The organism is Pseudomonas sp. SORGH_AS_0199 (assembly GCF_031453735.1).
Taxonomy (GTDB): domain Bacteria; phylum Pseudomonadota; class Gammaproteobacteria; order Pseudomonadales; family Pseudomonadaceae; genus Chryseomonas; species Chryseomonas aestiva.
In genome coordinates, this window is record NZ_JAVJAE010000001.1 from 2,038,810 (window position 1) to 2,093,622 (window position 54,813).

Genomic DNA, 54,813 nt, shown 5'->3' on the forward strand with positions numbered 1-54,813 from the left:
AGAGGGTGCCGAAGGCCAGCGACGACTTGCCCGAGCCCGACACCCCGGTAAAGACCACCAGGGCATCGCGGGGGATGTCCACATCGACGTTCTTCAGATTGTGCTCGCGGGCACCGCGGACGGAGACGAAACCGGGACGGGGGGAGGAGGGCATGACGGGCGGAAACCTTGTCTGAGAGCGTGCAGATTCGGACCGCGGCACGGCGCAAAGGATCGCCGGGCGATGGCGGACGACGGGACGGAGGTCTCAGCGGCCGCCTGCCCAGTCTCAGAAGTTGTAGCTGACCGACAGCGTCGCGTTGCGTGGCGCACCGTAGTTGCCACTGGTGGCGTTGTTGTACAGCGACAGCAGGTATTTGCGGTCGGTGAGGTTGTTGAGATTGAGCTGGGTGCTCCAGTGCTCGTCGAAATCGTAGCTGCCCAGCACATCCACCAGCGCATAGGCGTTCTGGCGGATGCGGCTGTTGTTGTCGTTCTCGATACCGCTTTGCCATCTCAGCCGCGCGCCGACCTTGGCCTGGGGCAGGCCTGGCAGGCGATAGGTCGCCAGGCCTCGCAGGCTGTGGCTGGGCACGAATTTGCGCGCCCGCTCGCCGTCCGCGTCGTCGATGCGGACATAGGTGTAACCGGCCAGCAGGTCCAGACCGGGCAGCGCCTCGCCGGAGACCTGCAGTTCCAGGCCATGGCTCTGGTAGTCGGTGGTGTCATAGAGATAGCGCGAACCGGCGAGCACCGAGGTGGCGGCCACGTTGCGCTGCGTGGTCTTGAACACCGCGGCAGTCAGGCTCAGGCGATCGTCGAACAGGCCGCCCTTGATGCCGGCTTCCAGGCTCTTGCCCTCCAGCGGATCGAGTAGCCGGCCATCCAGGCCGAAACTGTGTTGCGGGCTGAAGATCCTGGTCCAGCTGGCATAGAGACTCCACTGCGGATTCAGATCGTAGACCAGGCCGGTATAGGGGGTGACCTCGCCATGGGCACGGGTGTAGTAGTCGTCGCCATAGCTCAGGCCGCTGGCATCGGCGCTGAGCATCCGCGCACCGACGATCCAGTGCAGGTCGTCGATCAGATTGAAGCGGGCGCCGGCGAACAGGCTCTTCTGGCGATCGATGAAGTCCTGGGTATGGCCGCTGTCGTCGGTGTATTGCAGCGACGGCTCGGGGACGCCGGCCAGGGAGCCGGAGAGGGTGGTGGGGTAGTAGCCGTCCTCGGCGAGGATCTTTTCGCGCAACTTTTGGTGGGTCCGGCCGTAGCTGGCGCCCAGGGTGAGTTCGTGGTCGCGGCCGAACAATTCGAAGGGACCGGACAGCCTGGCCTCGCCGATCAGCTGGTGCGCCTTGCTGGCGGAGTGGTCGCCGAAGGCAGTGGCGTCGTCGCCGCTGACCCCGAAGATGTAGTACATGTCGGCGTTCTGCCGCTCGGTGACGCCGGTCGCCGTGAGGGTACCCTGCCAGCCGTTGCCGAAGTCGTGGGTGAATTCACCGAAGACACGCTGGGTATCCAGATTCCAGTAGGTCCAGTCCTGGCCGATGCTGGAACTGCGACGGCCGTAGTGCAGCGGAGCGCCGTTCGCGTCGGCCAGCGGCAGGTTGCCCCAGGAGCTGCCGTTGGCGTCGCTGTTGTGCTGGGAGAAACCCAGGGTCAGGGTGTCGGCGTCGCTGAGGTCGAAGGCCACCAGACCGGCCGCTATGTTCTTTTCATGGCCATAGCGATCCAGCCAGGAATTGCCCTTGTCGTGGGCGTAGATGAAGCGTCCGCGCACGTTGCCGGTCTCGGTCAGGGGGCCGGAGACATCGGCATCCACCCGACGGTTGTCCCAGGAACCGACGCTGGCGCCGAGCCTGGCCTGGAACTCGGCGGTGGGCCGCTTGCGGACGAAGTTGACCGCCGCGGAGGGATTGCCGGTGCCGCTCATCAGGCCATTGGCCCCGTGCAGGACGTCCACCTGCTCGTATTCCGCCAGATCCTGGTCGCCCACCAGGGTGGTGCTGACGAAGGGCATGCCCATGCCGTCGTACTGGAAGCTGTTGATGTCGAAGCCGCGCGAGGTGAACTGGGTGCGGTCGGTCTCGGTCTGCTCGACGGTCACCGACGGGGCGGCGCGCAGGGCTTCCTTGATGCTCTGCAGGCGGAAATCCTCGACCTGGTCGCGGGTCAGGGTGGTGATCGCCTGGGGCGTCTGGCGTTCGCTCAGTCCCAGGCGCGTGGTGCTGGTGCTGACCGGGCGCCGGTAGCCGACATCGGCGCCGCCGCCTGCGGCACTGGCCTGAATGACGGTCTCGGGCATCGCGAGGGCGGCCTCGGCGCTACCACCTTCCAGGGCGTAGATACCGGCACCGCGTTCGCTCCAGCGATAGCCGCTGCCACGCAGCAGGTGCTCGAAGCCCTGGTCGAGGGTATAGCGGCCCTGCAGCCCCGGACTGCTGCGACCGGCCAGCGGCGCCGGATCGAACACCAGCTGGACCCCGGCCGTGGCGGCGAAGCGGGCCAGTACCGCGTTCAGCGGACCCGCGGGAATCCGGTAGTCACGCCCCTCCGCGGCGGCCAGGGCCGGCAGGGGCAGCAGGGCCAGTCCGGCACCGGCCAGGGGCACGCCCTGCAGGGCGACGGCCAGGATCAACGGAGTGAAGCGTCGGGTGCCGGGTTGCTGCCGGTGGATCTTTGCCATGTCGTGTTGCCGTCCTCTAAAGCGCACCAGGCGCGGGCTGCCACCGCTCCCCATGAGGGTGTCTGCAGCTATCCCGGACGAGCGCGGAAAAGTGCTCAGGGGGCGCGGACTTTTTTCGGCGACGTCGTTGACGTTCAGGGGGCGCCCACCGCCACCCAGTAGCGGGTGCGACGGGTGATGCGGATCGGCAGGGTGCGTTGCAGCGCCAGTAGGGCCTGGTCGGTATCGTCCAGTGACAGGGCGCCGGACACCCGCAGCCCGGCGACGGCCGGGTCGCAGCGCAGCAGGCCTGGGCGATGGCGACCCAGTTCTGCCAGCACCTCGTCCAGCGGGCGGTCGTGGGCGACCAGCATGCCGCGCGTCCAGAGGCTGGCATCCTCGTCTACCGAGGCAAGGCGCCGCACGCCGTAGGCATTGAACCAGGCCTGTTGCCCGGCAGCCAGCCGTACGGCAGCGCCCCGTTGCGGACGCAGCTCCACGCCGTGGGCGAAGACCGCGACCCGGCACAGCGCCTCTTCCAACCGCACGCTGAAACGGGTGCCCAGGGCCTCGATCTCGCCTTGTGCCAGGTCGATCACGAAGGGTCGGCGCGGCACGACCGGATCGGCATGGGTGGTCACCAGCACCTCGCCCCGTCGCAGGTGCAGGCGGCGGGTGCCTTCGTCGAAGCGTACGTCCAGGGCGGAGTCGCTGTTCAGCACCAATTGGCTGCCATCGGCGAGTAGCAGGGAGCGCCGCTCGCCGATGGCGGTCGTCAGCTCGGCACCCAGCGTATCCAGTCGCAGGGTGCGCAGGGCCAGCCAGCCGCTGGGAGCCCCCACCAGCAGGGCGGTGAGCAGGCGCAGGGTGCGCCGCCGGCTGAGGGCCGGGTCACCTGCGCGGCATAGCGCCTGCTGACCGATATCCAGCGGAACGCTGGCGAAGGTACCCATGACCCGCTCGGCCCGTGCCCAGGCTGCGCGATGGGCCTCGCTTTGCGCTCGCCAGCACTCGAAGGCCTGGCGCTGCGCCTCGTCGGCGTCGTCGAAGTTCAGCGTGAGTAACCACTCGGCCGCTTCTTCGAGCAGCTGCGACGCGGGAGGACTCATGCTTCGCCGGCCACCAGGCAAGCCACCAGGGCGCGCTGGATGTAGCGACGTACGGTGATCACCGCCAGATCCAGCCGCACGGCGATTTCGGCCAGGGTCAACCGCTGGAATTGCGCCAGCAGGAAGGCTTCCCGTACCGGGCCGGGCAGGCCGTCGAGCATGGCATCGATGCGCAGCAGGGCGTCGACGATCAGCCAGTGCGTCTCTGGCGAAGGCACCTGGGCCTCAGGGAGATGGGCGATGGCTTCGCGATAGGCGCGCTCCACCTCCTGGTGTCGCCAGAGGTCGATCACCAGCCCCTTGGCCACCTGCACCAGATAGCGCCGCGAGTCCTCACGCAGCGGCAGCCGTCCGGAGCTGAGGATGCGCAGATAGGTGTCCTGGGCGATGTCCGCCGCATCCGGCGCGTTGCCCAGCCGCCCGCGCAGCCAGCCGCTGAGCCAGCCGTGATGATCGCGATAGAGCCGATCCAGGGCGACGGTGGGCGAGCCGGAAGACAGGGCAGGGCGCATGGAAGATCCTTGGCGCGAGCGCCGGTCTTAAATGATAAAGCGTCTCATTTTAGTTAAAGCCTGAAGGGCGCACAATGCGTGATCGAGCGGATCGACGAAGTGGGCAGGTGGTCGAGGATCAGGTGGGCTCCGCCTGCCGCTCCAGGGTTGGACCGGTCAGGCCGCTGGAGAAAGGGCGGGAGGGAGAAGCGCGGCCCGAGGCGGTTAGCCTTGGGCCGGTCTCACGGTGGCCTCAATCCTGCGCATGCTCCAGGGCATAGGCGCGGCAGTGGGCCAGGTAGCCCATCTCGTGGGCGCCCACCAGTTGCACCACGCTGCTCCACAGCCAGGAGGGCGCATCCAGGGTGCGGGTGCGATTGCGCTGCAGATCGCTCATCCACTCGACGCGGGTGGCCAAGTCCATCTGCCGGGCGTGGGCGCGGCCGACCACCCGGGCTAGGTAGGCCGCGGCGCTCATGGCTTCGCGGGCGCTGAGTTCGTCCAGTTCCAGCTTGAGATCCTGGGGCAGCAATTCGCGGATGAAGAAGGAGTGATCCAGCAGGCGCACCGCCAGCATGCGATTGCCCAGGGCCGGGGAGAGCTGGCGGGCACCTTCCACCACCCGCTTGCCGTTGTCGCGGGGCATGGTGGCATGGGCCACGCGCGGAGCGGCGGCGGCCACCGCCTGCTTGACGTCGATCAGGCAGTAGTCCTGGTCATCGCCATCGTCCACGCCCAGCAGCACGGCGTAGCGGCGCAGGCCCAGGGAGCTGCAGCCCTTGACCCAGTAGGCACTGTCGAGCAGTTCGACGCGGCTGTCGTGGCTGCGGCCCTTGAGCGAGGTCACCAGGGCATGGAGGCCCGGCGTCTCGCACAACTCGGCGATGGCCTGGCGCTCGGCCTTGCTCAGCTGCCAGAAGTGCTTGCCCAGCGGCAGCTTGGGTCGAGTGTTTTCCATGCGCTCCTTGGCCAGGTGCTTCCAGGTGCGCTGCACCGCACTGCGCATGCCGGCCTTGACCTGGGCCGGCCGCGGCACCTCGCGCTCGAGATCATCCTCGAAGGCTATCTCGTAGCCGCGCATCATCTCTTCGAGCATCCGCGCCGTGGTCACCCCCGGCAGGTCGGAACCGCGCGCCGCGGTGGCCAGCGACAGCGCCAGGCGCACCAGGTCATGGGCCGGATTGCCGACCACGGTCTGGTCCAGGTCGCGGATGTTGACGTCGGTGGAGCCGTGCAGGTCGCCGGTGGGGCCCAGGTTGCCGGCATGGCAGTCGCCGCAGATCCATACCGCCGGCCCATTGGGCAGGTTGCGGCCGGGCTGGCTGTGCAGCCACTCGTAGAACTGCACCGTGCTGCCGCGCACATAGGCGTGGGCGGAACGGGCCATTTTCAGATTGCGCAGTTGGTTGAGACGGGGGAGACGATCGACGGGACGCGGGGTTTTCATGCAGGGCGCAGGCCTTGAGGGAGACGCCTTTGTGACCGTTGCGCTGGATGAATGTTGCGAGGTGTTTCGGCAAGTCGATCCCGGCCAGGTGCCGGGATCGAGGGGGACGGGCTGCGGGGAGGCCTGGCGCTAGCAGCGGAACTGGCTGATCTGGCGATTCAGGTCGTTGGCCAGGGCGTCCAGGGACACCGCGGTCTGCACCGTCTCGTCGATGGCTTCGCTGTTCTGCTGGGCCATCTGCGCCAGACGCTCCACGGTACGGGCGACGTCGTGGCTTGCAGCGGTCTGCTCGCGCAGGGCCAGGGAGATCTGGTTGACCACCCGCACCACCTTGTCCGAGGCGGTGTTGATGCTGACCACCGCCTCACCCGCCTGGTTGGCCAGGTCGACCCCGCCATTGACCTGGCGGACGCCCACCTCCATGTCGCTCATGGCCGCCTGGGTCGCCGCCTGGATCTTCTCGATCATGGCGGCGATCTCCTGGGTGGAGTTGGTGGTGCGTTGCGCCAGCTGGCGCACCTCGTCGGCCACCACGGCGAAGCCGCGTCCCTGTTCGCCGGCCCGCGCCGCCTCGATGGCGGCATTCAGCGCCAGCAGGTTGGTCTGGTCGGCGATGCCCTTGATCACGCTGACGATGGAGGACACCCGCTCGGAATGCTCGCCCAGTTCGCCGATGCGGGTGGCCGAGGACTGCACGGTACCGGCGATGGATCTCATGCTGTCCACCGAGGCCTGGATGGTCTGGCCGCCGTCCTGGGCCAGCCGGCCCGACTGGCTGGAGAGGTCATGGGCCTCCCCGGCATTGTCCGAAACATGGTTGATGCTGACGGTCAGCTCTTCCACGGTAGCCGCCATGCTGGAGGCGGCGCTGGACTGTTCCTGGGCGGCGGCGGACAGCTGCTGGGAATTGGCCGAGATGCTGTGGGAGGCGGCGACCAGGTGATCGGTGCCCTGCTTGATCCCCTGGATCATGCCGCGCAGCTTGTCCTGCATCTGGGCGAAGGCGGTCAGCAACTGGCCCAGTTCGTCGCGCCCGCCAGCGGGAATCGGTGAATCCAGTTGGCCGGCGGCGATGGTACGGGCGACGGCGACGGTCTGGGCCAGCCGGCCCACGATGGTGCGGGTCAGCGACCAGGCGATGCCCAGCGCCAGCAGAGTAGCGAGCACGCCGCCACTGATCAGGATCGTCAGGGCCTGCTGCTTGGCGTCGTCCATCGACTGGGTGCGGCCGTCCAGCAGGCGATTCTCGCGGGTCTTGAGCTGTGCCAGCAATTCGCGCATGCCATCCATCCTGCCCTTGTCCTGGGCGGTGGCGATGCGCGCGGTCAGGGCGTCCAGCGGCTGGGTACCGGCATTGACCTGCCGGCGCAGGGCCAGGATCTGCTGCACGGACTCAGAGTTCCACTGCTGCTTGGCCTGGCCCAGCTGAGCCAGGCCGGCCTGCTGCTCAGGGTTGTCGCGGGTGAGTTGAGTGAGTTCCTGCAACTGCTCGGCGAACTGCTGCTCGCCCTTGTTCAGGGGATCGAGAAATTCTTCCTTGCCGGTCAGGGCGAAACCGCGCATCCCGGTTTCCATGTTGACCAGCGCCAGCAGGGCCGCATCCGAATCCTGCAGGACGTGGTAGGAATGGATGTTCTGCCGGACAGCCTGGTTGACCTGGTTGAAGCCCTGCCAGGCCGCCAGGATCAGCGCCAGGATGATGACCAGAATGGCACCGAAGCCGAGTCTGAGTTTGTTCGCGATGGTCAGCTGTTGCAGCATGGAAAGGCCTCACGCGCCAGGTTGTCGACTCACGCCCAGGGGGCAACGTTTGGGGTACGGCAAGCTAGCGGAGGGGAACGAGACTGATCCGTGTCTTGCGTCGACGGTGGGGACGCGTGGCTCCTGATAGTGCCGATACCGCGGATGACTCCAGTCGCGCCGCGCCTAGCCGAATGCAGGCCGAAAAAGGCCGATATCCGCGCAAGAGTGGTAGGCTAGAGCCTCCGAGCCTGGTCTTTGAGCGGTCACTCCTGAAAAAGTTTTGTGTGACGCAATAAACATTTTTGCGCTTCGCAGAGGCACTGGCGGACGGTCCGCCGCGAAGGACAGGCGCGAAGAAGGTGCCGTCAGCGTTCCAGGCGGGCCAGTCGGCGAGCCAGTTCGCCGGCTTCCGCCGCGCTGGCGACATTGGTGAACCCCAGCAGCAACCCCTGGGCCTGGGGCGTTTCCAGATACCAGCGCGACAGGGCCTGAACCCCCAGGCCGTCGGCCCGGGCTGCCTCCGCCCAGCGGCGATCACCGGCTTGCGGCAGGCGCGCCAGCAGGTGCAGCCCGCCGGCCTGCAGGTCGATCCGCACCGCGTCCCCCAGGCTGTTCGCCAGCGCCTCGGCCAGCCACTGGCGGCGCTGTCGGTAGAGACTGCGCATACGGTTGAGATGGCGGGCGAAATGCCCTTCTTCCAGAAAGCTCGCCACGGTGGCCTGCAGCAGCAGGGGCGCATGGTTGTGCAGCCGGTCGGCGCTGCGACCGAAGGCGGCGACCTGCGCGGGCGGTACCACCAGGTAGGCGAGGCGCAGACCGGGAAACAGCACCTTGCTGAAGGTCCCGGTGTAGATCACCCGACCGCCGTCATCCAGGCTCTTGAGCGCGGGCAGCGGCTTGCCCTGATAGCGGTATTCGCTGTCGTAGTCGTCCTCGATGATCCAGGCGTCCTGCCGCATCGCCCAGTTCAGCAGTGCCAGCCGCCGAGGCAGGGCGAGGGACACGCCCAGCGGACTCTGGTGACTGGGGGTGACCAGGGCGCTCCGGGCGGCCGGGGCCCGGGCGAGACCGGCGGCGACGTCCAGGCCCGCCGCGTCCACGGGCACCGGTACCAGATCCAGGCCGGCGTCCTGCAGCGCCTGGCGGGCGATGAAATAGCCGGGCTCCTCGAACCAGCAGGCGTCGCCAGGTGCCAGCAGCGTCTGGACGACCAGGTCCAGGCAGGCGCGATAGCCCGCGCAGACGAACACCTGCTCCGGACGACAGGCGATCCCGCGGGACAGGCCCAGGTAGGTGGCGATGGCGGCGCGCAGACCGGCGTGACCCCGGGCATCGGGATAGACCAGTCCTTCCAGGCCCTGGCTGCGCAACTGCCGCGTGGCGAGGCGCGTCCAGCCTTTGCGTGGAAAGGCGTCCAGCGCCGGCAGGCCCAGCTGCAGGGGCAGCGGCGCGCCACCGGCATGGATCGCCGCGGCGTCCGGTGAGGAGGGTACGGCCGGTGCTGGAGCGGCCGGGCAACGCCACTGGGGCGAGACGATGGTCCCGGCCGGACCGCGCGGCAGCAGAAAGCCTTCGGCGATCAGCTGCTGATAGGCCATCTCCACCGTCCCCCGGGCCACGTTCAGCTCTGCCGCCAGGGCGCGCACCGCAGGCACCCGGTCACCGGGTCGCAGGCGCCCTTCGTCCAGCGCCTGGCGAAAGCGCTGATAGAGCTGCCGGTAGAGCGGCAGGGCGAGGCGACTGTCGAGGGCAGCGGTGAGGGTCATGGCCTGGTCGTTTGTATCTTTCTTGGCTCTATAGCCTAGGCCATCGGCTGCCTAGAGTGGGTCATCTTTCCCGGAGACAGCCGTCATGCCCCTGACCTTCCAGCCTTTGTTGCCCGATCATCCGCTGTGCCTGGCCAGCCTGACGCTGATGCGGATATTGCGCCCGCATCTGGACGATGCCGAACGTTACCAGGCGCAACTCCAGCGCCAGGCGGCCCAGGGCTACCGGCTGCTGGCCGCCCTGGAGGAGGGCGAGGTGGTTGGTCTGGCCGGGTATCGCGAGCTGGAGAATCTGCTCTACGGCCGCTTCCTCTATGTCGATGATCTGGTCGTGCAGCCGGCTCGTCAGCGCGACGGCCTGGGTGGACGGCTGCTGGCGGCGGTCCGCAGCGAAGCCCTGGATCGCGGCTGCTCCCATCTGATCCTGGATACCGGTCTGCACATGCCGCTGGCCCAGCGCTTCTATTTCCGCCAGGGCCTGCTCGCCCGCGGCCTGCATTTCGCCGAGCGGCTGACGGGGGCGGTGACGCCATGAAGACCGCCCTCCATGTCAACGCCAGCCCACGTCCGGCCACCTCCCAGGGCTATCGGCTGGCCGGTGAACTCCGGGCCGCGCTGAGGCTGAGCTGGCCTCGCCTGGAAGTACTGGAGCGGGATCTGGCCGCCATGCCGCTGCCGCCGCTGAGCACCGACTATGCCGAGGCCCTGACCCGGCGCACGCCACCGCAGGCAGCGGTATTCGCCCTGTCCGAGGCCCTCATTGGCGAACTGGAGGCCAGCGACCTGCTGCTGATCAATACGCCGCTGCACAACTTCACCCTGCCTGCGGCGCTCAAGCTTTGGCTCGACTACGTGCTGCGCATCGGCCGCACCTTCGCGTCCACCACGGAGGGCAAGCGCGGTCTGCTGGCAGACCGGCCGGTCTACCTGCTGGTCGGCTCGGGTGGTCATCACCGTGGCCCCCAGGCGCGGCAGCCGGACTTCCTCACCTCCTACCTGCGCCATGCCCTGGGCACGCTCGGGCTGTTCGACCTGCACTTCATCTATCTGGAAGGCCTGGTCGGCGACCCGGCTGATGTGGCCGACACCCTGGCGTCTGTCCGTGAACAACTCTCCCGCGAGGTGCCCTTCCGCGCGCTCGCCAACCCTGTGACCGCTACCCGGAGTAAACCATGAGCCAACTGCGACTGCCGTTTTCCACCCTTTCACCCGCCGCCTATCAGGGCCTGATCGCCACGGGCCAGGCCCTGGCGCAGAGTTCGCTGGGCCTGGAGCTGGTGGAGCTGATCTATCTGCGCATCTCCCAGATCAATGGCTGCGCCTTCTGCCTGGGCAAGCACGCCGAAACCCTGCGCGAGCAGGGCGTCAGCCAGGCCAAGCTGGATCGTCTGGCCGGCTGGCGCATCAGCAACCTCTTTGATGCCCGCGAGCGCGCGGCCCTGGAGTGGGCTGAGACCCTGACCACCGTCGCCGACAAGGGCGCGCCCGATGCGGCCTACGAACCACTCAAGGCGCAGTTCAGCGACGCGGAAATCGCCGACCTGACCTTCGCGGTGGCGCTGATGAATGCTTTCAACCGGCTGGCAGTGGGGATGCGCCTCTAGGCGAAGGCAGGCTGCAGCGAAGGACGATTTCCGGACTTCGCTGCGCTCCCGGCAGGCAGGGCGCTCGGCAGTCGGAGTCAATGACGGGCGCTCACCGGCCAGGCCGGGCCCGGGCTATACTGGGCCTTTCTACCCGACTACCCAGGTGCAGCATGGCTACCGATACCTCGAAGCTGGATCGAATCCTCGCCGAGACCCAGCGCGAGCGCGAACGCGGCTATCGTGACAAGGCGCTGAAGATGTATCCCCACGTCTGCGGTCGCTGCGCCCGCGAGTTCGCCGGCAAGCGCCTGAGCGAACTGACCGTGCACCATCGTGACCACAACCACGACAACAATCCCCAGGACGGCTCCAACTGGGAGTTGCTCTGCCTGTACTGCCACGACAACGAGCACAGCCGCTACACCGATCAGCAGTACTTCAGCGACAGCTCGCTGAGCACGCCCAAGGTGGCCCAGGCCACCCACAACCCCTTCGCCGGGCTGGCCGGGCTGCTGAAAAAGGACTGAGTGCGCGGCGATCAAGGCAGGCCGCCCTGCCTTAAGCCGATCTTAAGTCTCACGCTCTAGCGTTTCAGGTCTTTGGCCGGTTGCCGACCTGGGAGCGAGCAGGGATGAGACGTTCGAACGTTGCGAAGCGATTGTCCGCCGGGGCCTTGGCCTTGCTGGCCGCAGGCTGCCTGACGGAGGCCTCCGCCGAGATGACCGTCATCCGCGGAGAAGGCTCTGCTGCCAGTGCCGACACCGCGTCGGTGTACTTCAACAGCGGTATCAACGACCGCTCGGTCAGCTCCCTGCTGGCTGCCCTGAGCGACATCGCCCTCAAGTATCCCGCGACCAAGAACGTCAATCTCTACCTCAACAGCCCTGGCGGCAGCATGGAGGCGGGCTATGTCGCCTACGAGTTCATCCGCCACTATCCGCTGCACATCAATACCATCGACGCCGCTGCGACGGATTCATCCGCCACCATGATCTATTGCGCGGCCGAAGATCGTTATGCCGCGCCACTCGCCAGCTTTCTCCTGCATCCGGCCGCGGCGGCCATCGCCGTCAACGGCTACATGAAGCCGGACCAGGCCAAGCAGGCGTTCGAGGACGTCGAGCGTGAGAACCTCAAGTTCCGCGAGATCTACAAGGGCTGTCTCAAGCTGACCCCGGAGGAGCTCACCACCCTGCTGTCCTCCGAAAGCAACAGACGACGATTGGGCTACGACGCAGCCAAGGACATCGGTTTGATCACCCGGACGCCGGACCGGTTGCCGCGTGGGATCAACCGGGCTACCTACCTTGTCAGCGATGGCGGAAGCCGGTGAGGGCAGGTTGACGCCCGGCCACACCGGCGGGCACGGTCTACAAGCGCTCGTTCTTTCGTGATACCCTCGGCGCATGCATTTCCCTTCCCGCGACTGGCAACCCAGTCCCCCATAGCTCGCGCCTCCCTCGTCCTTGCCTCGCTGCAAGGACCTCTGCCGTCTTGTCGCGCCCGCGACGTGGCGGCTGCCAACCCTGGAATTCACGCCTGATCCGGCGTCTGCCACTCGCTTGACGGGTCAGGCACAGGTGCGAGTTGTCTATGTTGAATACCCTCAGAACACATTGGTTTTCCAATGTGAAGAACGATGTATTGTCCGGATTGGTCGTCGCCCTGGCGCTGATCCCCGAAGCCATCGCCTTTTCCATCATCGCCGGACTCGATCCCAAGGTGGGGCTCTATGCCTCCTTCTGCATCGCCGTGGTGATCGCCTTCGTCGGCGGTCGCCCCGGAATGATCTCGGCGGCTACCGGCGCCATGGCGCTGCTGATGGTGACCCTGGTCAAGGAGCACGGCCTGCAGTATCTGCTCGCCGCGACCCTGTTGACCGGGGTGCTGCAGATCGCCGCCGGCTACCTGCGTCTGGGCGCGCTGATGCGCTTCGTGTCCCGCTCCGTGGTGACGGGCTTCGTCAACGCCCTGGCGATCCTGATCTTCCTGGCCCAGTTGCCCGAGCTGACCCATGTCGGCTGGGAGGTCTACGCCATGACCGCCGCCGGGTTGGGCATCATCTATCTGTTCCCGCTGCTGCCGATGGTGGGCCGGCTGCTGCCGTCGCCGCTGGTGTGCATCCTGGTGCTGACGGGCGTCTCCCTTGCCCTGGGGCTGGATATCCGCACGGTGGGTGACATGGGACAGCTGCCCGATACCCTTCCGGTGCTGCTCTGGCCCCAGGTGCCACTGACCCTCGACACCCTGCTGATCATCCTGCCCTATTCCCTGGCACTGGCCGTGGTGGGGCTGCTGGAGTCGCTGATGACGGCCACCATCGTCGACGACATCACCGACACGCCCAGCGACAAGAATCGCGAGTGCAAGGGGCAGGGGATCGCCAACATCGCCGCCGGCCTGCTGGGCGGCATGGCGGGCTGCGCCATGATCGGCCAGTCGGTGATCAACATGAAATCCGGCGGGCGAACCCGGCTGTCCACCCTCTGTGCGGGTGTCTTCCTGCTGCTGATGGTGGTGTTCCTTGGCGACTGGCTCGCGCGGATCCCCATGGCGGCGCTGGTCGCGGTGATGATCATGGTGTCCATCGGCACCTTCAGCTGGGATTCGATCCGCAATCTGCGGCGCCATCCGCTCTCCACCAACCTGGTGATGGTGGCCACCGTGGTGGTCGTGGTCGCTACCCACAACCTGGCGCTCGGCGTGCTGGTCGGGGTCTTGCTGGCCTCGCTGTTCTTCGCCAACAAGGTGGGGCACCAGCTGAGGCTGACGTCCCGTCTGGAAGCGCCCGGCATTCGTGTCTACGAGGTGCGTGGCCAGGTGTTCTTCTCGTCCACCGCGGCCTTCATCGACGCCTTCGACTTCAAGGAGGTGCTGGACGAGGTCCGCATCGATCTCAAGGCGGCCCAGTTCTGGGACATCACCGCCGTCGCCGCCCTGGACAAGGTCGTGCTCAGGTATCGCCGGGAAGGCGTGACCGTGCAGGTCCTCGACCTCGACCAGGCCAGCGCGACCCTGGTCGATCGCTTCGGCATCCACGACAAGCCGGGGGCCGGCAGTGAACTGCTGGGCCACTGAGGAGAGACACCTATGAGCAAGATCATCGCCTGTATCGACGGCTCGCCCCTGGCGGGCAGCGTCTGCGACCACAGCGCTTGGCTGGCCCACCGCCTAACGCTACCCATCACCCTGCTGCATGTCCTGGAACGCAGCCTCTATCCGAGCTCACCCGACACCAGCGGCGCCATCGGTCTCGGCTCGCGCGAGCACCTGCTCGAAGAGCTGGCCCGCCTGGACGAGCAGCGTGCCCGTCTGGCGCGGGCTGACGGCGCGGCGCTGCTGGATGGGGCTCTGCAGCGGTTGCGCGAGCGAGGCGTGGCGGCGGTCCCAACGACGCTCCAGCGCCATGACTATCTGGCGGATACCCTGCACGAGCTGGAGGCGGAGCTGGGTGTGCTGGTGATCGGCAAGCGCGGGCAGCATTCTGGCAGTCGTGGCATCGGCAGCCAGCTGGAAACGGTGGTGCGGACGCTGCACAAACCCATCCTGGTCTGCGCTACCGACTTCACCGAGCCCCGGCGCTTTCTGGTCGCCTACGATGGCAGCGAAGCCACCCATCAGGGCTTGTTGCGTGTCGCGAAGAGCCTGCTGTTGTCTGGGCTCGAAGGCGAGATCCTGCAGGTCGGCGACGCCACTCCGGCCCGGCTGGCTGGACTGGAAGCCGCCGCGGATCTCTTGAGGTCCTGTGGCAGTGTGGTGACGACGCAGCTCGTTCCCGGGCATCCGGAAGAGGTGATTCCCAATCGGGTCCAGGCTACCCGGGCCGATCTGCTGGTGATGGGCGCCTACAGCCATTCCGCCGCCAGGCGCTTCCTGTTGGGCAGTCAGACCTCTCACATGCTGCGGCACACCGACATCAACATCCTGGTACTGCGCGCCTGAGCGCGCGGCCCTGGTCAGGATCGCGACCAGGGCCCTGGCCGGATTTCGGCTGCAAGGCCTGTTCGAGAAAGTCGATGAAGGCGCGCACCTTGCCGGTCAGTGCCGAGCGTTCGGCGACGCAGGCATAGATATCCATGGCTTCCGACCGGGCCGACGTGACGCCCTGGCCCTCTGCGCCGAACAGCGGTACCAGCTGCCCGCCCTCGATCAGCGGCAGGGCGACGAAGTCCGCCAGGCGCGCGATGCCACCACCGTTCACCGCGATCTGCGCCAGCATGTCGATGTCGTCGCAGACGAAGCCGGGGCGCGTGGCCGCCTCGAAGACCTGGCCGTCGCGCTCGAACCGCCAGGGCAGATAGCGACCGTCGGTAGGGTAGCGAAACAGCAGGCAGGCGTGCTGCTGCAGGTCTTCCGGAGTGTGTGGCGTGCCCGCGTGCGCCAGATACGCGGGCGCCGCGCAGAACAGGAAGGCGCGGGACGCGATGCGCCGGGCGACCAGGCTGTCGCTGAGCTGCGCCTTGATCCTCAGGCTGACGTCTATCTGTTCCAGGCGATGATCCAGGCGCCGATCGGAGCCGATCAGTTCGATGTCGATGCCGGGATAGCGGCGCTTGAATGTCGGCAGCAGCGGCGCCAGCAGATGCCGGCCGAAGGCGGCGGTGGTCGCCACTCGCAGCGCGCCCTGGGGTTCGCTTTCCAGGGTCGCCGACTGGGCGGCGCTCTCGACCTCCTGCGGGATGTACCGGACCTTGTCGAAATAGCGGGCGCCGCTTTCCGTCATGGCCAGGCGGCGCGTGGTCCGCGACAGCAGGCGCACGCCCAGATGGGCCTCCAGCCGGGTCAGGCTCTGACTCACCGCGGCCGCACTCAGGCCCAGGCCGCGGGCAGCCCCGGCGATGCTGCCGGCTTCCACGACCTTGATGTAGGTACTGATCAAACCCAGGATGTCCACGAGATTCCTGTCGGTGTATTCGTTGATTTCTGTTGAAGGTGAACCAACGACGAGGCGGCTACCGGCCGGTTCCGGTGCTTGTTAGCTTGGCCTCGCTCATCCACCAGAGACTAGCCGATGAATTCCCAGACTCCAGCGCTTCCCGCCAGACGACGCCTGCCCAAGGGTGTGACGCCCTATGTGTTTGCGCTCTATATGTCGACCATCATGGCCTTGCTGATGTGCCTGGTGATCACCCTGGCTGAGTTCGGGTTCGATGCCCATTACTTGAGGAATGTGATGAATGCCTATCAGGTGGCGATGCCTTCGGCGTTCGTCTGCGTGTTGCTGGTGCGACCGCTGGTGGCGCGACTGGTCGCCCTGACCGTACAGGCCTGAGGCGTCCGCTGTGGCGCTCGCCGCTGTTCGTCGATTACCCGCGTTCGCGCCGGGCCAGCCAGACCAGGACCGCGAGCCAGCAGACGCCCGCGGCGTAATTGAGGCGCTGGTACAGGCCGAAGCCCTGGCCGTCGGTGACCGCTCCGGCCATCAGGGCCGCGGTGACCAGCGCCATGCCGGTACAGAGGATCGAGAAGCAGGCAAAGCCCGGCGAGGCCAGCAGGCGCCTGCCGAGCCAGCCCCAGAGTGCGCTGGCGAGGGTCAGCGACAGGAACATCATCAGGCCCGCCAGGTTGTGCAGCGCTTGCGAGCGCGACGGCTGCACCGGGGCGCAGCCCTGGTCGCACGGAAAAAACCCGGTGGCGAAGCTGGCCAGGCCATGCAGCAGGATCAGGGCTGCACTCAGGCAGGCCAGGCGCGATCTGCGAAAGCGACGGACCAGGCCCAGGCCGATCAGCACGAAGAGCACTCCGAGCGGCATGTTGTTGATCCAGGCGGAAAAGCCCTGCGTGGGGGCATCGACTGCACCCAGCCGACTCAAGGCATGGTCCATATGGCTATAGCCGGGATAGGCCAGGGCGGTCAGTCCTACACCGATCGCCAACCAGACAGGAATCACCAGACCCATGCCCAGCAGAACCCGGTCGGTCCTGTTCAAGGTGGACGTCCTCGTCATCATGGCGCGCGCTTCCTGGGTCTCGAGATCCGCTCATGCTAGGAGGCGCTGGCGGCGAGCGTTACCGATTTTTTTGCAAGGCAGCTTGCCCAGGCGTCATCCTGTGCCGTTCCGCTGCCAAGGATGACCGCTGATGACTAGACGCCTGCCCAGCACCACGGCGCTGGTGGCCCTGGAAGCGGCCGCCCGCCATCTCAGTTTCGCCAAGGCCGCGCAGGAGCTGGCACTGAGTGAGGGCGCCATCAGCCGGCAGATCGCCAAGCTGGAGGCTGCTCTGGGCGTCCGGTTGTTCAATCGGGTCGGCAATCGCGTCGAGCTTTCCGCCGCCGGTGCCGGCTATGCCGCTCATATGCGCACTGCGCTCGCCGACATCGAGCGCCATACCCAGCAACTGATCGCCCAGGCCCGCGGCGCCACGGCACTGGAAATCGGCGTTATCCCAACCCTGGCCGGTCGCTGGCTGATTCCCCTGCTGGCGCGCTTCCGCGAGCGCCATCCGGACATCGAGGTCAACCTCCGTGAGCGGACGCAGCCCTTTGCCCTGGAAGACAGCGGTCTGCATGCCGCGATCAACTACGAGCATCCGAGCTGGCAGAGCCTGAGGGTGCAACGGCTGTTCGAGGCGCAACTGGTGGCGGTCTGTCATCCCCGTCTGGCTGACCAGCCTCCCGTCAGTCTGCCGCTGTTGCACAAGCGGGAGAGCCCGCACAGCTGGACCCGCTATGCCGCACTTGCAGGGCTATCCCTGGGCGCCCCGACGGCTGGCCCCACCTATGATCGTTACTCGCTGCTGATCGAGGCCGCCAAGGCCGGCTTCGGCATGGCCCTGGTACCTGAGCACTACATCGAGGAAGAGCTGGTCGCCGGGCGGCTCCAGGCGCCGTGGCCGGTCCTGCCGGAACTGCGCGAACGCTATGTGCTGGTCACCCGTCCAGCGGAGGAGAGCGATCCGGCGCTGGCAAACTTCGAGCGGTGGTTGCTGGAAGAGGCGAGAGTGAGGTGAAAGAAATCCAGCCGTAGGTTGGGCCGAGACAGCTCCACCGTCGAAGCCCGACGATTCAGCGTTCATCCGACAGGTGTTGGGCTTCGCTGCGCTCGGCCCAACCTACCTTCTGTGCCGCGTTTTCCTTCCCGCTGCAAGTCCATCCCAGGCGCCCCTCTCCCTTGGGGAGAGGGGCGGGGTGAGGGGAAGGAGCGTCCGTCAGGATCACACCTTGAAGCGCGCCGTCATCTCCTGCAGGCGTACGCCGATGCGGGCCAGCTCCATGCTCGAGGAAGCCGTCTCTTCACTGGCGGCGGCGGTCTGATCGGAGATGTCGCGGACGTTGGTGACATTGCGGCTGATCTCTTCGCCAGCCGAACTCTGCTGCTCGGCGGCGCAGGCGATCTGTTCGTTCATCGACTCGATGTCCTTCACCGAGCGGGTGATGCGCTTGAGCATCTCGCCCGCCTCGCGCGACAGGCCGACGCTGCTTTCGGTCAGTTGCACATTGTGGTCGAGCACCGTGCCCATGCGGTCGGTGCTCTGATGCAGACCGGTGATGAGCTGAGCGATCTCGTCCGTCGAGGAGCGGGTGCGCTGGGCCAGACCGCGGACCTCGTCGGCGACCACGGCGAAGCCGCGTCCCGCCTCGCCGGCGCGGGCGGCTTCGATGGCGGCATTGAGCGCCAGCAGATTGGTCTGCTCGGAAACCGCCTTGATCACGTCGAGCACGCCGCCGATGCTGTCGGCATGGCCGCGCAGGGTGGCCATGGCCGTCTTGGTCGATTCCATTTCCCGGGCCAGCACCTCGATCTGGTCGACCGCCTTGCTCACCGACTGCTCGCCCTGCAGGGCCTGGCGGCTGGCTTCCAGCGCGGACTTGGCCGCGTTTCCGGCGTTGCGTGCCACCTCGTGGGTGGTGGCGGTCATCTCCTGCATGGCGGTGGCGATCTGGTCGGTCTCGACCTTTTGCGCTTGCACGCCAGCGCTGGTCTGTTCGGTGACCGCCGACAGCTGCTCGGCCGCACTGGCCACCTGGACCACACCGTCGCGTACCTCGCCGATCAGGCGTCGCAGGTTGCCGGTCATGCCTTGCATGCTGGTCTGCAGGGCGCCCAGTTCATCCTTGCGGGTGACCTGCTGCTGATGGGTGAAGTCACCGTTGGCGACCTGCTCGGCCAAGGCCACGGTGTCCTGCAAGGGCTTGACGATGGAACGGGTGATCAGCCAGGCACAGGCCAGGCCCAGGGCGATGGCGACGGCCAGCCAGATCAGCAGCAGCTGACGGGCACCGGCCACGTCGGCCGTGCGGAATTCCTGCTGGATGCCGGTGAGCTTGTCGGCGATGCCGAGCAGGGTGGTGATGGTCGTGGTGATACCGCCCTGCGCCTGATCCACCTGCGCCTGCGCGGCCACCAGCTGATCGAGACGCTGCCCGTAGCCGGAGATTTCACCGACGAGCTTTTGCACGGTCTCGGTCGACAACGCCGTGGCGCCGAGCGCCTTGGCCTGGGTGAGGGCGGTATTGACTGAGGTGCGCGCGGTCTGCTCGCTGTCCTTGCCGGGTGCGGTGGCGTAGCCACGGAAATCGACCCTCATCCGCTGCACACCGATGAAGAGCGTCGCCAGCTGCTGGCGATCGGCAGGACGACCGGTCTCGCCATTCGCCTCTTCGGCCAATGTCAGCAACTGGGCATTGGCTGCCTCTGCCGCGCTGCTGGCGATCTTGCGGATGGATTCCCGCTCGCGGGTGGCGGTGATCGTCTGGTTGTAGAACTCGCGATAGCGTTTGAGCGCGGCCCCGGCCTCGTCGAGCAAGGCCTTGTTCGCTGGCGAGTTGAAGTGTGGAAGGATGGCCTGCAGCTGGCCTTCGGTCTTGTCCAGGGCGGCAAGCCACTTGGCCGCCTGGGCGTCATCGGCCTTGGTGAAATACACCAGCCGTTCGATGCGCATGTCGCGGGCCAGGGTGCTGTAGCCGGCGATATCGTTCATGCGCTCGCTGCGATCGCGCAGGGTATCGGTGGCCGACCAGCCGGTGTAGGCCACCAGCAGGATCATGCCGATGAGCAGGGCGAAGCCAAGGCCCAGCTTGGCCCTGACGCTTATATTGCTTAATGGATTCCAGCCAACTTGCTGCATGTGGACTACCTGGATAGCGGAGCGTTGGAAGGTGCGGGCCTGGAGGCCTCGCGCCTCGTGCTTCGCGGTTACGGCAGCCTCTTTCGATTCGTCAACCGCCCGGCAGGACCGGTCGGTGCGAAGGGGCGCTTGGCCGCAGGTGCGGGTAACCACGGATTGGCCCCAAGGAATCGTCGGGTCTTTGGCGCTCGATCCGCCACCGCGCCGAGGGGATGGCAGGCGACAGCGAGGGCTCAAGGACGGGCATATCCATGGCTACGATTCTTAAGGCCTGCTTAATAGAACGCGAATCGCCGTAATATTCGAATCTGGACGATAGGCTGCGTGATTACCTGGATATTCGGCAGTATCCGGAGTGATCCCATGTCGTATCTGTTTGTTTTTACTGAGTTTTCCCGTCTATTAGTTTGACGATATGAGTGGTGGATTGAGGGTCCGGAGAGGACGGGGTATTTCCTTCGGCCGCAATGAAAAACGCCCCGGCCTGGAGGCCGGGGCGTCAATTGGATCGCCGGGCTGGCCGATCAGACCGCCGCGCTGCGTTCCTTGATGTCCTGGTGCAGGATGCGGTCGTTCTCGGAGTAGTCCACTGGGCAGTCGATGACGTGGACGCCAGGGGTGTCCAGGCAGTGCTGCACCAGCGGCGCGAAGGCGGCCGCGCTTTCCACGCGATGGCCATGGGCGCCGTAGCTTTCGGCGTAGCGGACGAAGTCCGGATTGCCGTAGTCCAGGCCGAAGTCCTCGAAGCCCATCTGCGCCTGCTTCCAGCGGATCATGCCGTAGCCGTCGTCGCGCAGGATGATGACCACCAGGTTCATCTTCAGGCGTACCGCGGTTTCCAGTTCCTGGCTGTTCATCATGAAGCCGCCGTCGCCGCACACCGCCACGATGGGGGTGCCGGGATGCACCAGGCGCGCGGCCATGGCCGACGGCAGGCCGGCGCCCATGGTGGCCAGGGCGTTGTCCAGCAGCACCGTGTTGGGCATGTAGGCCTTGTAGTTGCGGGCGAACCAGATCTTGTAGATGCCGTTGTCCAGGGCGACGATGCCGTCTGACGGCAGCACGTTACGCAGATCGGCCACCAGGCGCTGCGGATAGACCGGGAAGCGGTCATCGGTGGCGCCTTCGGCGACATGGGCCTCGTTGGCTTCGCGGATGTGCAGCAGGCGGTCGAAGTCCCAGGTGGGCTGGACCTCGATGCGCTCCTTGATCTCCCAGATGGCGTTGGCGATGTCGCCGACCACCTCGACCTGGGGGAAGTACACCGGATCGACTTCGGCGGAGCGGAAGTTGATGTGGATGACCTCGGTGCCGCCCCGGGTCATGAAGAACGGCGGCTTCTCGATCACATCGTGGCCGATGTTGACGATGAGGTCGGCGGACTCCAGGGCGCGGTGCACGAAGTCACCGGCGGAGAGGGCGGCGTTGCCCAGGAAGCGCGGGTGGCGCTCGTCGACGACGCCCTTGCCGAGCTGGGTGGTGACGAAGGGGATGCCGGTCTTCTCGATCAGCTGCCGGAGCACCCGCGCGGTCATCTTGCGGTTGGTGCCGGCGCCCAGCACCAGCACCGGGCTGCGGGCGTTTTCCAGCTTGGAGACGGCGGCGGCGATGGCCTTGGCCTCGGCGACCGGACGGCGGCTCAGGCTCGGCGGCACCGGCAGGCTCTCGGTGTGCTCGTCGGCGATGTCTTCCGGCAGTTCCAGGTGCACGGAGCCGGGCTTTTCTTCCTCGGCGAGGCGGAAGGCCTCGCGGATGCGCGACGGGATGTTGTCGGCGGAGGCGAACTGGTGGGTGTACTTGGTGAGCGGCGCCATCATGCGGCACACGTCGAGAATCTGGAAACGCCCCTGCTTGGATTTCTTGATCGGCTTCTGGCCGGTCAGCATCAGCATCGGCATGCCGCCCAGGTAGGCGTAGGCGCCGGCGGTGACCAGGTTGGTGGCGCCTGGGCCGAGGGTGGAAAGGCAGACACCGGTCTTGCCGGTGAAGCGGCCGTAGGTGGCGGCCATGAAGCCGGCGGACTGCTCGTGGCGAGTCAGGATCAGCTTGATCTGCGAGGAGCGCCGCAGGGATTCCAGCAGGTCCAGGTTCTCTTCGCCGGGAATGCCGAAGATGTATTCCACACCCTCGTTTTCCAGGCAGCGAACGACCAGATCGGAGGCCTTCATCATGAGTGTCGTGTTCCTTGTAGGGTGAGTGGCGAGCGCCTGAAGCGCCTCCTCTATGAGGCGCGGCGGTCACTGTACTCAGGAACGGCGAAACATTTCAAAACAAGGAGCCACCCAGTTTTACTTCTGTGACGAAAGGCCGCAGCGGAAACGATTCAGGCGACGCAGCGCTGCAGCGAGGCCCGGGCGTGGCGCAGGTGCAGACCGGCGAACAGCAGGCCCAGCGCGGCGATCACCAGGGCCGGTTGCAGGTTGCCGGCAAAATGACTGCTGGCTGCGCCGAACAGCGGACCGACGAGTTGGCCGCTGGCGAAGCTGGCGGTCAGCATCCCGGCATTGCGCTGCGGCGTGGCCGGTGCCAACTCGCGGCCGTACTGCATCACCAACTGCATGCAGGCGAGGAAAGGGCCACCGCAGAGCAGCACACCGAGGAACAGCGCCAGGCTGCCCGGCAGGAGGCAGAGCAGCACACCCGCGGCCTGCAGCCAGAGGGTGGCGATCAGCCAGCGGCGGGTATCGGTGCCCGGGCGTCTCAGGCTGACCAGTACCACGCCCAGCGCCGCCGCCAGGCCATAGCCGGGCCAGAAGAGGTCGGCCTGCCACTGGCCGTGGAAGCGGCTGGCGGCCATCTGCGAGAGGAAGGTCGCCGGCAGGATGTAGCCGACGCCCACCAGGCCATAGGCCAGGATCAAACGGTTGAAGGCGGGCGAGCGCTTGGCCGGCGCCGCGGCGGTGGTAGGCAGCGGGGTGGCGGGACCACGCCGCGGCAGCAGGGGCAGCAGGGCCAGGGTGGCCACGCTGGCGAGCAGGCCGTAGCTCAGCCACAGCTGTTTGGAATCGCCACCCAGGCGATTGCTGACCAGGGCCATCAGGCCACTGATGAGAATGCCTACTCCGGGCCCGGTAAAGACTAGGGCGCCCAAGCGTGGCCGGCCGGCTTCGGCGGCCAGGGGCTGGCTCAGACCGGTCACCATCACCAGTACCCAGGCGCTGGCCAGGCCGGTGCCGAAGCGCAGTAGCGCCTGGGCGGCCAGGCCATCGGCCAGCAGGGAGGTCAGGGTCAGGCCGGCGCAGAGCCAGAGTCCCCCGACCAGACGCGCATGGGTCCGACGGGCGAAGAGCGCGTCCAGGGCGCCGAGCAGATAGCCCAGGTAGTTGGCCGCGGCCAGCAGACTGGCGCCGGTGAGGTCGATCTGACCCTCGGCGATCAGGTGGGGCAGGGCGGGGGTAAGGGCGAAGCGGCCGATGCCCATGGCGGTGGCCAGGGCCAGCAGGCAGGCCAGCAGGCGGGTTGTGGCGGTCATCGCAGGACTCCAGTAGCGAGCGGATGAGTACAGCCTAGGCCTTGAAGTTGATCAATAAAAACGAATAATAGAGAAATAGATGTTCAGCTAAAGAGAAAGGCGGTGATCGATGGAGTTCGCAGAGCTACGCATCTTCCAGGCGGTGGCCGAGGAAGGTTCCCTGGTGAAGGCCGCCGAGCGACTTAATCGGGTGCCGTCCAATCTCTCCACGCGCCTGCGCCAGCTGGAAGACAAGCTGGGGGTGGAGCTGTTCCTGCGCGAACGCCAGCGGCTGCACCTGACCGCCGCCGGCCACCGAATGCTGGACTACGCCCATCGCCTGTTCGCCCTGGCCGACGAGGCGCGCAGCGCGGTGCAGGGCGGCGAGCCGGCCGGTACCTTCGTCCTGGGGTCCATGTTCAGCACCGCGGCCATCCATCTGCCAGGGCTACTGGCGCGCTATCACCAGCGCTATCCCAAGGTGAATCTGCAGGTGCACAGTGGCCCCAGCGGCGAACTGGTGGAAGGCTTGCTGGCCGGTCGCCTGGACGCCGCCCTGGTGGACGGCCCGGCGCCCGACGCGGCGCTGGAAGGCCAGCCCTGGTTCGAGGAGCGGCTGGTGCTGATCACCGGGCTGGAACTCGGTCCGGTGCGTTCACCTGCCGACGTGGCGGGACGCCCGGTGTTCGGCTTTCGCGCCGGCTGCTCCTATCGACGCTACCTGGACACCTGGTACGCCGCGGCGGGGGTGCCTAGCGGACCGGTGATGGAGATCGAGTCCTACCACAGCATGCTGGCCTGCGTGATCACCGGCGGGGTGGCGCTGATGCCGGAATCCATGCTCGACAGCCTGCCCGGCCGCGAGCGGGTGCAGCGTCATCCGATCCAGGCGCGCTTCGCCCAGGCCACCACCTGGCTGATGTGGCGCAAGGGCCGTGAGGGGGCCAATCTGCGCAGCTGGCTGGAGTTGCGCGAGAGCCTGCAGACCGACCGCGAAGCTGTTGCTTTGGTGTGATGATTGCCCGATCCTAGGCGGCGGACTCCTACCGTCTACCGAGGACGATCATGATAAGAATAGCCATCGTCGGTTTGGGCAAGATCGCCCGTGACCAGCACCTGCCGGCGCTCGCCGCCAATTCCGACTACGAGCTGGTCGCCGTGGCCAGCCGCAACGCCCAGCTCGACGGCGTCGCCCACTATCCCAGCCTGAGCGCCCTGCTCGAAGACGGCCCGGCGATCGACGCCGTGTCGCTCTGCGCGCCAGCGGCGGTGCGTTACGAACAGGCCCGCGAGGCCCTGGCGGCGGGCAAGCACGTGATGCTGGAAAAACCGCCGGGGGCGACCCTGAGTGAAGTGGAAGCCCTGACCCGCCAGGCCGAGGCGGCGGGTCTGTCGCTGTTCGCCACCTGGCATTCCCGCCATGCCCAGGGCGTCCAGCCAGCCCGCGAATGGCTGGAAGGCAAGCGCATCCAGGCGGTGCGGATCGAGTGGAAGGAAGACGTGCGCGTCTGGCATCCGGGTCAGGCCTGGATCTGGGAGCCGGGCGGCATGGGCGTCTTCGATCCGGGCATCAATGCCCTGTCCATCGTCACCGCCATCCTGCCACGGCCGTTCTTTCTCAAGGAGGCGACGCTGCAGGTGCCCGGCAACTGCCAGACCCCGGTGGCCGCGCAACTGGCCTTCGTCGACAGCGCCGGCGTGCCCATCGCCGCCGACTTCGACTTCCTGCAGACCGGTCCCCAGACCTGGGACATCCATGTCGACACCGATGGCGGTCGCCTGACCCTGAGCAAGGGTGGCAGCGAGCTGTACCTGGACGGGCAACTGAGCCACCAGGGCCCGGACCGGGAGTACGCCGGCCTCTATGCCCGCTTCGCCGAGCTGGTGGCCCAGAACCGCTCCGATGTGGACGTGGCCCCGCTGCGCCATGTGGCGGATGCCTTCCTCTATGGCCGTCGCGAGACGGTGGCGGAGTTTCATGAGTAGGGCGACCCTCACCCCGGCCCTCTTCCCGAGGGAGAGGGGGCGTCATGATGGGCTCTTGTAGGTTGGGCTGAGCGCAGCGAAGCCCAACCTACCCGGGCCTGTTGGGCTTCGACGATAGAGCCGTTTCAGCCCAACCTACGAATTAGCGGTCCCCTCACCCCAACTCTTTCCCGGAGGGAGAGGGGACGTTCGGACCAGGCGTAGGGTGGAAAACGGCGCAGCCTTTTCCGCGTGCGGTATCTCGTAGGTTGGGCTGAGCGCAGCGAAGCCCAACGGGGCGGGCCTGTTGGGCTTCGACGATAGAGCCGTTTCAGCCCAACCTACGGGTTAGCGGTCCTCTCACCCCAACCCTCTCCCCGAGGGAGGGGGCGTTCGAACCAGGCGTAGGGTGGAAAACGGCACAGCCTTTTCCGCGTGCGGTATCTCGTAGGTTGGGCTGAGCGCAGCGAAGCCCAACGGGGCGGACCTGTTGGGCTTCGACGATAGAGCCGTTTCAGCCCAACCTACGAATTAGCGGTCCCCTCACCCCAACCCTTTCCCGGAGGGAGAGGGGACGTTCGGACCAGGCGTAGGTTGGAAAATGGCGCAGCCTTTTTCATGCGGGCGCCTCAACGCCGTTCCAGCAACACCCCACTCTCCATGTGGTGCGTCCAGGGGAACTGGTCGAACAGGGCGCAGCGGGTGATGCGGTGGGTGTCCTGCAACCGGGCGATGTTCTCGGCCAGGGTCTCCGGATTGCAAGAAATATAGAGGATGCGCTCGAAGCGACGGGTCAGTTCGCAGGTGTCGGGGTCCATGCCGGCGCGGGGCGGGTCGACGAAGACGGTGCCGAACTGGTAGCTCTTGAGATCCACGCCGGCCAGGCGGCGGAAGGGACGGACCTCGTTGAGCGCCTGGGTCAGTTCTTCGGCGGAGAGACGCACCAGGGTGACGTTGTCCACGCCATTGCTGGCCAGGTTGTGCAGGGCGGCGTTGACCGAGGTCTTGCTCACCTCGGTGGCCAGTACCTTACGGACCCGGCTGGCCAGCGGCAGGGTGAAGTTGCCGTTGCCGCAATAGAGCTCCAGCAGATCGTCGTCGCGCTCGCCCAGGGCGGTATGGGCCCAGCTCAGCATCTTCTGGTTGACGGTGCCATTGGGCTGGGTGAAGCCGCCCTCGGGTTGGAGATAGCGGTAGGTCGTCCCGGCCACCTCCAGTTCTTCGAGCACATGGTCGCGCCCGATCACCAGGCGCTGGCCGCGGGAGCGACCGATCAGGCTGACGCCCAGGTCGGCGGCCAGGCGCTCGGCGGCGGCTTGCCAGGCGGCGTCCAGGGGGCGGTGGTAGGCCAGGGTGATCAGGGCGTCGCCACTCAGGGTGGTGAGGAATTCCACCTGGAACAGCTTGAACGACAGTGCCACGTCCGCCTGCCAGCCGGCCTTGAGGCGCGGCATCAGATCGTTGATGCGCTGGCTGGCGATGGGGAAGGCCTCGATGAGGATCGGCGTGCGCTTGTCGCCCGGGGCGAACATGGCGTAGTGGCGTTCCTCGTTCTCCCGCCACAGGCGGAATTCGGCGCGCAGCCGGTAGTGCTGCAGCGGCGAGGCGAAGACCTCCGGCTCGGGGGCCTGGAAAGGCGCCAGCAGTTCGCGCAGGCGGTTGGCCTTGGCGTCGAGTTGAGCCTGGTAGTCGGCGGGAACGAAGGAGGGTTGGGACATGGTAGATCCGGAGCAGGGTGGGGCGGGGGAGACCTCGGGGCCGGAGCCCCGAGGGGAGGGGTCAGGCGTTGAACCAGCCCAGCTTGATGACGAACAGGATCGACAGCACGATCAGCGCCGAATTCAGCTCGCGGGTACGGCCGGAGAGCAGCTTGATGACCGTCCAGGTGATGAAGCCGAAGGCGATGCCGTTGGCGATGGAATAGGTCAGCGGCATGGCCAGGGCGGTGACCAGCACCGGGGCGGCGGTGGTCAGGTCGTCCCACTCGATCTCGGCCAGGCCCGAGGTCATCAGCACGGCGATGAAGAACAGCGCCGGGGCGGTGGCGAAGGCGGGCACGCTACCGGCCAGGGGGGCGAAGAACAGCGCCAGCAGGAACAGCACCGCGACCACCACGGCGGTGAGGCCGGTACGCCCCCCCGCGGAAACGCCCGCGGCGGATTCGATGTAGCTGGTGGTGGTGGAGGTGCCCAGCAGCGAGCCGAACATGGCGGCGGAGCTGTCGGCGATCAGGGCGCGGCCCATCTTCGGCAGATGGCCGTCCTTTCCCATCAGGCCGGCGCGCTTGGCCACGCCGATCAGGGTGCCGGAGTTGTCGAACAGGTCGACGAACAGGAAGGCGAAGATGACGCTGATCAGGCCGACGTCCAGGGCGCCCCGGATGTCCAGCTGCAGGAAGGTCGGTGCCAGCGACGGCGGCATGGAGACCAGGCCGCCGAAGGCGCTGACGCCCAGGGCGATGGCGATCACGGTGACCACCAGGATGCCGATCAGCACCGCGCCGGTGACCTTGCGCGCCTCGAGCACGACGATCAGGAAGAAGCCGAGGATGGCCAGCAGCGGACCCGGCTTGGACAGGTCGCCCAGGCCCACCAGGGTCGCCGGATTACCCACCACGATGCCGGCGGTCTGCAGGGCGATCAGCGCCAGGAACAGGCCGATGCCGGCGGCGATGCCCGAGCGCAGCGGGAGCGGGATGCTGTTGATGATCCATTCGCGGATGCGAAAGATCGACAGCAGGAAGAACATCAGCGCCGAGAGGAATACCGCGCCCAGGGCCACCTGCCAGGTATGGCCCAGGTGCAGGACCACGGTGTAGGTGAAGAAGGCGTTGAGGCCCATGCCCGGGGCGAGGGCGATGGGGTAGTTGGCGATGAGTCCCATGAGCGCCGAGCCGATGGCGGCGGCCAGGCAGGTGGCGACGAAGATCGCGCCCTTGTCCATGCCGGTGGCGCCGAGGATGCTCGGGTTGACGAACAGGATGTAGGCCATGGCCAGGAAGGTGGTGACCCCGGCCAGCAGTTCGGTGCGGACAGAGGTGTTGTGGGCCTTGAGTTGGAAGAGTCTTTCCAGCATGGGATGCCTCGTGCGCGCCGGTCTGATCGGAAAAAGGCGCGCATCATAACAGGTCGGTAAACACGGGTAAGACGCTAAGCCCTAACCCCCAATCGACATCGCCTGGAGCCCTGTCCGCCTGGTCAACTTTCAGAGGTATGGCCGCTGACCGAATCGCCTGCGTTGCGGGCCAGGCGGAAGGCATCCAGGGTGCTCAGGATGCCGAGCACGGCCACTATGCAAAAGGCTAGCCGAAAGTCCGCCAGTTGCGGGTCGAGGTGGCCGTGCCAGTCCATCGAGGCGCGTAGCAGCAGGGCGGCGATGGCCACGCCCAGGCCCATGGCCAGCTGGAAATTGGTGCTGAACAGGGTGGAGGCATGGCTCAGCCGCGACTTGGGGATGTCGGCGAAGGCCAGGGCATTGCTGGCGGTGAACTGCAGCGAGCGGAACACCCCGCTGAAGAACAGCAGGAGCAGGATCGCCGGCAAGGGCCAGTCCGGAGTGAGCAGGCCACAGGCCAGCAGGCTGAACGCGCTGAGCAGGCCGTTGACGGTCAGGATGGTGCGCAGGCCGAAGCGGCGCATGGTGGCGGTGGTGAAGGGCTTGGCCGCCAGGTTGCCAGCGAACAGCGCCAGGAGCAGCAGGCCGGCCTGGAAGGCGTCCAGGCCAAAGGCCAGCTGGAACAGCAGGGGCAGCAGGAAGGGCGCCGTGGCGATGGTGACGCGGAACAGACCGCCACCGAGGATGGCCGCGCGGTAGGTGGGGATGCGCAGTGTGCCAAAATCGATCAGCGGGCGTTCGATCCGGGTCATGTGGCGCACCGCCTTGGTGCCGAGGATCAGCCCTATGCCCATCCAGGCCAGGTTGGCGCCCAAGCTGCCATGGTTCTGGCCGAGGCGCTCCACGCCCCACATGAAGGCCACGCAGGCGCCGCCCAGCAGCAGGAAGCCGCGCCAGTCCAGCGGATGGCGCTGGGTCGGCAGGTCGGCGGGCACCAGGCGCCAGGCCAGCAGCAGGGCGATCAAGCCCAGCGGCAGGTTGAGGTAGAAGATCCAGCGCCAGTCGGCATAGGTGGTGATCAGGCCGCCCAGGGGCGGGCCGAGCACAGGGGCCACCAGGCCCGGCCAGGTGATGAGGGCGATGGCGCGCACCAACTCGTGCTTTTCGGTGACCTGCAGCACCACCAGGCGCCCCACGGGCACCATCAGGGCGCCGCCGAGCCCCTGGAGGATGCGCGCGGCGATGAAGTGTTCGAGGGACAGGGCCATGCCACAGAGCAGCGAGGCCAGGGTGAAGACGCCGATGGCCAGGGTGAAGACCGGGCGGGGACCGAAGCGCTCGGCGATCCAGCCACTCACCGGGATGCCCACGGCGATCGCCAGCAGATAGGCGCTGATGCCCAGGTTGAGGTCCACCGGATCGCGGCCGAAGGACAGGGCCATCTGCGGCAGCGCCGTGGCGATCACCGTGGCGTCCAGGTTTTCCATGAAAAAGGTGAAGCTCACCAGGCCGGCGAGAAGCTTCCAGCGTTCCAAGGGCTGCACCTCTGGGCAGGGGGGTGGGCTACTCTGCCTGAGGTGTCGCAAGGCGCGCCAGCCCTGGCTTGCCGATAAAAAGTCAAAGGATTCACCACCCTGTTCGGGCGGGCTGCTAAAGTCGAGAAGAAACAGGTTCGATAATTGTCATCGCCACGAGGAAACCGTTGCATGAAGGACGTGACCGACAGCCACATCGTGGCCATGGCGGAAGCCCGGCGCCTGCTTGAACGGGGTAGCCAGGCCAAGCGTCAGCACCAGCGCTATTTCCTCAACTTCCTCACCTTGCGCCAGGAAGCCTCGCGACTCAGTCAGCAGTCCTATCGGCTGAGCTGCGCGCTGGACGCCTTTTCCACCGAGCGCTCGCGCCAGTTGCCGCGGGTGCTGACCCTGGTAAAGGCCGACCGGGACGAACGGTTGTAAGGCCAGCAGCGCAACCGTAGGTATTCGTGGAGCTTTTTCTCCGGCCCCGGGGTCAAAACCTCGAACGCAGAGGAGAAACACCCCATGACCAAGCAATCACTGCTCTCCCTGGCGCTGGGCGCCGTCGTCCTGACCGGAGCCCTGCATGTCCAGGCCGCGCCCGAATCCATGACCCCGACCAAGCCGGCCGCCGACAAGGCCGCTTCGGAGCCCACCAGCTCGCAGTACCAGAACAAGGTCAACAAGAAGGACGCCAGTCAGAGCGATGAGGCGGTCACCCACGACCCTGATCATCCTACCTTTGAACTCGAAGAGGGTGGCCGGGCGCCGCGCAAGTACATCCGTGACGAGTACGTGATCAAGGATTTCAAGAAGCATGGTCTGGAGCAGCCGGGCGAAGACAGCCAATGGGTCAAGATCGGCTCCGACTATGTGCTGATCAAGCGCAGCAATGCGGTGATCGACAAGATCGTCAAAGCCAAACAGTGATCCACCATGACCGGGGCCGGCCCTCGGCCCCGGTGGCATTCAGGGTGTCCAGTCGCCAGGCTGAAGCACCCCTTCTGGAGTTTTTGCATGACCAGTGAAATCCGTGTCGTCGCCATTCTGCAGGCCAAACCCGGTCAGGCCGAGGCTGTCGAAAACGCCATGCGTGCCATCGTCGCGCCGTCCCGCGCCGAAGCCGCCTGTCACTTCTATACCCCGCACCGCGATCCGAGCCATGCAGGTCGCTATGTCTTCGTCGAACGCTGGGCCAGTCGCGAAGCCCTGGCCGAGCACGAGCAAACCCCTCACTTCAAGCAGTTGCTGAGCGATCTGGACGGTCTACTCGTCGACGCGCCGCAGGTCATGATCCTCGAGGAATTGCCGCTGGCCTGAGCCGCCGACATGCCGTTGTCACCTGCCTGAGCCACCCTGGCCTCTTTTCCTGGAGGCCTGGATGAGTACCTCTCGACGTCAAGCGCTGGGCCTGCTCGGCCTGGGTCTGAGCGCACCCTGGTTCGCCGGTTGCAGCGCTCGCACGCCACAGCCGGATCCCTTCACCCTGGGCGTCGCCAGTGGTGATCCTGCTACCGACGGCTTCGTCATCTGGACCCGCCTGGCGCCCGATCCGCTGGCCGAGGACGGCCTGGGCGGTCTGCATGGTCCGGTCAAGGCTGGGTGGGAAGTGGCCCTGGATCCGGGGCTGCGCCAGGTGGTGCAGCGCGGAGTGATCCAGGCACAGCCACAGTCTGCTTTCTGCCTGTCCATCCCCCTGACCGGTCTGCTGGCGGGACGGCCCTACTGGTACCGTTTCACCGCGCTGGGCCACCAGAGTCGTATCGGGCGCGCCACTACGCTACCGCCGTCAGCCAGCGCTCCGCAGCGGCTGAAGCTGGTGGCCGCTTCCTGCTCCCACTATGAGAAGGGCTTCTTCAGCGCCTATCGGCACATGGCGGACGAACAGGCGGATCTGGCGCTGTTCCTCGGGGACTATATCTACGAGGCCAACGTGCCCCTGCTGCTGCCGGCCGTGCGTCGGCATGGCCTGCCGGAAGCCCGGGACCTGGCCAGTTACCGCCGGCGCCATGCGCTGTACCGCACCGATCCCGATCTGCAGTACCTCCACGCCAATGTCACCAGTCTCATGACCTGGGACGACCACGAGGTGCAGAACGACTATTCCGGTCCCTGGGCGGCGGACCCCAGGGTCAGTCTGGCTGCCTTCGCCGCGCGGCGGCAGGCTGCCTACCAGGCTTTTCGCGAACATGCGCCGCTGCGCGGGTGGCGGACCCAGGGCAGCGCGCTGCGCCTCTATGACCGGTGGCGCTTCGGTGACCTGGCGGAGATCCATCTGCTCGATGGTCGGCAATACCGCAGCGAACCGGCCTGCACGACGCCCAGGACCCGCGGTGGCCAGCTGGTCGCCCCGGATTGCCCGGGTCTGCGCGACGCCGCGCGCAGCATGCTCGGGCAGGCGCAGGAGCGCTGGCTGCTGGATGGCTTTCGCCACAATGCCACCCGCTGGAATCTGATCGCCCAGGATCTCCTGCTGGCACCCCTGCGGCAGCGCCTGCCGGAGGGCGATCCGGCGCGCTGGACCGATGGCTGGGACGGCTATCCGGCGACTCGCGAGCGGCTGCTCGCGGCCATGGCTGACAGCCGCCTGGCTAATCCGGTAACCCTGGGCGGGGACATCCATTCCTTCTGGGTGACGGACCTGCACCGCGAGCCGGAAGACGAGCGGAGTCCTGTAGTGGCGAGCGAATTCGTCGGCACCTCCATCACCTCGGACGGACCGGACTACCGCCGTTTCCAGGCGCTGTTGCCGGAGAATCCCCAGGTGCGCTTCTTCGACAGCCGGGAGCGTGGCTATCTGGCCCTGGAGCTGACGCGGGAACGGTTGCAGGTGGACCTGCGCACCATCAGTGATCGAACGCGCCCGGATGCCGGACGCGGCACCCGGGCAAGCTTTGTGGTGGAGGCGGGGCGGCCAGGGGCCGTCCCTGCCTGAGAGCCTGCTCCAAAGCTGCTGCGCGTCGGCCAATCTGCGTTGAAAATGGCTTCGGAATGCTCATTTACCCTACGTAAACTCCGCTTCCTCAGCTATTTTCGCGGGGCCGCCTAGGCCTTGCTTGGCTCTAGCTCGCTAGCCTTGGAACAGGCTCTGCGGGGCTCAGACGAACAGCGACAGCAGCATGATGAAGGCCAGGGCCACCACCGAGAGGATGGTTTCCATCATCGACCAGGTCTTGAAGGTTTCGGCCACGGTCATGTTGAAGTACTGCTTCACCAGCCAGAAGCCGGCGTCGTTGACGTGGGAGAGGATCACCGAACCGGCACCGGCGGCCAGTACCAGCAATTCCTTGTTCACACCGGGGATCAGCGCCACCACGGGGGCGACGATGCCGGCGCCGGTGATGGTCGCCACGGTGGCGGAACCGGTGGCCACGCGGATCACCGCCGCCACCAGCCAGGTCAGCAGGATCGGCGAGATCTGCGTCTGCACCGCCAGGTTGCCGATCACCTCACCCACGCCGCTGGCCACCAGCATCTGCTTGAAACCACCGCCGGCGCCGACGATCAGCACGATGGCCGCCACTGGCGCCAGGCTCTGGTCGAGCAGCTTGACGATCTTCTCGCGAGAGAAGCCGCAGGCGGTGCCGAAGCTGTAGAAGCTCAGCAGCAGGGCGGCGAGCAGGGCGGTGATGGGGTGGCCGATGAAGTCCATCCAGATGCGGAAGTGGTTGTCGGCGGCGAAGAAGATGTCGGCGAAGGCCTTGAGCAGCATCAGGATCACCGGCAGCAGCACGGTGAAGACGGTGATGCCGAAGCCCGGCAGATTGCGGTTGTCGGTCTCCTGGGCGATCTGGGCGACCAGTTCGGGGTTGGCCGAACCGGGGATACGCTTGGAGATCCAGGCACCGAAGAGGGGACCGGCGATCATGGCGGTGGGCAGGCCGACCAGCAGGCCATAGAAGATGGTCTTGCCGATGTCGGCACCGAACACCCCGACCGCCAGCAGCGGACCCGGGTGCGGCGGCACCAGGCCATGCACGGCGGACAGGCCGGCCAGCAGCGGGATGCCCAGCTTGACCAGCGACAGCCCGGTACGGCGGGCTACGATGAACACCAGGGGGGCCAGCAGCACGAAGCCGATCTCGAAGAACAGCGGGATGCCCACCAGGAAGGCGGCGAACATCATCGCCCAGTGCACGCGCTTGATGCCGAAGGCGCGGATCAGCGTCTGGGCGATCTGGTCGGCGCCGCCGGAATCGGCCATCAGCTTGCCGAGCATGGTGCCCAGGCCGAGCAGGATGCCGACGAAGCCGAGTACGCCGCCGAAGCCGTCCTGGAAGGATTTCATGACCTTTTCCACCGGCATGCCGGAGGTCAGGCCGAGAAAGCCCGAGGCGATGGTCAGGGCGATGAAGGGATGGACCTTGAACTTGGTGATCAGCAGCACCAGGCCGATGATGGTGACCAGGGCGTCGAGCAGAAGGAAGCTGTTGTGGTCCATGCCGAACATGGCGCCTCTCCTATTGTTGTTGTGGGCGTTGCGGGTGATTGGATTGGAATGGGTAGCGCTGTCTCGTCAGGCCGGCTGGGCCAGGCGCGCCGAGGTGTTCCACCAGGCCGACACCTGGGTGCCGATGGCGGGCAGGCTGTCGCGTGCATCCACTACCAGCGTAGCCGGTTCACCGTGGGGTGCTTCGAGGGCGGCGAACTGGCTGTCGATCAGGCTGGCGGGCATGAAGTGCCCCGGACGATTGGCGACGCGCTGGGCGGCGGTCTCGCGGGTCAGTTCGAGAAAGACGAAGCCGAGACCGGGCACGGCCTGGCGCAGCTGGTCGCGATAGCGGCGCTTGAGCGCCGAGCAGGTGAGCACCGGGCGTTCGCCGGCGGCCACCGCAGCGGCCAGTTCTTCACCGAGGCGGGTCAGCCAGCCAGCGCGATCTTGGTCGTCGAGGGGGATGCCGGCGCTCATCTTGGTGATGTTGGCGGCGGGGTGGAAGGCGTCGCCTTCGATCAGGCGGCCACCGTCCTGCTCGGCAATGGTCGCGCCGACGCTGCTCTTGCCGCAGCCTGCGACGCCCATGACCACCAGCGCGGGAATGGGAGTGTTCATCGTCACCTCCGGTCTGGAGACAGCGCTACCCCGAAAAAGGAAAAAGGTAGCGGTTTCCAGTTCTTGTCGATCTTGTTAGGCCGAATGCCGACGTGTCCCGGAGGGGCACGCCAGGCTTGTAGTGTCTGGTGAGACAGCGCTACCTTAGGCGCGTTCTCCGTCTCTGACAAGCCTGAAACCATAACAATGAATCGAACGGGTTCTCGTAGTTCCGGTCGGCCCACCCTTACCGAGGTGGCGCTGCAGGCCGGTGTTTCCCCCATCACGGCCTCGCGTGCCCTGCGCGGTGTCGCCAGCGTGGCACCCGAGCTGGTCACCCGCGTGCAGGAAGCTGCCGCGCGCCTTGGCTATGTCACCAATCCGGCCGCCCGCGCCCTGGCCTCCGCCCAGGGGCATTCGGTGGTGGTGCTGGTCCCCTCGCTGTCCAATCATCTGTTCATCGAGCCGCTGGAGGCCATCCACGAGGTCCTGCGCCCCCGTGGCCTGGAAGTGCTGATCGGCAACTATCACTACGATCCCGTGGAAGAGGAAAAGCTGATCCGCAACTACCTGGCCTATCAGCCCCGGGGACTGCTGCTGACCGGCTTTGACCGTACCGATGCCGCACGCCAGCTGCTGGCTGCTAGCGGGGTGCCGCGGGTGCACATGATGGAGCTGGATCCGGCGGGGTCGGTGCCCAGCGTCGGCTTTTCCCAGCACGCCGCCGGCGCCGCCGCGGCGCGGCACCTGCTGGCGGCAGGGCGCAGATGCCTGGGCTATGTCGCGGCCCAGCTCGACCCGCGGGCGCTGGCCCGGGGCGAGGGCTTTCGCGAGGTGCTGCGCGCGGCGGGCTGCTATGACCCGAGTCTGGACGTGCTGGATCCGCAGCCGTCATCCGTGGGCCTGGGCGCCCGCCAGTTCCGCGAACTGCTGGCCCGCCGGCCGGAGGTCGATGGCCTGTTCTTCTGCAACGACGACCTGGCCCAGGGCGCGCTGTTCGAGGCCCAGCGGCTGGGCATTGCCATCCCCGCGCGGATCTCGGTGCTGGGCTTCAACGACCTGCCCGGCTCGGCGCATACCGTGCCCCGGCTCACCTCCATCCAGACCCCCCGCGCCGCGGTAGGGCGCCAGGCCGCGACCCTGTTGCTGGGGCTGCTCGACGGCCGCAGCCAACCGACCTGCGTGGATCTGGGATTCGAGCTGGTGAGTCGGGAGAGTGTGTAGGGCTGGTCGCTCGCGTCGGATCATCGCGGCCATGGGCCGCTCCTACAGGTACCGATCTCTCCTGTGGGAGCGGCCCATGGCCGCGATAGGACAGTTACTCGCAGTAGGTGTCGATGTCTCCATTGGGAGCAGCTTTCTTATCGCCTGAGCCATCGAAAACGAGCATCCGCTCCAAGCGCCTGCTCTCCCTCCTGGGAAGGGCGGGTGTGAGGCAAGTCCTCGCGGCTGGCCTCTCGTGAAAAAGGCTACGCCGTTTTCCACGCTACGGCGCTGCGTGGATCTGGGATTCGAGTTGGTGAGCCGCGAGAGCGTGTAGGGACCCTCGTCGAAGCTTCAGGTCGGCGATGGGGTCTGTTGGGCTTCGCTGTGCTCAGCCCAAGCTACAGGGGCCTGCGCGGTGGCCGCCGACCGCTCCGCTAACCCCCTCTCCCCCTGGGAGAGGGCTGGGGTGAGGGTGCTGGTCCATCGCACTCATGGCCGCGATCGCGCGGCAGCCAACCCTACCGCAACGCCTTGGCCAGAATCCGCGACTGCCCCTGGAAATCCTGGCGGGCATAGAAGGCCTGGGCGTCCTCGTTGAACTCCATCACCTCCAGGCGCAATTCGTCGACATCGTTGTTCCGAGCCCAGGCTTCCACGGCTTCCAGTAGCCGTGCACCCACGCCCTGCCGTCTGTGGCTGGCAGACACCACCAGGGTGCCGATCCGGCAGAGGATCAGCGGCTGCAGAAAGGAAATCGAGCGGGTATCGGACAGGCGTGCGGTGACGAAGCCGACCAGTTCGTCGCTGGCGTCAGCGACGAACAGCACCCCGTCTTCCGGCTCCAGCTGGGCGGCCCAGTAGTCCTGGTCGCGCCAGCCGCCGGAGGGCTTGGCAAAGGTCGCCGGGGCCTGCCGGTGATGCTGCTCGGCGAGTTGTTCGGCCAGCCGGCAGATGGCGGCGAGGTCGGTGACGAAGGCGGGGCGGATACGCAAGAGCGGTGCTCGCAAGAGGATTCAGCCGTTCACCTTACGCCGCACGGTGCGGCTCAGGAAGTCTCGACATCCAGCTGCCGGTACCAGTCGGCATAGGGGGTGTTCCGGGCCATCCGCCGGTTGTAGTCGGGGGCGCCATCGGTCCACCAGACCGGTCCGCGCTCGCCCAGGGCGTGCTTGGCGGCGTCCACCGCGGCGCGTGCGCTGCGCAGGGCGGCCTCGTCACCCTGGCGCTTGGCTGCGCCCACCTGGCGGCGCGCATCCATCAGCTCATGGGTCAGGGCGTCGCGGCGATCGGCGGGCAGGCTGGGATCAGTGCAGCGCCAGAGCCGGCCCCTGACCACGAAGTAGCGTCCGTCCGGGGTGGTGGGATAACGCATGGCAGGGGCCCCTTGGTCAGTCGTCGATGTCGAGCAGGGCGCGGCAATCCGGGTAGTTCGAGCAGGCCCAGAATTCCCGCCCCTGGTGGCGACCGCTGCGCGCGCGACGACGCACCATGGGCGCCTGGCACTCCGGGCATTCCGGCGCCAGCGCCTGGCTGGGGGGCGCTACCCGGGTGCGCGGACGGCGCCCGCCGAACACGGCGTCGCGCACGGCGGTGGCGGAATAGCGCGCCGCCGCGGGAATCTCCACCAGCCGCAACTGGGCGGCCTCGCACACCGACCTCACGAAGCGATCGCGCTGCTGGCGATGGCGCTGCAGGTGCGACCTGTCGTTGAGTTCGACCACGGCGTGCACGGCGAGGTCGTCACGCCGGCAGATGGCGAAGTCGAAGTGCTTGCAGTTGATACGGTTCTGCGCGATCAGATAGCGGCGGCGGTCGCGCAGCGGCAGGGTCTGGACCACATCGGCGATGCGCACCTTGCCGAATACCCGATAGTCGTCGCCCACGGCTTCGTCGAGCACGGCGAGAAAGGCTTGTTCGGCGGGAGTGAAGAGGGCTTCGACCTGGCGATAGGGAAAGGCGGCCTGGCGCCGGCGCTGCCACCACCACAGCGCCCCCAGAAGCAGCAGTCCGGCCGGGACCAGCAGGGGCAGGTAACGCTCGTACATCTCGAACTCCAACAGCGGGGCGCCATGATAGTGAGTTCCGGCGCCGGACAGCAGCAGTGGCGACGAAGCGTCAGTCGCGCCGCGGTAGTTGCCGTTGCAGATCGTCCAGCCGCAGCAGGGTCACCGACTTCAGACAACTCAGATACTGCAGCTGCTGCATGGCGCCCTGGAAACCCCGCGTCGCGGTGGCGCAGCGGGGGGCGCGATCGTCCTGCCAGAGGTGTTGCAGGCGTTCGAAGGCAGGTCGTTGTTCAGTGGAGAGGCCCGCCAGCCGGCGCCCGTAGACGTCGGCCAGCCGGGCTTCGGCCACGGCCAGGTCCTGGCTGGCGCAGGCCGCCAGCTGCGCCTCGCTGCCCTGGCGATCGCAGGTGCCCGGGGCCTGTTCGGCGGCCAGGGCAGCGGTCGAGAGCAGCAGGGCGAGCAGGGCGGACAGGCGACAGGTGATCATGCAGGCTGACTATTGCAAGGGCAGGCCGCCTAGACTGCCGTAAAAGCCCGGCGCTCACCAGGCGCCGCCGGTCTCCTGCGGTTCGCCCTGGGTCTCGCGGAATTGACGGATCTGCACCAGCAGCCAGTCGATCCAGCGCTGTACCGGCGCGTCCACCGCGCCCTTGGGCAACACCAGGAAGTAGGCCTGGGCCGACAGCTGGTCGAACCGATCCGGCAGCGGGCGGATCAGGGCTCCGCTGGCCAGCAGGCGCTGGGCCAGCACGCCGCCGCCGAGCGCCACGCCCTTGCCGGCGGCTGCCTGTTGCAGGGCCATGCCGCTCAGTGAATAGCGCGGACCGCGCAGACTGTCGCCCAGGGGCACCTGCTGGCTGGCGAACCAGTCCTGCCAGGCGTTGGACCGGCTGCTGGGGCGACCCGAACGCCAGCCGCCGGGCCATTCGGCATGCAGCAGCGGATAGTCCAGCAAGGCGGCGGGCCCTGCCAGCTGCGCCGGGATCAGCGCCGGGCTGCACACCGGAAAGATCCATTCGCGCAGCAGCAGGCGCGTCTCGCCGTCCTGCCAGTCGCCGCGGCCATAGCGGATCGCCGCCTGGGCACCGCCCTCGGTGCCAAGGGGCACGATGGCGGACGAGGCGTCGAGAAAGACCTCGATATCCGGATGCTGGCGCTGGAAGTCTTCCAGCCGCGGCAACAGCCATTCCTGGCCGAAGGTAGGGGGCGCGCTGACGGTCAGGACGCAGCTCTTGATCCGGGCCCGGGCGACCGCGCGGGTCAGGCCATCGAGGTGCGGCGCGATCTCCCCGGCCAGGGCGCGACCCTGGGCGGTGAGCCGTACGCCCTGGGGCAGGCGCTCGAACAACGGCTGTCCCAGTTCGGCTTCGAGCAGGCGGATCTGCCGGCTGATGGCGCCGGCCGTGACATGCAACTCGTCCGCGGCCTTGGCGAATTGCTGGTGTCGCGCAGCGGCGGCGAAGGCGCGCAGGGCGTTGAGGGGGAGGGCAGTGGTCACGCTGAGCCTTAGTTTTCCTGAGCCTGACGCCCATTAAACATCGTTTGTCCGACCTGTTCAGCCACGGTCATCCTGCAGGCTCACTTTTTTCCTGGAACGATGCCCATGCGCAAGGAGCTCGACCTCCCCGCCGTGCTGGTCATGCTGGTGCTCTGCCTGGTCTGGGGCCTGCAGCAGACGGCGATCAAGGCCATCGCCGAGCAGGTGGACCCCTTGCTGCAGATCGGCTGGCGTTCGCTGCTGGCGGCCGGGCTGCTCTATGGCCTGGCGCGCTGGCGCGGCATCCGCTGCCTGGGCCGTGACCGGACGCTGATTCCCGGGCTGCTCGCCGGTTCGCTGTTCGCCCTGGAATTCCTCTGCATGGCGGTGGGCCTGAAATACACCAGCGCCGCGCACATGGTCGTGTTCATCTACACGGCGCCGCTGTTCGCCGCCTGCGGCCTGCACTGGCTGGTGCCCGGCGAGCGGCTGTCGGGGCGCCAGTGGCTGGGCATACTGCTGGCGGCCAGTGGCGTGGTCTGTGCCTTCCTGATCGGCAAGCCGAGCGGCGGCACCAGCTGGCAGGGCGACCTGATCGGCCTGGTCGGCGGTGCCGCCTGGGGCGCCACCACGGTGCTGATCCGCCGCAGCGCCCTGGCCGAGGCGCCGCCGCTGCGCACCCTGTTCTATCAACTCGGGGTGACCGGGGTGGTGCTGCTGGCGCTGGCCCTGCCGCTCGGCAAGCGCCTGGATCTGGCCGGGCTGGATTTCCTGGCCTGGTCGAGTCTGGCCTTCCAGGTGTTCATCGTCGCCGGCATCAGTCTGCTGGGCTGGTTCGTGCTGCTCAGTCGCTATCGCGCGGCGCCCCTGGGCGTGCTGACCCTGCTGACGCCGCTGTTCGGTGTACTGATGGGCGTCTGGCTGCTGGGCGAGACCCCGGGACCGGGATTTCTCGCCGGCGCGGCCCTGGTGCTCAGCGGCCTGCTGATCGTCAGCTATCCTTCCCGCTCGCGAGTCGCGTCCCGCTGACTCGCCTGGCCCTGAGCGTCCGATGTCGTCCACTTCGCTGAATCCCTGGTTGCTGCGCCTCATCCCCCTGGTGTTCCTGGCCCTGTGGTCCGCCGGTTTCGCCGTGTCCAAGGTGGGCCTGGCCTATGCGCCCCCCTTCACCCTGTTGGCGATGCGCTATGCCCTGGCTTTCAGCGTGCTGCTGATCGCCTTCCTGGTCCTGCGTCCGCCGCTGCCGCGCACCCGGCGGGAATGGGCGAATCTGGCGGTGGTGGGCTTTCTCATCCAGGGCGTCTATTTCGGCATGAGCTATGGCGCCTTGGTGATGGGCGCCTCGGCCAACGTGGTGGCCATGGTCGCCTCGTTGCAACCCATCCTGGTGGCTCTGGGCGCGCCCCTGCTGGTGGGCGAGCGGGTGGCGCCGCTGCAGTGGCTGGGACTGGCCCTGGGACTGCTCGGCGCCATCGGGGTGATCGTGGCGCGCGCCAGCGTCGCCGTGGAATCCCTGTTCGGCATCTGCCTGGCGGTAGGCGCCTTGCTGGGCATGACCAGTGCCGTGCTCTACGAAAAGCGCCTGGGTGTGGCCCAGCATCCGGTCACCAACAACCTGGTGCAGTACAGCGTCGGCCTGGTGTGTTGCGCGCCCCTGGCGCTGCTGTTCGAGCACAGCCCGGTGCACTGGGCGCCGGCCTTCATCGGTGCCCTGGCCTATCTGGTGCTGGCCAACTCGCTCTTGGCCATCAGCCTGCTGGTGTGGATGATCCGCGCCGGCGAGGCGGCGCGGGTCAGTGCGCTGTTCTTCTGCGTGCCGCCGGGCGCCGCCCTGAGCGCCTGGCTGCTGCTGGGCGAAACCCTGCCGCCCCTGGCCTGGGTGGCCATGGTCATCGCCATCGGTGGGGTGCTGCTGGCAACGCGGGCGGGAAGCAAGGCGGCGCGCTGAACCGCGCCGCCCGCCGCTAGGCCGTCTTGAGTCCGGCCAGCACCTTGTCCACCGTCAGCGGATAGTCGCGGATGCGCACCCCGCAGGCGTTGTAGACGGCGTTGGTAAGGGCGGCCCCGGCGCCGCAGATGCCCAGTTCGCCGACACCCTTGATCTTCAGCGGATTGGCCTTGTCATCCACTTCCGGCAGGAAATGGGCTTCGATGGCCGGGATGTCCAGATGGCAGGGGTAGTGGTAGTCGGCCAGGTCATGATTGACGAAGTGGCCGTGGCGGGTATCGATCACCCCATCTTCGTGCAGGGCGCTGCCCACCCCCCAGATCATCCCGCCAAGCATCTGCGAATGGGCGGTCTTCTCGTTGAGGATGCGCCCCGCAGCGAACACCCCGAGCATGCGCCGCAGGCGGATTTCGCCGGTGAGGGCGTGCACCCCCACCTCGGCGAAGAAGGCCCCGTAGCCCTGCTGCGAATAGTCCTTGAGCGTCTGCCCCGGCTTGATCTCGCCGATGGCCTGGAGATCGTGCTCGCGCGCCAGTTCGGCGAGGTCGCGACTGCCATTGTCGGCGATCAGCCGGCCACCGACGAAGCGGGCGCTGGCCGGATCGAGGCCCGCCGCTTGCGCCGCCTTCAGGCGCAGGTTCTCGCAGGCGACATAGACCGAGGAGCCGGAACTGGCCGCGCCAAAGGAGCCGCCGGAGCCGGCCCCGGCCGGATCGTCGCTGTCGCCTAGCAGCACCTTGACCCGCTCCACCGGCAAGCCGAGCGACTCGCCGGCGATCTGCGCCAGGATGGTGTAGGTCCCGGTGCCGATATCGGTCATCGAGGTCTTCACTGTGGCCGTGCCATCGGCCTCCAGGCGGACCCCGGCCTGGGACGGCCTGAGCATGTTGGCGCGACTGGCCGCGGCCATGCCCATGCCGATCAGCCAGTCGCCGTCGCGCACCTGACCGGGCTTGGCATTGCGTTTGGTCCAGCCGAAGCGGCGGGCGCCGTCCTGCATGCATTCCACCAGCTTGCGGGAGGAGAAGGGGATGTGCTTTTCCGGGTCCTGGCTGGGTTCGTTGCGGATGCGCAGCTCGATGGGATCGAGCGCGAGCATGACCGCGAGCTCGTCCATGGCGCTTTCGCTGGCAAGCATCCCCACGGCTTCGCCGGGCGCCCGGCAGGAGCCGGACTCGGGTAGATCCAGCTCGACCATGCGGTGCGCTACCAGGCGGTCATCGCCGGCATAGAGGGTACGCGAGGACAGGCCGGTGGGTTCGTAGTAGGTCAGGCCGCGAGCGGAATGGGACCAGCCCTCGTGGGCCATCGCCTGGATACGGCCATCGCGGTCGGCACCCAGGCGGATGCGCTGCACGGTGGCCGAGCGGTGGTCGGTGATCTGGAACATCTGCTGGCGGGTGAGGGTGACCTTGACTGGCCGGCCGATGGCCCGGGCGGCCATGGCGCCGATCAGCGCATCGGCATAGATCGGCAACTTGCCGCCGAAGCCGCCACCGATATAGCGCGCCACGATGCGTACCTTGTCCTTGGGCAGCTGCAGCGTATTGGCCACGCAACTCTGCGCCTGCTCGACGAACTGGGTGGAGCAATAGATCGTCACCCGGTCGCCGTCCCACTGGGCGAGACTGGCGTGGGGCTCCATCTGCGCATGGATGTGGTAGGGCGTGGTGTAGCGCTCGTCGAGCTTGACGGGCGCCCGGGCGAAGGCGGCATCCACATCGCCGGAGGCGGTGTCGGTGGGCTGATCGGCATCCGGCGGCTTCACCGCCTGGCCGAGGCTGGCGGCCAGGTCGAAGACGCCTGGCTCGGCCGCGTAGTCGATCTCCACCAGGGCCGCCGCCAGGCGCGCCTCCTCGAAGGTCTCGGCCACCACGAAGGCCACGGGTTCGCCGAAATAGCGCACCTGGTCGCTGTCCAGGTAGGGCTTGGGCCGGGTGAAGCGGCCGCTGTTGTCCGGCTCGCGGGCGGCCTGGGGTGGCGCATTGCGATAGGTCAGCACGCTGAGCACACCGGACGCGCTCTCCGCAGCCGAGGTGTCCAGACGCCGGATGCGGCCCTTGGCGATGGTGGCGCCGACGATGAAGCCGTAGGCGACGCGATCGTTGCGGAATTCGAAGCTGTAGGGCGCCTGGCCGGTGACCTTGAGCAGGCCGTCGACGCGATCGATGGGCTTGCCGATCAGGCCGCCACGATTCTCGTCGATCAGGTTGCGGCCAGCGGGTTCATTCATTTCCATGCTGCTGTCCTCAGACCTGTTGGCGAGCGTCGGCCACCCCGGCGCGCAGGATGCGGCGGGTCAGCTCGAGTTTGAAATCGTTGTGGCCATAGCCACGGGCTCCGGCGAGCAGGGCATCGCCCACGGCCGCCAGATCGCTGTCCAGGGACTGGCCGGCAAAGGCCCGGTCGGCCGCCGCCACCCGCCAGGGCTTGTGCGCCAGGCCGCCGAACGCCGCGCGACCGCTGCGGATACGCGTGCCGTCCAGCTCGACGATGGCCGCCATGGACACCAGGGCAAAGGCATAGGAAGCGCGATCGCGCACCTTGCGATAGACCTGGATGCCGGGCGGTGGCGGCGGCAGGGTCACGGCGATGATGAGTTCGCCGGGTTGCAGCACCGTCTCGATCTGCGGGGTGTCACCAGGCAGGCGATGGAAGTCGGCGATAGGAATGCGCCGGGTGCGGCCAGTGGCTTCCCGGGTTTCCACCGTGGCGTCCAGCACCCGCATGGCCACCGCCATGTCGGAGGGATGCACGGCGATGCACTGGTCGCTGGCGCCGATCACCGCGTTCATCCGATTGAAGCCGCCCAGAGCCGCACAACCGCTGCCGGGTTGGCGTTTGTTGCAGGGCATGGCGGTGTTGTAGAAGTAGGAGCAACGGGTGCGCTGCAGGAGGTTGCCGCCGGTGGTGGCCTTGTTGCGCAATTGCGCCGAGGCGCCGGCCAGCAGCGCACGGGAGAGCACCGGATAGCGCTCCCGTACCCGGGGGTCGGCGGCCAGGGTGGAATTGCGCACCAGGGTACCGATGCGCAGGCCACCCTCCTGGGTGGCGCTGATCTGGTCCAGCTGCAGGCGATTGATGTCCAGCACCTGGCTGGGTGTTTCGATCTCCAGCTTCATCAGGTCCAGCAGATTGGTGCCCCCGGCGATGAAGCGGCTGCCGGCCTGGGCGCCCTGGCGGCTGGCATCGGCTTCGGTCTGCACGCGTTGATAGTCGAAGACCCTCATGCCTGGCCCCCCGCCATCTGGATGGCCGCGACGATGTTGGGATAGGCACTGCAGCGGCAGAGGTTGCCGCTCATGCGCTCGCGGATTTCTTCTTCGCTCAGCCGCATCGGCCCGTCGAGGCGCGTCGAGACGTGGCTGGGCATGCCGGCCTTGACCTCGTCCAGCAGGGCGACCGCCGAGCAGATCTGCCCCGGGGTGCAATAGCCGCACTGGAAGCCGTCCTTGGCCAGGAAGGCCGCCTGCATGGGATGCAGGCGCTCGGCGTTGCCCAGGCCTTCGATGGTGGTGATGGTGTCGCCTTCGTGCATGGCCGCCAGGCTCAGGCAGCTGTTGATGCGCTGGCCATTGACCAGCACCGTGCAGGCGCCGCACTGGCCATGGTCGCAGCCCTTCTTGGTGCCCGTGAGGTGCAGGTTCTCGCGCAGGGCATCGAGCAGGGTGGTACGGCTGTCGACCTTGAGCCTGCGCGCCTCGCCATTGATCTGCAGGGTCAGCGGCAGCAGTTGCGGCAGCCGCGCGGCGATGGCCTGGGGCGTCAGGGGCGCGCCACCACTGGCCTGGGCGAAGGTGTAGCCGGGAATGGCGCTGGTCGCCACCAGCACCGCGGAGGTGCCGAGAAACTGCCGCCGCGACAGGCGCCAGCGTGCATCGGAGTCGGAAGCCATGGTCGGATTCTCATCGTTAGGGCACATCACGGGAGTTCTGATGACTACCCCGGTGGCAGTGGGGTTCAGGCCACTGGGCTGCTGGCATGAACAGGCGCCATACCGAATATGTCCTGACGCCGAGGAAAGGCTCTGGATCGGGACTCTCACCGTATCGCTGAGCGGCTTTCAACGTTACGTTGAATACCGCTGGGCAGGGGTGCTGAACCGGTTCCGGTCGGGGACAGTCCCTTACCTGAGGTGGCCCTTCGCTGCCACCGCCTATTCCGACCACGGGGGCAATCTGCACCCCGCGGCTTTAACCGTGAGGTCCGCCATGAACGCCACCCCCGCGCGCCAGGTTCAGCCCCTGGCCGAACCCGAGTCCCATACCATCGCCCTGACCCTCAATGGCAAGCAGCTGCAATTGGCGGTCGAGCCCTGGACTACCTTGCTCGATCTGCTGCGCGACCACCTCGACCTGACCGGCACCAAGAAGGGTTGCGATCATGGTCAGTGCGGCGCCTGCACCGTGCTGGTCAATGGCACCCGCATCAACAGCTGTCTGGCCCTGGCGGTCATGCAGGACGGCGCCGAGGTCACCACCGTCGAGGGCTTGGCCCAGGGCGACCAGCTGCACCCCATGCAGGCCGCCTTCGTTGCCGAAGACGCCTTCCAGTGCGGCTATTGCACCCCCGGGCAGATCTGCTCGGCGATCGGCATGCTCAAGGAGGGCCACGCCCACAGCGAGGCCGAGGTGGCCGAGCAGATGAGCGGCAACCTCTGCCGCTGCGGAGCCTATCGGAACATCCGCGCCGCCATCGAGCGGGCGCGTCCGGATTGCCAGCAAGGGGAGGGCCGCGAATGAACCGCTTCGGTTATGCCAAGCCCAACGCCGTGCCCGATGCCATCCGCCAACATGGCCCCCAGACCCATTTCATCGCCGGCGGCACCAACCTGCTGGACCTGATGAAGGAAAACGTCGAGCGCCCCGAGCAACTGATCGACGTCAACGGCCTGCCCCTGCGCGAGGTCGAGACCACCACCGAGGGCGGTCTGCGCATCGGTGCCCTGGTCAAGAACGCCGAGGTGGCCTACCACCCCGAGGTGCAGCGTCGCTATCCGCTGCTGGCCAAGGCCATCCTCGCCGGCGCTTCCCCGCAATTGCGCAACATGGCCTCCACCGGCGGCAACCTGCTGCAGCGCACCCGCTGCTATTACTTCTATGACGTGGGCACCCCCTGCAACAAGCGCGAACCCGGCTCCGGCTGCGGCGCTCGTGAAGGGCAGAATCGCATCCACGCCATCCTCGGCCACAGCGAGCAGTGCATCGCCACCCATCCCTCGGACATGTGCGTGGCCCTGGCTGCCCTGGAAGCCCGGGTCGAGGTGAGCGGTCCGAACGGCGAGCGGGTCATCGACTTCGCCGATTTCCACCGCCTGCCCGGCGACACTCCCGAGCGCGACACCCACCTCGCCGCCGACGAACTCATCACCGCCGTGACTCTGCCCGCCGAGAGCCTGGCCGCCCACAGCGCCTACCTGAAGATCCGCGACCGCGCCTCCTATGCCTTCGCTCTGGTCTCGGTCGCGGCAGCCCTGGAACTGGATGGCGAGCGCATCAAGCAGGTCCGTGTCGCCTTGGGCGGCGTGGCCCACAAGCCCTGGCGGTTGCCCGAGGCCGAACAGGCCCTGGTCGGTCAGGTGGCGGACAAGGCGGCCTTCGGCCAATTGGCCGATCGCCTGCTGCAAGGCGCCCAGGGCTTCGCCCATAACAGCTTCAAGATCGAACTGGCACGGCGCGCCATCGTGCGTGCCCTTACCGAAGCCGCCGGAGGTACCCTGCAATGACCGTCGTCCATCTGCAAAAAGCCGTTCCCCGCGTCGATGGTCCGCTCAAGGTCACCGGCCAGGCACTGTATGCCGGCGAATTCAGCGTGCCGGATCTGGCCTTTGGTTTCGTGGTCAACGCCACCATCACCAAGGGTCGCCTGCTCGGCCTGGACGTCAGCGAAGCCCTGGCCCAGCCCGGTGTCATCGAGGTGCTCAGCCACCTCAATCGACCCAAGATGGCCAGCTACGATGAGAGCTATACCGACATGGATGCGGCTGACGGCAAGCCCTTTCGGCCGTTGTACAACGACCGCATCCTCTACAGTGGCCAGCCCATCGCCCTGGTAGTGGCCGAGACCTTCGAGGCCGCGCGCCACGCTGCCGCGCTGATCCGTGCCCAATACAGCGAAGAGGAGCACGCCACCGACCTGGCCCAGGCTCGCGACCAGGCCCACGAAGCACCCATGGAGTTGCCGGAGAATCGGGGTAACGCCCCGGCAGCCTGGGCCGCGGCGCCTACCCGCATCGAAGCCGAATACCACTCCGCGGCGGAATTCCATAACCCCATGGAGATGCATGCCTCCACCGTCATCTACCACAAGGACGGCAAGTTGACGGTGCACGACAAGACCCAGGGTGTGCAGAACAGCGCCCAGTTCGTCAGCAGCATCTTCGGCCTGGGCGAGGGCGACGTGAAGGTCATCTCGCCCTTCGTCGGTGGCGCCTTCGGTTCCGGTCTGCGTCCGCAATACCAGCTGGTCCTGGCGACCATGGCCGCGCTGCAGCTCAAGCGCTCGGTGCGGGTGACCCTGACCCGCCAGCAAATGTTTACCTTCGGCTATCGTCCCGAGACCTATCAGCAGATCAAGCTGGCCTGCGACAGCGACGGCAAGCTGCAGGCCATCGACCACAGCGCCCTCGGCATCACCTCGCGCTTCGAAGACTTCACCGAAATGGTGCTGGTCTGGTCGGCGTCGCTCTATGCCTGTCCCAACGTCAAGCTGGCCTATCAACTGGCCGCGCTGGACGTCTACACCCCGCTGGACATGCGCGCCCCCGGCGCGGTGCTGGGTGTCTATGCGCTGGAAAGCGCCATGGACGAACTGGCCTATGCCGCCGACATCGATCCGCTGGAATTGCGCATCCGCAACTTCACCGACACGGATCCGGCCAAGGGCAAGCCCTATTCCAGCAAGGAACTGCTGGAATGCTATCGCCAGGCGGCCGAGCGTTTCGGCTGGGAACAGCGCAGCATGGCGCCGCGTTCCATGCGCGACGGCAACCAGCTAGTGGGCTGGGGCATGGCCACCGGGGTCTGGGAAGCCATGCAACAACCTGCCACCGCCAAGGCGGTGATGAACATCGACGGCAGCCTGGTGGTGGCCAGTGCCACGGCCGACATTGGCACCGGCACCTATACGGTGATGACCCAGATCGCCGCCGAGAACCTCGGTCTGCCGCTGGACAAGGTGACCTTCAAGCTCGGTGATTCCACTCTGCCCAAGGCACCCCTCGAAGGCGGTTCCTTTACCGTGTCTTCGGTGGGCACCGCCGTGAAACTGGCCTGCGACCAGCTGCGTCAGCAACTGCTGGATACGGCAAAGGAGATGGACGACTCCCCGCTGGCCGAGGCCGAACTGGAGCAGGTGGTGTTCGCCGATGGCGGCATCAGTCTCAAGACCGATCCGGCCCAGCGCGTCGACTTCACCGCCATCCTCAAGGCTTCGGGTTCGCCGTCCATGGAAACCCTGGCCAGCGCCGAGCCGGCGGAAGAGCGCGACAACTACGCCACCGGTACCCACTCGGCGGTGTTCGTCGAGGTCAAGGTCGACGAAGACTTCGGCAGCGTCCAGGTAAGTCGCGTGGTCACCGCGGTGGCCGCCGGCCGCATCCTCAATCTCAAGACCGGCGAGAACCAGGTAGCCGGTGGGATCGTCTGGGGCATCGGCATGGGCCTGCAGGAAGAGGGGATGATGGACACCCACGAAGGTCGCTGGATGAACCACAGCCTCGCCGAATACCACTTCCCGGTGCAGGCCGATATCCAGCAGCTGGAGGTGATCTTCGTCGAGGAGCTCGACGAGATCGTCAATCCGCTGGGCGCCAAGGGCATTGGCGAGATCGGTATCGTCGGGGTGGCGGCAGCCATCGCCAACGCCATCTTCCACGCCACCGGCAAGCGGGTCCGGGATCTGCCCATCACCCTGGACAAGGTCTTCGCCGACGAGCTGCTGCACTAGGGGCGAGGTTGGGGTCATGTTGGGCTTCGACGATAAAGCCGTCTCAGCCCAACCTACGGGACACTGACCTATGCCAGTCCACCCCCTCTCCCCCTGGGAGAGGGCTGGGGTTAGGGATGCCGAGCACACCGTTGGGCCAGGTGATGTTGGGCTTGGCTATGTTCAATCCATCCTACCGCAGCCCCTCGCTCCGCCGTGAAACGAAAAAGGCCCGCCTCCAAGAGACGGGCCTTTTTCAGGCAGTCGGTAAAAAGGTCTTTCGACTCACTCGGCGTGCGACGCGCCTTCGTGTTCGATCTGCTCCTTGTACTCCAGGGCATCGGCTTCGCTCTGGTAGACGCCGACCAATTCCCCTTCCTGTTTCACGTCCCACAGATGCATGCCCAGGCCACGGGCTTCGCGGGACATATGGTCTTCGTCACGTTCGGTTACGGTAATGGTCATGCTGTATCTCCTTGGTCGAGCCCGCACTACGGCAGGGCTTGAAAACCCATACTAGAGCGTTTCGCTTCAGGACCAAGGCGTATCTCGGCAACAAGTCGTTACAACTTCTGCGACAATCTGTCGCGCCTGCGGTTGTCGTCCGGCGGCGGCATCATCGCCTTGGGCCGCTCCTGCAGGATCAACAAGGGTGTAGGAGCGGCCCATGGCCGCGATAGGCACCTCTGTAAAACGCCAGAAGAGGGCTGCTGGATACGCACCGCCTTCCTGCTGAGACAGCAACCACGCCTGCTTGGTGGATAAAGGAAAACGCCCTCCGAAGAGGGCGTTTTGCCTGCAGACCTGATCAGTTGGCGCCTTTCACCGTGCGCCCGTTGACCGAGCCTTCCTTGAGGCTGGTCTGGTATTCCTTGCCGTCGCTCTCCTGCTGGTAGAGACGCACCAGCAGATAGTCCCAGTCCTTGGCGAACCACAGTTCGGTCTTGCGGCTGCTCTTGGTGGGATCACGCACGCGCTCCACCTTGATGGCATCGAACAGGCCCAGCGGGGTGCGGATGCGCTCCGGACCGATGACCCGGAAGTCGTAGGTGTCGATGCTGTCGCCGTCGACGATCTGGTAGCTCATGCTCTTCTTGCCGTCGGCCACGTCCTGCTGCAGCTTGAGCTGATAGGTCGACTTGTCCAGCAGACCGCGATCCAGGGGCAGGCTGACCGGATCGTCCTTGTCCTTGCCGGTGACCTTCTTGGCGGCCCAGTCGAAGGTCAGCTCGCTCTCGCGGCTCTTGCCCAGCCCGCTGCGCTTGTACTGGTAGGTGTCCGGCAGGAAGGCTTCGCCTTCGTGGCGGAAGGTGCTGGACTCGTTGAGGCCGGCGACCAGCATGGAGGCTTCGAACTTCAGCTCCCAGCGACCATCGGCTTCTTTCTCCAGCGAGCGTTCGGCCGAGCCGCTGACCGGCATCTGCTTCCAGTCGGCGGTGTAGCTGGCCGTGAACGGCTGCAGGTCGAAGGCGAAGGCCGAGGCACTGCAGAGGGTGGCCAATAGGAACAACAGACGTCGCATCAGTTTCTCCTTGGATCAGGAAAGGGAGGCCGCGGCCGTCAGCGACGGCAATGTGGCCCCGGTAGGCGGCAGTGCCTCGCCATCGAGCTCGGCACCCAGGGTACCCAGCCGCAGACGACCTTCGGCGAACAACCGCACGGCCACAGGATAAAGGAGGTGCTCGGCGGCGTGTACCCGTGTCGCGAGGCTCTCCGCCGTATCTTCGGCCCGTACCGGCACCCGCGACTGCAGGACGACCGGACCGCCATCCAGTTCTTCGGTGACGAAGTGCACGCTGCAGCCGTGCCAGGCATCGCCGGCATCGAGGGCGCGCTGGTGGGTGTGCAGGCCCTTGTACAGGGGCAGCAGCGAGGGATGGATATTGAGCAGGCGACCCTGGTAGCGCCGCACGAAGGCGGGCGTGAGGATGCGCATGAAGCCGGCCAGGACCACCAGATCGGCGCCCTGGGCGTCGATGGCGGCCGCCAGGGCCGCATCGAAGCTGTCGCGATCGCCGTGTTCGCGGTGATCGATCACCCGGGTGGCGATCCCGGCCTGGCGGGCCCGCTCCAGGCCATAGGCCTCGGCGCGGTTGGCGATCACCGCCGCGATCCGCACGGGCGGCGTCGCGGCGTCGAGCAGGGCTTGCAGGTTGCTGCCGTGGCCGGAGATGAGCACCACCACGGCGCAGTCGGCAGGGCTCATCCGTGCTGTTTCAGATTGTTCAGCACGACCTGGTCGGCGCCCTCGGCGGCCTGTTCGATACGGCCGATGACCCAGGGCTGCTCGCCCTCGGTACGCAGCACCTGCAGGGCGCCTTCGACCTGATCCTGGGCCACGCAGATGACCATGCCCACGCCGCAGTTCAGCACGCGGTGCATCTCGGTCTCGTCGACGTTGCCCTGCTGCTGCAGCCAGTCGAATACCGCCGGACGCTGCCAGCTGGCCACGTCGAGCACCGCCTGGGCACCCTCGGGCAGCACGCGCGGGATGTTGTCGAGCAGACCGCCACCGGTGATGTGGGCCATGGCCTTGATCGCGCCGGTGTCCTTGATCAGCTTGAGCAGCGGCTTCACATAGATGCGGGTGGGCGCCATCAGCAGTTCGGTCAGCGGCTGGCCGTCGAGCTGGATGTTCTCGATGTCGGCGCCGGCCACCTCGATGATCTTGCGGATCAGCGAATAGCCGTTGGAGTGCGGGCCGGAGGAGGGCAGGGCGATCAGGGCGTCGCCGGTGGCCACCTTGGAACCGTCGATGATCTCGGACTTTTCCACCACGCCGACGCAGAAGCCGGCCAGGTCGTAGTCTTCGCCTTCGTACATGCCGGGCATCTCGGCGGTCTCGCCACCCACCAGGGAGCAGCCGGCCTGTTCGCAACCGGTACCGATGCCGGTCACCACCTGGGCAGCGACGTCGACATTGAGCTTGCCGGTGGCGTAGTAGTCGAGGAAGAACAGCGGCTCGGCACCGCAGACCACCAGGTCGTTGACGCACATGGCGACCAGGTCGATGCCGATGCTGTCGTGCTTGGCCAGGTTCATGGCCAGGCGCAGCTTGGTACCGACGCCGTCGGTGCCGGAGACCAGTACCGGCTGGCGATAGCCTGCCGGGATCTCGCACAGGGCACCGAAGCCCCCCAGGCCGCCCATGACTTCCGGGCGGGCGGTGCGCTTGGCGACGCCCTTGATGCGTTCTACCAGAGCCTCACCGGCGTCGATGTCTACACCGGCGTCCTTGTAGCTCAGCTGGGGTTGTTTGCTCATGAATCCTGGCCTTTGGCTAATGGCGAAACGAGCCGGCTGGCGCCAGCCGGCAATGAGGCGGGCGATTTTACCAGAAGCCGTGCCAAAGCACGCGGCCGGCCGCGGCCTCCGGTCCGGGCGGCGATGGCACCCGGCCAGCCTGCCGTGGTCTGAGCCTGGTCGCCCATCCGTTCGCCGGGCGGGCAGTCTCCGTCGCTACCTTCTGCGCAGCCCGCGACCCAGTGCCCTTGCTCGCGGATCGGGCGGCTTTTAAGGTATGCCCCTTGCCCTTTCTATGGAATCGCCATGCGCCGTCTCGTCCTTCCGTTGCTCGCTTCGCTGCTGGTCCTGAGTCCGCTCGCCCGCGCCGAGGTGGTGGACAACCTCTACCAGGTCCGCGAGCCGGTGACCTCGCAACAACCGGACGAGCGCAATGCCGCCCTCAAGCGCGCCCTGCAGGTGCTGGCCGGACGCCTGACCGGCAATCCCCAGGCCGGCCAGACCCCGGGTCTTGCCAGTGCCCTGGCGGCGCCCGAATCCCTGATCAGCCAGTACAGCTATGACGCCGGCCCGCCGGAGGTGCTGGTGGCCAACTTCGACCCGGCCGCTACCGAGCGTGCCCTGGGCCAGGCGGGGCTCTCGGTATGGGGCGCCAATCGTCCGGTGGTGATGATCTGGTGGCTCAACGACGCCGACAGCGGGGCGACCCTGGTGGGTGATGGCCAGCCCGCCAGCACCGGCGTCCAGCGTGGCGCCCAGCGCGCCGGCCTGCCGATCCGCCTGCCGCTGGCCGATCTCAACGAGCAACTGGCCGGCACCGCCGCCAACATCGACGCCAACGACCCGACCGCCCTGCGCCAGGCCTCCGAGCGCTATGGCGCCAATGCCCTGCTGGCGGTGCACGCCAAGCCCCAGGGCAATGGCTGGCAGGCCCAGTGGCGCCTGTGGAACAACGGCGCCGCGGAGCAGGGCAGCAGCCAGGCGGCCGATCAGGACGCCCTGGCGGCTGCGGTATTGCAGGACGTGGCCCGCGCGCCTGTCGAAGAAATTCGTCTCCCGCCCGGGCACCACCCAGCCGCTGACCCTGGTGGCCGACAATTCCAACTTCGAGCGTTATGCCCAGCTGCAGAAAGTCCTGGAGCCCCTGTCGAGCCGCCTGGTCAAGGTCGAGGGGACTCAGCTGACCTACGACCTCACTGCCAATCCGGACCAGTTGCAGGCGCAACTCGGTCTTGCCGGGCTGCAGCCCGCCTCGGCGCCGGCCGCCAATGCTGCGCCTGCCACTCCGCCAGCTGCGACCCCGGGCACGCCCGTCGACGCCACGGCCACGCCGAACGCGCCTGCGGCCCAGCCGGCCCCATCCGCTCAGCCGGCACGTACCACCCTGTATTTCCGCTGGCCATGAGGGCCGACACCCAAGACTGAAGCGGCTGCTGCGAGGGACCCGGGATTTGGTTAGACTTGGCGCCCTCGCGAAACTGCCAAGAGCCGTTCGAGCTGGCATGATGCCTTTACAGCTGCCCCTGGGCATTCGTCTGCGTGACGACGCCACCTTCGTCAATTACTACCCTGGCGCCAATGCCGCGGCGCTCGGCTATGTCGAGCGTCTCTGCGATGCGGATGCCGGCTGGACGGAAAGTCTGATCTATCTCTGGGGTGGCGCGGGCGCCGGTCGCAGCCATCTGATGCAGGCCGCCTGTCACCGCCTGGAGGAACTGGGCGAGCGCGCCATCTACCTGCCCATGGGCGAACTGGCCGACTACGGCGTCGAGCTGTTCGACAACCTCGAGCAGTGCGAACTGGTCTGCCTCGATGATCTCGACGCCCTGGCCGGCCAGCGGCGTTGGGAAGAGGCGCTCTTCCACCTGTTCAATCGTCTGCGTGATGCCGGCAAGCGGCTGCTGATCTCCAGCACCGCGGCGCCGCGGCAATTGCCGGTGCAGCTGGCCGATCTCAAGTCGCGGTTGACCCTGGCGCTGGTCTTCCAGCTGCGCCCGCTGTCCGACGAAGACAAGCTGCGCGCCCTGCAGCTGCGCGCTTCCCGCCGTGGCCTGCACCTGACCGACGAGGTCGGCCGCTTCATCCTCTCACGCAATACCCGCAGCATGGACGCCCTGTTCGACATGCTCGAACGTC

51 protein-coding genes and 2 pseudogenes (2 of these 53 cut by a window edge) are annotated in these 54,813 nt (G+C 67.0%); 23 read left to right on the top strand and 30 right to left on the bottom strand.

The window, feature by feature from the left end; all coding sequences use genetic code 11:
* The 8 genes and pseudogenes from QE444_RS09540 to QE444_RS09570 form a co-directional block, all read right to left on the bottom strand.
* On the bottom strand, positions 1-154 hold the start of the coding sequence (locus QE444_RS09540; protein ID WP_280311477.1) for an excinuclease ABC subunit UvrA. The gene continues 2,459 nt to the left of window position 1, outside the view; only the first 154 of its 2,613 coding nucleotides appear in the window; its start codon is at positions 152-154; its stop codon lies beyond the left edge, outside the window.
* Between the two features lie 114 nt (positions 155-268).
* Positions 269-2,665 (bottom strand): TonB-dependent receptor, encoded by a 2,397-nt coding sequence (locus QE444_RS09545; RefSeq protein ID WP_273862617.1) that lies wholly within the window; start codon positions 2,663-2,665, stop codon positions 269-271.
* 134 nt (positions 2,666-2,799) lie between these two features.
* Entirely contained in the window at positions 2,800-3,753 is a 954-nt protein-coding gene (locus tag QE444_RS09550; protein WP_309738115.1) for a FecR domain-containing protein, read from the bottom strand.
* The gene (locus QE444_RS09555) at positions 3,750-4,265 is read right to left on the bottom strand and encodes a sigma-70 family RNA polymerase sigma factor (RefSeq protein ID WP_187978734.1); all 516 of its coding nucleotides are present in this window, start codon (positions 4,263-4,265) and stop codon (positions 3,750-3,752) included. The genes QE444_RS09550 and QE444_RS09555 overlap by 4 nt, the downstream gene beginning before the upstream one ends.
* A 232-nt stretch (positions 4,266-4,497) precedes the next feature.
* A complete protein-coding gene (locus tag QE444_RS09560) occupies positions 4,498-5,691 on the bottom strand; it encodes a DUF2252 domain-containing protein (protein WP_208694483.1) in 1,194 nt (397 codons plus the stop codon).
* A 129-nt stretch (positions 5,692-5,820) separates the two neighbouring features.
* Positions 5,821-6,684: a methyl-accepting chemotaxis protein gene (locus QE444_RS23555; RefSeq protein WP_405046466.1), complete on the bottom strand. Its 864-nt coding sequence runs from the start codon at positions 6,682-6,684 to the stop codon at positions 5,821-5,823.
* Positions 6,679-7,452, bottom strand: a pseudogene (locus QE444_RS23560) (CHASE3 domain-containing protein); the annotation flags it as partial. The gene QE444_RS23555 and the pseudogene QE444_RS23560, both read right to left, overlap by 6 nt.
* A gap of 347 nt (positions 7,453-7,799) precedes the next feature.
* Positions 7,800-9,200 (bottom strand): PLP-dependent aminotransferase family protein, encoded by a 1,401-nt coding sequence (locus QE444_RS09570; protein WP_309738120.1) that lies wholly within the window; start codon positions 9,198-9,200, stop codon positions 7,800-7,802.
* An 85-nt stretch (positions 9,201-9,285) separates the two neighbouring features.
* Between QE444_RS09570 and QE444_RS09575 the strand changes: the two genes are divergently transcribed.
* From QE444_RS09575 to QE444_RS09605, 7 genes are all read left to right on the top strand, one after another.
* Positions 9,286-9,735: a GNAT family N-acetyltransferase gene (locus QE444_RS09575; protein ID WP_133859761.1), complete on the top strand. Its 450-nt coding sequence runs from the start codon at positions 9,286-9,288 to the stop codon at positions 9,733-9,735.
* The gene (locus QE444_RS09580; protein WP_133859760.1) at positions 9,732-10,376 is read left to right on the top strand and encodes an FMN-dependent NADH-azoreductase; all 645 of its coding nucleotides are present in this window, start codon (positions 9,732-9,734) and stop codon (positions 10,374-10,376) included. The genes QE444_RS09575 and QE444_RS09580 overlap by 4 nt, the downstream gene beginning before the upstream one ends.
* Positions 10,373-10,804, top strand: a complete 432-nt coding sequence (locus tag QE444_RS09585; RefSeq protein WP_280311481.1) for a carboxymuconolactone decarboxylase family protein — start codon at positions 10,373-10,375, stop codon at positions 10,802-10,804. Before QE444_RS09580 ends, QE444_RS09585 begins: the two co-directional genes overlap by 4 nt.
* Before the next feature lie 152 nt (positions 10,805-10,956).
* Complete coding sequence (locus QE444_RS09590; protein ID WP_133859758.1) at positions 10,957-11,313, top strand: YajD family HNH nuclease; 357 nt, start codon at positions 10,957-10,959, stop codon at positions 11,311-11,313.
* Between the two features lie 191 nt (positions 11,314-11,504).
* Positions 11,505-12,119 carry an ATP-dependent Clp protease proteolytic subunit gene (locus tag QE444_RS09595; protein ID WP_309738124.1) on the top strand — a complete coding sequence of 205 codons (615 nt, stop codon included), beginning with the start codon at positions 11,505-11,507 and terminating at the stop codon, positions 12,117-12,119.
* Between the two features lie 260 nt (positions 12,120-12,379).
* Positions 12,380-13,864, top strand: a complete 1,485-nt coding sequence (locus QE444_RS09600; protein ID WP_273862611.1) for a SulP family inorganic anion transporter — start codon at positions 12,380-12,382, stop codon at positions 13,862-13,864.
* A 12-nt stretch (positions 13,865-13,876) separates the two neighbouring features.
* Positions 13,877-14,728: a universal stress protein gene (locus QE444_RS09605; RefSeq protein ID WP_273862610.1), complete on the top strand. Its 852-nt coding sequence runs from the start codon at positions 13,877-13,879 to the stop codon at positions 14,726-14,728.
* On the opposite strand, the gene QE444_RS09610 is transcribed toward QE444_RS09605, so the two are convergent.
* Positions 14,703-15,680 carry a LysR family transcriptional regulator gene (locus QE444_RS09610; protein ID WP_133859754.1) on the bottom strand — a complete coding sequence of 326 codons (978 nt, stop codon included), beginning with the start codon at positions 15,678-15,680 and terminating at the stop codon, positions 14,703-14,705. The genes QE444_RS09605 and QE444_RS09610 overlap by 26 nt on opposite strands.
* A gap of 117 nt (positions 15,681-15,797) precedes the next feature.
* Here QE444_RS09610 and QE444_RS09615 point away from each other — a divergent pair, with 117 nt between their 5' ends.
* Positions 15,798-16,058: a DUF2798 domain-containing protein gene (locus tag QE444_RS09615; protein ID WP_187978741.1), complete on the top strand. Its 261-nt coding sequence runs from the start codon at positions 15,798-15,800 to the stop codon at positions 16,056-16,058.
* 34 nt (positions 16,059-16,092) lie between these two features.
* Here the strand turns inward: QE444_RS09615 and QE444_RS09620 are convergent, their stop codons facing one another.
* Positions 16,093-16,716, bottom strand: coding sequence for a DUF998 domain-containing protein (locus QE444_RS09620; RefSeq protein ID WP_309738130.1), 624 nt, complete (start codon positions 16,714-16,716; stop codon positions 16,093-16,095).
* 151 nt (positions 16,717-16,867) lie between these two features.
* Here QE444_RS09620 and QE444_RS09625 point away from each other — a divergent pair, with 151 nt between their 5' ends.
* Positions 16,868-17,737, top strand: a complete 870-nt coding sequence (locus QE444_RS09625) for a LysR substrate-binding domain-containing protein (RefSeq protein ID WP_309738132.1) — start codon at positions 16,868-16,870, stop codon at positions 17,735-17,737.
* Positions 17,738-17,941: 204 nt separating this feature from the next.
* Here the strand turns inward: QE444_RS09625 and QE444_RS09630 are convergent, their stop codons facing one another.
* The 3 genes from QE444_RS09630 to QE444_RS09640 form a co-directional block, all read right to left on the bottom strand.
* Positions 17,942-19,855 carry a methyl-accepting chemotaxis protein gene (locus tag QE444_RS09630; protein ID WP_273862607.1) on the bottom strand — a complete coding sequence of 638 codons (1,914 nt, stop codon included), beginning with the start codon at positions 19,853-19,855 and terminating at the stop codon, positions 17,942-17,944.
* A gap of 524 nt (positions 19,856-20,379) precedes the next feature.
* Complete coding sequence (locus QE444_RS09635) at positions 20,380-22,026, bottom strand: acetolactate synthase large subunit (protein WP_187978744.1); 1,647 nt, start codon at positions 22,024-22,026, stop codon at positions 20,380-20,382.
* A gap of 152 nt (positions 22,027-22,178) precedes the next feature.
* Positions 22,179-23,327 (bottom strand): YbfB/YjiJ family MFS transporter, encoded by a 1,149-nt coding sequence (locus QE444_RS09640; RefSeq protein WP_309738135.1) that lies wholly within the window; start codon positions 23,325-23,327, stop codon positions 22,179-22,181.
* 109 nt (positions 23,328-23,436) lie between these two features.
* Between QE444_RS09640 and QE444_RS09645 the strand changes: the two genes are divergently transcribed.
* Positions 23,437-24,321 carry a putrescine utilization regulator PtrR gene (locus QE444_RS09645; RefSeq protein WP_068385143.1) on the top strand — a complete coding sequence of 295 codons (885 nt, stop codon included), beginning with the start codon at positions 23,437-23,439 and terminating at the stop codon, positions 24,319-24,321.
* Positions 24,322-24,371: 50 nt separating this feature from the next.
* Positions 24,372-25,292 (top strand): Gfo/Idh/MocA family oxidoreductase, encoded by a 921-nt coding sequence (locus QE444_RS09650; protein WP_309738139.1) that lies wholly within the window; start codon positions 24,372-24,374, stop codon positions 25,290-25,292.
* Positions 25,293-25,900: 608 nt separating this feature from the next.
* Here QE444_RS09650 and trmA read toward each other — a convergent pair.
* The 3 genes from trmA to QE444_RS09665 form a co-directional block, all read right to left on the bottom strand.
* Positions 25,901-26,989, bottom strand: coding sequence for a tRNA (uridine(54)-C5)-methyltransferase TrmA (gene trmA / locus QE444_RS09655; RefSeq protein WP_309738142.1), 1,089 nt, complete (start codon positions 26,987-26,989; stop codon positions 25,901-25,903).
* Positions 26,990-27,050: 61 nt separating this feature from the next.
* On the bottom strand, positions 27,051-28,346 hold the full coding sequence (locus QE444_RS09660; protein ID WP_027602630.1) for an NCS2 family permease: 1,296 nt from the start codon (positions 28,344-28,346) through the stop codon (positions 27,051-27,053).
* Between the two features lie 122 nt (positions 28,347-28,468).
* Positions 28,469-29,860: an MFS transporter gene (locus tag QE444_RS09665; RefSeq protein WP_309738146.1), complete on the bottom strand. Its 1,392-nt coding sequence runs from the start codon at positions 29,858-29,860 to the stop codon at positions 28,469-28,471.
* Between the two features lie 171 nt (positions 29,861-30,031).
* Here QE444_RS09665 and QE444_RS09670 point away from each other — a divergent pair, with 171 nt between their 5' ends.
* The 4 genes from QE444_RS09670 to QE444_RS09685 all read left to right on the top strand — a co-directional run bounded on the left by QE444_RS09670 (position 30,032) and on the right by QE444_RS09685 (position 32,777).
* The gene (locus QE444_RS09670) at positions 30,032-30,283 is read left to right on the top strand and encodes a hypothetical protein (RefSeq protein WP_133859743.1); all 252 of its coding nucleotides are present in this window, start codon (positions 30,032-30,034) and stop codon (positions 30,281-30,283) included.
* A gap of 84 nt (positions 30,284-30,367) precedes the next feature.
* Positions 30,368-30,772 (top strand): RcnB family protein, encoded by a 405-nt coding sequence (locus QE444_RS09675; RefSeq protein ID WP_133859742.1) that lies wholly within the window; start codon positions 30,368-30,370, stop codon positions 30,770-30,772.
* 87 nt (positions 30,773-30,859) lie between these two features.
* Complete coding sequence (locus tag QE444_RS09680; protein ID WP_133859741.1) at positions 30,860-31,162, top strand: putative quinol monooxygenase; 303 nt, start codon at positions 30,860-30,862, stop codon at positions 31,160-31,162.
* A 61-nt stretch (positions 31,163-31,223) separates the two neighbouring features.
* Complete coding sequence (locus QE444_RS09685) at positions 31,224-32,777, top strand: alkaline phosphatase (protein WP_187978750.1); 1,554 nt, start codon at positions 31,224-31,226, stop codon at positions 32,775-32,777.
* A 162-nt stretch (positions 32,778-32,939) separates the two neighbouring features.
* Here QE444_RS09685 and QE444_RS09690 read toward each other — a convergent pair whose 3' ends face one another.
* The gene (locus QE444_RS09690; protein WP_133859739.1) at positions 32,940-34,292 is read right to left on the bottom strand and encodes a GntP family permease; all 1,353 of its coding nucleotides are present in this window, start codon (positions 34,290-34,292) and stop codon (positions 32,940-32,942) included.
* Positions 34,293-34,358: 66 nt separating this feature from the next.
* Entirely contained in the window at positions 34,359-34,892 is a 534-nt protein-coding gene (locus QE444_RS09695; RefSeq protein ID WP_187978751.1) for a gluconokinase, read from the bottom strand.
* 186 nt (positions 34,893-35,078) lie between these two features.
* On the opposite strand from QE444_RS09695, the gene QE444_RS09700 reads away from it, so the two are divergent.
* Entirely contained in the window at positions 35,079-36,095 is a 1,017-nt protein-coding gene (locus QE444_RS09700; RefSeq protein ID WP_187978752.1) for a LacI family DNA-binding transcriptional regulator, read from the top strand.
* Between the two features lie 500 nt (positions 36,096-36,595).
* Here QE444_RS09700 and QE444_RS09705 read toward each other — a convergent pair whose 3' ends face one another.
* From QE444_RS09705 to QE444_RS09725, 5 genes are all read right to left on the bottom strand, one after another.
* Positions 36,596-37,069, bottom strand: coding sequence for a GNAT family N-acetyltransferase (locus QE444_RS09705; RefSeq protein WP_309738155.1), 474 nt, complete (start codon positions 37,067-37,069; stop codon positions 36,596-36,598).
* Between the two features lie 53 nt (positions 37,070-37,122).
* Positions 37,123-37,449 (bottom strand): hypothetical protein, encoded by a 327-nt coding sequence (locus QE444_RS09710; protein ID WP_187978753.1) that lies wholly within the window; start codon positions 37,447-37,449, stop codon positions 37,123-37,125.
* Positions 37,450-37,465: 16 nt separating this feature from the next.
* Complete coding sequence (locus QE444_RS09715) at positions 37,466-38,122, bottom strand: DUF2726 domain-containing protein (protein WP_187978754.1); 657 nt, start codon at positions 38,120-38,122, stop codon at positions 37,466-37,468.
* Positions 38,123-38,192: 70 nt separating this feature from the next.
* Positions 38,193-38,570, bottom strand: a complete 378-nt coding sequence (locus tag QE444_RS09720; RefSeq protein WP_309738158.1) for a lysozyme inhibitor LprI family protein — start codon at positions 38,568-38,570, stop codon at positions 38,193-38,195.
* A gap of 54 nt (positions 38,571-38,624) precedes the next feature.
* Positions 38,625-39,581, bottom strand: coding sequence for a LysR substrate-binding domain-containing protein (locus tag QE444_RS09725; protein WP_309738160.1), 957 nt, complete (start codon positions 39,579-39,581; stop codon positions 38,625-38,627).
* A 105-nt stretch (positions 39,582-39,686) separates the two neighbouring features.
* Here QE444_RS09725 and QE444_RS09730 point away from each other — a divergent pair, with 105 nt between their 5' ends.
* Together QE444_RS09730 and QE444_RS09735 are read left to right on the top strand one after the other, a co-directional pair.
* The gene (locus tag QE444_RS09730) at positions 39,687-40,589 is read left to right on the top strand and encodes a DMT family transporter (RefSeq protein WP_309738162.1); all 903 of its coding nucleotides are present in this window, start codon (positions 39,687-39,689) and stop codon (positions 40,587-40,589) included.
* Positions 40,590-40,611: 22 nt separating this feature from the next.
* Complete coding sequence (locus tag QE444_RS09735) at positions 40,612-41,508, top strand: DMT family transporter (RefSeq protein ID WP_309738164.1); 897 nt, start codon at positions 40,612-40,614, stop codon at positions 41,506-41,508.
* Positions 41,509-41,524: 16 nt separating this feature from the next.
* Here QE444_RS09735 and QE444_RS09740 read toward each other — a convergent pair whose 3' ends face one another.
* The 3 genes from QE444_RS09740 to paoA are packed head-to-tail and all read right to left on the bottom strand — an operon-like array spanning position 41,525 to position 45,403.
* Positions 41,525-43,747: a xanthine dehydrogenase family protein molybdopterin-binding subunit gene (locus QE444_RS09740; protein ID WP_309738166.1), complete on the bottom strand. Its 2,223-nt coding sequence runs from the start codon at positions 43,745-43,747 to the stop codon at positions 41,525-41,527.
* Between the two features lie 10 nt (positions 43,748-43,757).
* Positions 43,758-44,738 carry a xanthine dehydrogenase family protein subunit M gene (locus tag QE444_RS09745; protein ID WP_309738168.1) on the bottom strand — a complete coding sequence of 327 codons (981 nt, stop codon included), beginning with the start codon at positions 44,736-44,738 and terminating at the stop codon, positions 43,758-43,760.
* Entirely contained in the window at positions 44,735-45,403 is a 669-nt protein-coding gene (gene paoA, locus QE444_RS09750) for an aldehyde dehydrogenase iron-sulfur subunit PaoA (protein ID WP_133859727.1), read from the bottom strand. Before paoA ends, QE444_RS09745 begins: the two co-directional genes overlap by 4 nt.
* 316 nt (positions 45,404-45,719) lie before the next feature.
* Between paoA and QE444_RS09755 the strand changes: the two genes are divergently transcribed.
* From QE444_RS09755 to QE444_RS09765, 3 genes are read left to right on the top strand one after another with little or no spacing between them, the layout of a single operon-like run.
* Positions 45,720-46,250, top strand: a complete 531-nt coding sequence (locus QE444_RS09755) for a (2Fe-2S)-binding protein (protein ID WP_133859726.1) — start codon at positions 45,720-45,722, stop codon at positions 46,248-46,250.
* On the top strand, positions 46,247-47,233 hold the full coding sequence (locus tag QE444_RS09760; protein ID WP_309738172.1) for a xanthine dehydrogenase family protein subunit M: 987 nt from the start codon (positions 46,247-46,249) through the stop codon (positions 47,231-47,233). Before QE444_RS09755 ends, QE444_RS09760 begins: the two co-directional genes overlap by 4 nt.
* Entirely contained in the window at positions 47,230-49,455 is a 2,226-nt protein-coding gene (locus QE444_RS09765) for a xanthine dehydrogenase family protein molybdopterin-binding subunit (protein WP_309738174.1), read from the top strand. The genes QE444_RS09760 and QE444_RS09765 overlap by 4 nt, the downstream gene beginning before the upstream one ends.
* Positions 49,456-49,719: 264 nt before the next feature.
* Here the strand turns inward: QE444_RS09765 and QE444_RS09770 are convergent, their stop codons facing one another.
* The 4 genes from QE444_RS09770 to purM all read right to left on the bottom strand — a co-directional run bounded on the left by QE444_RS09770 (position 49,720) and on the right by purM (position 52,698).
* Positions 49,720-49,899 carry a hypothetical protein gene (locus QE444_RS09770; protein ID WP_133859723.1) on the bottom strand — a complete coding sequence of 60 codons (180 nt, stop codon included), beginning with the start codon at positions 49,897-49,899 and terminating at the stop codon, positions 49,720-49,722.
* A gap of 343 nt (positions 49,900-50,242) precedes the next feature.
* Positions 50,243-50,956, bottom strand: coding sequence for a DUF3108 domain-containing protein (locus QE444_RS09775; RefSeq protein ID WP_017638949.1), 714 nt, complete (start codon positions 50,954-50,956; stop codon positions 50,243-50,245).
* Positions 50,957-50,971: 15 nt separating this feature from the next.
* On the bottom strand, positions 50,972-51,640 hold the full coding sequence (gene purN, locus QE444_RS09780; protein ID WP_187978765.1) for a phosphoribosylglycinamide formyltransferase: 669 nt from the start codon (positions 51,638-51,640) through the stop codon (positions 50,972-50,974).
* Positions 51,637-52,698 (bottom strand): phosphoribosylformylglycinamidine cyclo-ligase, encoded by a 1,062-nt coding sequence (gene purM, locus QE444_RS09785; RefSeq protein WP_187978766.1) that lies wholly within the window; start codon positions 52,696-52,698, stop codon positions 51,637-51,639. Before purM ends, purN begins: the two co-directional genes overlap by 4 nt.
* A 285-nt stretch (positions 52,699-52,983) precedes the next feature.
* Between purM and QE444_RS09790 the strand changes: the two are divergent.
* Positions 52,984-54,082 (top strand): annotated as a pseudogene (locus QE444_RS09790) (DUF2066 domain-containing protein).
* Positions 54,083-54,179: 97 nt separating this feature from the next.
* Positions 54,180-54,813, top strand: the 5' portion of a protein-coding gene (gene hda / locus QE444_RS09795; RefSeq protein ID WP_064306685.1) for a DnaA regulatory inactivator Hda. 71 nt of this gene lie beyond the right edge of the window; only the first 634 of its 705 coding nucleotides appear in the window; it begins with the start codon at positions 54,180-54,182; its stop codon lies beyond the right edge, outside the window.

What these genes read in the sequence shown, in the direction of transcription:
- QE444_RS09545 (WP_273862617.1), bottom strand. Translation starts at nt 2,665, where the DNA reads ATGGCAAAGATCCACCGGCAGCAACCCGGCACCCGACGCTTCACTCCG.
- QE444_RS09550 (WP_309738115.1), bottom strand. Translation starts at nt 3,753, where the DNA reads ATGAGTCCTCCCGCGTCGCAGCTGCTCGAAGAAGCGGCCGAGTGGTTA.
- QE444_RS09555 (WP_187978734.1), bottom strand. Translation starts at nt 4,265, where the DNA reads ATGCGCCCTGCCCTGTCTTCCGGCTCGCCCACCGTCGCCCTGGATCGG.
- QE444_RS09560 (WP_208694483.1), bottom strand. Translation starts at nt 5,691, where the DNA reads ATGAAAACCCCGCGTCCCGTCGATCGTCTCCCCCGTCTCAACCAACTG.
- QE444_RS23555 (WP_405046466.1), bottom strand. Translation starts at nt 6,684, where the DNA reads ATGCAGGACAAGCTGCGCGGCATGATCCAGGGGATCAAGCAGGGCACC.
- QE444_RS09570 (WP_309738120.1), bottom strand. Translation starts at nt 9,200, where the DNA reads ATGACCCTCACCGCTGCCCTCGACAGTCGCCTCGCCCTGCCGCTCTAC.
- QE444_RS09575 (WP_133859761.1), top strand. Translation starts at nt 9,286, where the DNA reads ATGCCCCTGACCTTCCAGCCTTTGTTGCCCGATCATCCGCTGTGCCTG.
- QE444_RS09580 (WP_133859760.1), top strand. Translation starts at nt 9,732, where the DNA reads ATGAAGACCGCCCTCCATGTCAACGCCAGCCCACGTCCGGCCACCTCC.
- QE444_RS09585 (WP_280311481.1), top strand. Translation starts at nt 10,373, where the DNA reads ATGAGCCAACTGCGACTGCCGTTTTCCACCCTTTCACCCGCCGCCTAT.
- QE444_RS09590 (WP_133859758.1), top strand. Translation starts at nt 10,957, where the DNA reads ATGGCTACCGATACCTCGAAGCTGGATCGAATCCTCGCCGAGACCCAG.
- QE444_RS09595 (WP_309738124.1), top strand. Translation starts at nt 11,505, where the DNA reads ATGACCGTCATCCGCGGAGAAGGCTCTGCTGCCAGTGCCGACACCGCG.
- QE444_RS09600 (WP_273862611.1), top strand. Translation starts at nt 12,380, where the DNA reads ATGTTGAATACCCTCAGAACACATTGGTTTTCCAATGTGAAGAACGAT.
- QE444_RS09605 (WP_273862610.1), top strand. Translation starts at nt 13,877, where the DNA reads ATGAGCAAGATCATCGCCTGTATCGACGGCTCGCCCCTGGCGGGCAGC.
- QE444_RS09615 (WP_187978741.1), top strand. Translation starts at nt 15,798, where the DNA reads ATGAATTCCCAGACTCCAGCGCTTCCCGCCAGACGACGCCTGCCCAAG.
- QE444_RS09625 (WP_309738132.1), top strand. Translation starts at nt 16,868, where the DNA reads ATGACTAGACGCCTGCCCAGCACCACGGCGCTGGTGGCCCTGGAAGCG.
- QE444_RS09630 (WP_273862607.1), bottom strand. Translation starts at nt 19,855, where the DNA reads ATGCAGCAAGTTGGCTGGAATCCATTAAGCAATATAAGCGTCAGGGCC.
- QE444_RS09635 (WP_187978744.1), bottom strand. Translation starts at nt 22,026, where the DNA reads ATGATGAAGGCCTCCGATCTGGTCGTTCGCTGCCTGGAAAACGAGGGT.
- QE444_RS09640 (WP_309738135.1), bottom strand. Translation starts at nt 23,327, where the DNA reads ATGACCGCCACAACCCGCCTGCTGGCCTGCCTGCTGGCCCTGGCCACC.
- QE444_RS09645 (WP_068385143.1), top strand. Translation starts at nt 23,437, where the DNA reads ATGGAGTTCGCAGAGCTACGCATCTTCCAGGCGGTGGCCGAGGAAGGT.
- QE444_RS09650 (WP_309738139.1), top strand. Translation starts at nt 24,372, where the DNA reads ATGATAAGAATAGCCATCGTCGGTTTGGGCAAGATCGCCCGTGACCAG.
- trmA (WP_309738142.1), bottom strand. Translation starts at nt 26,989, where the DNA reads ATGTCCCAACCCTCCTTCGTTCCCGCCGACTACCAGGCTCAACTCGAC.
- QE444_RS09660 (WP_027602630.1), bottom strand. Translation starts at nt 28,346, where the DNA reads ATGCTGGAAAGACTCTTCCAACTCAAGGCCCACAACACCTCTGTCCGC.
- QE444_RS09670 (WP_133859743.1), top strand. Translation starts at nt 30,032, where the DNA reads ATGAAGGACGTGACCGACAGCCACATCGTGGCCATGGCGGAAGCCCGG.
- QE444_RS09675 (WP_133859742.1), top strand. Translation starts at nt 30,368, where the DNA reads ATGACCAAGCAATCACTGCTCTCCCTGGCGCTGGGCGCCGTCGTCCTG.
- QE444_RS09680 (WP_133859741.1), top strand. Translation starts at nt 30,860, where the DNA reads ATGACCAGTGAAATCCGTGTCGTCGCCATTCTGCAGGCCAAACCCGGT.
- QE444_RS09685 (WP_187978750.1), top strand. Translation starts at nt 31,224, where the DNA reads ATGAGTACCTCTCGACGTCAAGCGCTGGGCCTGCTCGGCCTGGGTCTG.
- QE444_RS09690 (WP_133859739.1), bottom strand. Translation starts at nt 34,292, where the DNA reads ATGTTCGGCATGGACCACAACAGCTTCCTTCTGCTCGACGCCCTGGTC.
- QE444_RS09695 (WP_187978751.1), bottom strand. Translation starts at nt 34,892, where the DNA reads ATGAACACTCCCATTCCCGCGCTGGTGGTCATGGGCGTCGCAGGCTGC.
- QE444_RS09700 (WP_187978752.1), top strand. Translation starts at nt 35,079, where the DNA reads ATGAATCGAACGGGTTCTCGTAGTTCCGGTCGGCCCACCCTTACCGAG.
- QE444_RS09710 (WP_187978753.1), bottom strand. Translation starts at nt 37,449, where the DNA reads ATGCGTTATCCCACCACCCCGGACGGACGCTACTTCGTGGTCAGGGGC.
- QE444_RS09715 (WP_187978754.1), bottom strand. Translation starts at nt 38,122, where the DNA reads ATGTACGAGCGTTACCTGCCCCTGCTGGTCCCGGCCGGACTGCTGCTT.
- QE444_RS09720 (WP_309738158.1), bottom strand. Translation starts at nt 38,570, where the DNA reads ATGATCACCTGTCGCCTGTCCGCCCTGCTCGCCCTGCTGCTCTCGACC.
- QE444_RS09730 (WP_309738162.1), top strand. Translation starts at nt 39,687, where the DNA reads ATGCGCAAGGAGCTCGACCTCCCCGCCGTGCTGGTCATGCTGGTGCTC.
- QE444_RS09735 (WP_309738164.1), top strand. Translation starts at nt 40,612, where the DNA reads ATGTCGTCCACTTCGCTGAATCCCTGGTTGCTGCGCCTCATCCCCCTG.
- QE444_RS09740 (WP_309738166.1), bottom strand. Translation starts at nt 43,747, where the DNA reads ATGGAAATGAATGAACCCGCTGGCCGCAACCTGATCGACGAGAATCGT.
- QE444_RS09745 (WP_309738168.1), bottom strand. Translation starts at nt 44,738, where the DNA reads ATGAGGGTCTTCGACTATCAACGCGTGCAGACCGAAGCCGATGCCAGC.
- paoA (WP_133859727.1), bottom strand. Translation starts at nt 45,403, where the DNA reads ATGGCTTCCGACTCCGATGCACGCTGGCGCCTGTCGCGGCGGCAGTTT.
- QE444_RS09755 (WP_133859726.1), top strand. Translation starts at nt 45,720, where the DNA reads ATGAACGCCACCCCCGCGCGCCAGGTTCAGCCCCTGGCCGAACCCGAG.
- QE444_RS09760 (WP_309738172.1), top strand. Translation starts at nt 46,247, where the DNA reads ATGAACCGCTTCGGTTATGCCAAGCCCAACGCCGTGCCCGATGCCATC.
- QE444_RS09765 (WP_309738174.1), top strand. Translation starts at nt 47,230, where the DNA reads ATGACCGTCGTCCATCTGCAAAAAGCCGTTCCCCGCGTCGATGGTCCG.
- QE444_RS09770 (WP_133859723.1), bottom strand. Translation starts at nt 49,899, where the DNA reads ATGACCATTACCGTAACCGAACGTGACGAAGACCATATGTCCCGCGAA.
- QE444_RS09775 (WP_017638949.1), bottom strand. Translation starts at nt 50,956, where the DNA reads ATGCGACGTCTGTTGTTCCTATTGGCCACCCTCTGCAGTGCCTCGGCC.
- purN (WP_187978765.1), bottom strand. Translation starts at nt 51,640, where the DNA reads ATGAGCCCTGCCGACTGCGCCGTGGTGGTGCTCATCTCCGGCCACGGC.
- purM (WP_187978766.1), bottom strand. Translation starts at nt 52,698, where the DNA reads ATGAGCAAACAACCCCAGCTGAGCTACAAGGACGCCGGTGTAGACATC.